The 57,671-nt window shown below is 36.1% G+C and carries 51 protein-coding genes and 3 tRNA genes (2 of these 54 running past the window's edge); 33 read left to right on the top strand and 21 right to left on the bottom strand.

All coding sequences use genetic code 11. The features are described from left to right. Window positions 1-1,885: the 5' portion of a sensor histidine kinase gene (locus tag J2786_RS07800; protein WP_310024546.1), read on the bottom strand. Its footprint begins 1,022 nt before the window's first position; 1,885 of the gene's 2,907 nt are visible here — the first part of the coding sequence; its start codon is at window positions 1,883-1,885; the stop codon falls past the left edge of the window. Window positions 1,886-2,025: 140 nt separating this feature from the next. On the opposite strand from J2786_RS07800, the gene J2786_RS07795 reads away from it, so the two are divergent. The 7 genes from J2786_RS07795 to J2786_RS07765 all read left to right on the top strand — a co-directional run bounded on the left by J2786_RS07795 (window position 2,026) and on the right by J2786_RS07765 (window position 10,809). Next, complete coding sequence (locus J2786_RS07795; protein ID WP_047433409.1) at window positions 2,026-3,912, top strand: DNA topoisomerase IV subunit B; 1,887 nt, start codon at window positions 2,026-2,028, stop codon at window positions 3,910-3,912. Window positions 3,913-4,017: 105 nt separating this feature from the next. After that, the gene (locus J2786_RS07790) at window positions 4,018-4,515 is read left to right on the top strand and encodes a hypothetical protein (protein ID WP_047433408.1); all 498 of its coding nucleotides are present in this window, start codon (window positions 4,018-4,020) and stop codon (window positions 4,513-4,515) included. Then, entirely contained in the window at window positions 4,490-7,081 is a 2,592-nt protein-coding gene (locus tag J2786_RS07785; RefSeq protein WP_142016725.1) for a DNA gyrase/topoisomerase IV subunit A, read from the top strand. The genes J2786_RS07790 and J2786_RS07785 overlap by 26 nt, the downstream gene beginning before the upstream one ends. Before the next feature lie 37 nt (window positions 7,082-7,118). After that, window positions 7,119-7,760 (top strand): rhomboid family intramembrane serine protease, encoded by a 642-nt coding sequence (locus J2786_RS07780; RefSeq protein WP_047433406.1) that lies wholly within the window; start codon window positions 7,119-7,121, stop codon window positions 7,758-7,760. A gap of 30 nt (window positions 7,761-7,790) precedes the next feature. Next, the gene (locus tag J2786_RS07775; protein ID WP_310024543.1) at window positions 7,791-8,879 is read left to right on the top strand and encodes a helix-turn-helix domain-containing protein; all 1,089 of its coding nucleotides are present in this window, start codon (window positions 7,791-7,793) and stop codon (window positions 8,877-8,879) included. Window positions 8,880-9,037: 158 nt separating this feature from the next. Next, window positions 9,038-9,823 (top strand): SDR family NAD(P)-dependent oxidoreductase, encoded by a 786-nt coding sequence (locus tag J2786_RS07770; protein WP_047433404.1) that lies wholly within the window; start codon window positions 9,038-9,040, stop codon window positions 9,821-9,823. Further along, window positions 9,820-10,809 (top strand): NAD-dependent epimerase/dehydratase family protein, encoded by a 990-nt coding sequence (locus J2786_RS07765; RefSeq protein WP_047433403.1) that lies wholly within the window; start codon window positions 9,820-9,822, stop codon window positions 10,807-10,809. The genes J2786_RS07770 and J2786_RS07765 overlap by 4 nt, the downstream gene beginning before the upstream one ends. A 17-nt stretch (window positions 10,810-10,826) precedes the next feature. Here J2786_RS07765 and J2786_RS07760 read toward each other — a convergent pair whose 3' ends face one another. The 7 genes from J2786_RS07760 to J2786_RS07730 all read right to left on the bottom strand — a co-directional run bounded on the left by J2786_RS07760 (window position 10,827) and on the right by J2786_RS07730 (window position 16,820). Then, on the bottom strand, window positions 10,827-12,350 hold the full coding sequence (locus tag J2786_RS07760) for an L-type lectin family protein (protein WP_052187151.1): 1,524 nt from the start codon (window positions 12,348-12,350) through the stop codon (window positions 10,827-10,829). Window positions 12,351-12,379: 29 nt separating this feature from the next. Continuing rightward, window positions 12,380-12,952, bottom strand: coding sequence for a phage tail-like protein (locus J2786_RS07755; RefSeq protein WP_052187060.1), 573 nt, complete (start codon window positions 12,950-12,952; stop codon window positions 12,380-12,382). Between the two features lie 532 nt (window positions 12,953-13,484). Continuing rightward, complete coding sequence (locus tag J2786_RS07750) at window positions 13,485-13,844, bottom strand: DUF4180 domain-containing protein (protein ID WP_047433402.1); 360 nt, start codon at window positions 13,842-13,844, stop codon at window positions 13,485-13,487. Window positions 13,845-13,859: 15 nt separating this feature from the next. Further along, complete coding sequence (gene prmC, locus J2786_RS07745) at window positions 13,860-14,708, bottom strand: peptide chain release factor N(5)-glutamine methyltransferase (RefSeq protein WP_047433401.1); 849 nt, start codon at window positions 14,706-14,708, stop codon at window positions 13,860-13,862. Beyond that, a complete protein-coding gene (gene yaaA, locus J2786_RS07740) occupies window positions 14,709-15,467 on the bottom strand; it encodes a peroxide stress protein YaaA (RefSeq protein WP_047433400.1) in 759 nt (252 codons plus the stop codon). 4 nt (window positions 15,468-15,471) lie between these two features. After that, a complete protein-coding gene (locus J2786_RS07735) occupies window positions 15,472-16,173 on the bottom strand; it encodes a CPBP family intramembrane glutamic endopeptidase (protein ID WP_310024535.1) in 702 nt (233 codons plus the stop codon). A gap of 35 nt (window positions 16,174-16,208) precedes the next feature. Next, on the bottom strand, window positions 16,209-16,820 hold the full coding sequence (locus J2786_RS07730; protein ID WP_034696488.1) for an L-threonylcarbamoyladenylate synthase: 612 nt from the start codon (window positions 16,818-16,820) through the stop codon (window positions 16,209-16,211). Window positions 16,821-16,921: 101 nt separating this feature from the next. Here J2786_RS07730 and J2786_RS07725 point away from each other — a divergent pair. The 3 genes from J2786_RS07725 (at window position 16,922) to J2786_RS07715 (ending at window position 17,216) form a co-directional block, all read left to right on the top strand. After that, window positions 16,922-16,994, top strand: a tRNA-Met gene (locus tag J2786_RS07725). A 38-nt stretch (window positions 16,995-17,032) separates the two neighbouring features. Further along, window positions 17,033-17,105: transfer RNA gene (locus J2786_RS07720), tRNA-Met, on the top strand. Window positions 17,106-17,143: 38 nt separating this feature from the next. Then, window positions 17,144-17,216, top strand: a tRNA-Met gene (locus J2786_RS07715). An 84-nt stretch (window positions 17,217-17,300) separates the two neighbouring features. Here J2786_RS07715 and J2786_RS07710 read toward each other — a convergent pair. The 3 genes from J2786_RS07710 to J2786_RS07700 form a co-directional block, all read right to left on the bottom strand. Continuing rightward, complete coding sequence (locus J2786_RS07710; protein ID WP_310024533.1) at window positions 17,301-18,071, bottom strand: GLPGLI family protein; 771 nt, start codon at window positions 18,069-18,071, stop codon at window positions 17,301-17,303. A 100-nt stretch (window positions 18,072-18,171) separates the two neighbouring features. Next, window positions 18,172-18,423 carry an Ada metal-binding domain-containing protein gene (locus J2786_RS07705; RefSeq protein WP_310024532.1) on the bottom strand — a complete coding sequence of 84 codons (252 nt, stop codon included), beginning with the start codon at window positions 18,421-18,423 and terminating at the stop codon, window positions 18,172-18,174. 27 nt (window positions 18,424-18,450) lie between these two features. Continuing rightward, complete coding sequence (locus J2786_RS07700; protein WP_310024529.1) at window positions 18,451-19,164, bottom strand: 2OG-Fe(II) oxygenase; 714 nt, start codon at window positions 19,162-19,164, stop codon at window positions 18,451-18,453. Window positions 19,165-19,348: 184 nt separating this feature from the next. Between J2786_RS07700 and J2786_RS07695 the strand changes: the two genes are divergently transcribed. Continuing rightward, window positions 19,349-19,795, top strand: a complete 447-nt coding sequence (locus tag J2786_RS07695; protein ID WP_310024527.1) for a GNAT family N-acetyltransferase — start codon at window positions 19,349-19,351, stop codon at window positions 19,793-19,795. Window positions 19,796-20,139: 344 nt separating this feature from the next. Here J2786_RS07695 and J2786_RS07690 read toward each other — a convergent pair whose 3' ends face one another. After that, window positions 20,140-20,721 carry a hypothetical protein gene (locus J2786_RS07690; RefSeq protein ID WP_047429571.1) on the bottom strand — a complete coding sequence of 194 codons (582 nt, stop codon included), beginning with the start codon at window positions 20,719-20,721 and terminating at the stop codon, window positions 20,140-20,142. 270 nt (window positions 20,722-20,991) lie between these two features. Next, complete coding sequence (locus tag J2786_RS07685) at window positions 20,992-21,558, bottom strand: glutathione peroxidase (protein WP_310024524.1); 567 nt, start codon at window positions 21,556-21,558, stop codon at window positions 20,992-20,994. A gap of 502 nt (window positions 21,559-22,060) precedes the next feature. Here J2786_RS07685 and J2786_RS07680 point away from each other — a divergent pair. The 5 genes from J2786_RS07680 (at window position 22,061) to J2786_RS07660 (ending at window position 26,887) form a co-directional block, all read left to right on the top strand. Beyond that, window positions 22,061-22,426, top strand: coding sequence for a BlaI/MecI/CopY family transcriptional regulator (locus J2786_RS07680; protein WP_047385363.1), 366 nt, complete (start codon window positions 22,061-22,063; stop codon window positions 22,424-22,426). A gap of 5 nt (window positions 22,427-22,431) precedes the next feature. Next, window positions 22,432-24,330, top strand: a complete 1,899-nt coding sequence (locus J2786_RS07675; protein WP_310024521.1) for a M56 family metallopeptidase — start codon at window positions 22,432-22,434, stop codon at window positions 24,328-24,330. Window positions 24,331-24,394: 64 nt separating this feature from the next. Next, window positions 24,395-25,285, top strand: a complete 891-nt coding sequence (locus J2786_RS07670) for a GLPGLI family protein (protein WP_047429576.1) — start codon at window positions 24,395-24,397, stop codon at window positions 25,283-25,285. A 158-nt stretch (window positions 25,286-25,443) separates the two neighbouring features. Beyond that, window positions 25,444-26,010 (top strand): sugar O-acetyltransferase, encoded by a 567-nt coding sequence (locus J2786_RS07665; protein ID WP_310024518.1) that lies wholly within the window; start codon window positions 25,444-25,446, stop codon window positions 26,008-26,010. A 16-nt stretch (window positions 26,011-26,026) separates the two neighbouring features. Further along, window positions 26,027-26,887, top strand: a complete 861-nt coding sequence (locus J2786_RS07660; RefSeq protein WP_310024515.1) for a GLPGLI family protein — start codon at window positions 26,027-26,029, stop codon at window positions 26,885-26,887. Window positions 26,888-26,958: 71 nt separating this feature from the next. Here J2786_RS07660 and fsa read toward each other — a convergent pair whose 3' ends face one another. Further along, window positions 26,959-27,612, bottom strand: coding sequence for a fructose-6-phosphate aldolase (gene fsa / locus J2786_RS07655; protein ID WP_047429579.1), 654 nt, complete (start codon window positions 27,610-27,612; stop codon window positions 26,959-26,961). Between the two features lie 329 nt (window positions 27,613-27,941). Here fsa and J2786_RS07650 point away from each other — a divergent pair, with 329 nt between their 5' ends. Continuing rightward, window positions 27,942-28,430 carry a YdeI/OmpD-associated family protein gene (locus tag J2786_RS07650; RefSeq protein ID WP_047429581.1) on the top strand — a complete coding sequence of 163 codons (489 nt, stop codon included), beginning with the start codon at window positions 27,942-27,944 and terminating at the stop codon, window positions 28,428-28,430. A 335-nt stretch (window positions 28,431-28,765) separates the two neighbouring features. On the opposite strand, the gene J2786_RS07645 is transcribed toward J2786_RS07650, so the two are convergent. Beyond that, window positions 28,766-29,296: a tetratricopeptide repeat protein gene (locus tag J2786_RS07645; RefSeq protein WP_226798648.1), complete on the bottom strand. Its 531-nt coding sequence runs from the start codon at window positions 29,294-29,296 to the stop codon at window positions 28,766-28,768. 194 nt (window positions 29,297-29,490) lie between these two features. Between J2786_RS07645 and pepE the strand changes: the two genes are divergently transcribed. The 4 genes from pepE to J2786_RS07625 all read left to right on the top strand — a co-directional run bounded on the left by pepE (window position 29,491) and on the right by J2786_RS07625 (window position 33,710). Then, entirely contained in the window at window positions 29,491-30,183 is a 693-nt protein-coding gene (gene pepE / locus J2786_RS07640; protein WP_310024512.1) for a dipeptidase PepE, read from the top strand. Next, the gene (locus J2786_RS07635; RefSeq protein WP_310024509.1) at window positions 30,183-31,031 is read left to right on the top strand and encodes a hypothetical protein; all 849 of its coding nucleotides are present in this window, start codon (window positions 30,183-30,185) and stop codon (window positions 31,029-31,031) included. Before pepE ends, J2786_RS07635 begins: the two co-directional genes overlap by 1 nt. A 122-nt stretch (window positions 31,032-31,153) precedes the next feature. Further along, complete coding sequence (gene dacB / locus J2786_RS07630) at window positions 31,154-32,527, top strand: D-alanyl-D-alanine carboxypeptidase/D-alanyl-D-alanine endopeptidase (RefSeq protein ID WP_047429590.1); 1,374 nt, start codon at window positions 31,154-31,156, stop codon at window positions 32,525-32,527. Between the two features lie 7 nt (window positions 32,528-32,534). Beyond that, entirely contained in the window at window positions 32,535-33,710 is a 1,176-nt protein-coding gene (locus J2786_RS07625; protein ID WP_047429594.1) for a sensor histidine kinase, read from the top strand. A gap of 138 nt (window positions 33,711-33,848) precedes the next feature. On the opposite strand, the gene J2786_RS07620 is transcribed toward J2786_RS07625, so the two are convergent. The 6 genes from J2786_RS07620 to J2786_RS07595 all read right to left on the bottom strand — a co-directional run bounded on the left by J2786_RS07620 (window position 33,849) and on the right by J2786_RS07595 (window position 43,247). After that, window positions 33,849-35,705, bottom strand: a complete 1,857-nt coding sequence (locus J2786_RS07620; protein ID WP_310024507.1) for a M61 family metallopeptidase — start codon at window positions 35,703-35,705, stop codon at window positions 33,849-33,851. A 134-nt stretch (window positions 35,706-35,839) separates the two neighbouring features. Next, window positions 35,840-37,471 carry a M1 family metallopeptidase gene (locus J2786_RS07615; RefSeq protein ID WP_310024505.1) on the bottom strand — a complete coding sequence of 544 codons (1,632 nt, stop codon included), beginning with the start codon at window positions 37,469-37,471 and terminating at the stop codon, window positions 35,840-35,842. A 134-nt stretch (window positions 37,472-37,605) separates the two neighbouring features. Then, window positions 37,606-40,566 carry a reprolysin-like metallopeptidase gene (locus tag J2786_RS07610; protein ID WP_310024503.1) on the bottom strand — a complete coding sequence of 987 codons (2,961 nt, stop codon included), beginning with the start codon at window positions 40,564-40,566 and terminating at the stop codon, window positions 37,606-37,608. Window positions 40,567-40,795: 229 nt separating this feature from the next. Continuing rightward, the gene (tatC, locus tag J2786_RS07605) at window positions 40,796-41,623 is read right to left on the bottom strand and encodes a twin-arginine translocase subunit TatC (protein ID WP_185097534.1); all 828 of its coding nucleotides are present in this window, start codon (window positions 41,621-41,623) and stop codon (window positions 40,796-40,798) included. A 67-nt stretch (window positions 41,624-41,690) separates the two neighbouring features. Then, window positions 41,691-42,218, bottom strand: coding sequence for a hypothetical protein (locus J2786_RS07600; RefSeq protein WP_310024500.1), 528 nt, complete (start codon window positions 42,216-42,218; stop codon window positions 41,691-41,693). Window positions 42,219-42,287: 69 nt separating this feature from the next. Further along, window positions 42,288-43,247 carry a KpsF/GutQ family sugar-phosphate isomerase gene (locus tag J2786_RS07595; RefSeq protein ID WP_310024499.1) on the bottom strand — a complete coding sequence of 320 codons (960 nt, stop codon included), beginning with the start codon at window positions 43,245-43,247 and terminating at the stop codon, window positions 42,288-42,290. A gap of 158 nt (window positions 43,248-43,405) precedes the next feature. Between J2786_RS07595 and recQ the strand changes: the two genes are divergently transcribed. The 12 genes from recQ to J2786_RS07535 form a co-directional block, all read left to right on the top strand. Then, complete coding sequence (gene recQ, locus J2786_RS07590) at window positions 43,406-45,610, top strand: DNA helicase RecQ (protein ID WP_142016677.1); 2,205 nt, start codon at window positions 43,406-43,408, stop codon at window positions 45,608-45,610. Window position 45,611: 1 nt separating this feature from the next. After that, window positions 45,612-46,166, top strand: a complete 555-nt coding sequence (locus tag J2786_RS07585; RefSeq protein WP_310024497.1) for a hypothetical protein — start codon at window positions 45,612-45,614, stop codon at window positions 46,164-46,166. Between the two features lie 10 nt (window positions 46,167-46,176). After that, on the top strand, window positions 46,177-47,259 hold the full coding sequence (locus J2786_RS07580) for a glycosyltransferase (protein WP_047429623.1): 1,083 nt from the start codon (window positions 46,177-46,179) through the stop codon (window positions 47,257-47,259). Between the two features lie 77 nt (window positions 47,260-47,336). Continuing rightward, on the top strand, window positions 47,337-47,681 hold the full coding sequence (locus J2786_RS07575) for a hypothetical protein (RefSeq protein WP_047429626.1): 345 nt from the start codon (window positions 47,337-47,339) through the stop codon (window positions 47,679-47,681). A 35-nt stretch (window positions 47,682-47,716) separates the two neighbouring features. Continuing rightward, the gene (locus J2786_RS07570) at window positions 47,717-48,103 is read left to right on the top strand and encodes a cupin domain-containing protein (protein ID WP_082001934.1); all 387 of its coding nucleotides are present in this window, start codon (window positions 47,717-47,719) and stop codon (window positions 48,101-48,103) included. A gap of 130 nt (window positions 48,104-48,233) precedes the next feature. Continuing rightward, a complete protein-coding gene (lpdA, locus tag J2786_RS07565; protein ID WP_047429636.1) occupies window positions 48,234-49,637 on the top strand; it encodes a dihydrolipoyl dehydrogenase in 1,404 nt (467 codons plus the stop codon). 120 nt (window positions 49,638-49,757) lie between these two features. Further along, window positions 49,758-50,624 (top strand): proline and serine-rich protein 1 family protein, encoded by an 867-nt coding sequence (locus J2786_RS07560; RefSeq protein ID WP_047429637.1) that lies wholly within the window; start codon window positions 49,758-49,760, stop codon window positions 50,622-50,624. Window positions 50,625-50,819: 195 nt separating this feature from the next. Beyond that, window positions 50,820-51,644 (top strand): CvfB family protein, encoded by an 825-nt coding sequence (locus J2786_RS07555; protein WP_047429641.1) that lies wholly within the window; start codon window positions 50,820-50,822, stop codon window positions 51,642-51,644. Window positions 51,645-51,904: 260 nt separating this feature from the next. Further along, window positions 51,905-52,498, top strand: coding sequence for a TetR/AcrR family transcriptional regulator (locus tag J2786_RS07550; protein ID WP_047429643.1), 594 nt, complete (start codon window positions 51,905-51,907; stop codon window positions 52,496-52,498). 89 nt (window positions 52,499-52,587) lie between these two features. Continuing rightward, window positions 52,588-53,940 (top strand): TolC family protein, encoded by a 1,353-nt coding sequence (locus J2786_RS07545; RefSeq protein ID WP_047429644.1) that lies wholly within the window; start codon window positions 52,588-52,590, stop codon window positions 53,938-53,940. Window positions 53,941-53,949: 9 nt separating this feature from the next. Next, complete coding sequence (locus J2786_RS07540) at window positions 53,950-55,011, top strand: efflux RND transporter periplasmic adaptor subunit (protein WP_047429646.1); 1,062 nt, start codon at window positions 53,950-53,952, stop codon at window positions 55,009-55,011. 7 nt (window positions 55,012-55,018) lie between these two features. Continuing rightward, window positions 55,019-57,671, top strand: the 5' portion of a protein-coding gene (locus J2786_RS07535; protein ID WP_047429649.1) for an efflux RND transporter permease subunit. It continues 536 nt past the right edge of the window; only the first 2,653 of its 3,189 coding nucleotides appear in the window; it begins with the start codon at window positions 55,019-55,021; its stop codon lies off the right edge, out of view.

The raw sequence follows: 57,671 nt of genomic DNA, 5'->3' as shown, positions 1-57,671 counted from the left end.
CATTATTTTCAATGGATACCGAGTTAATGATTACTTTTTTATGAATGAATTTTTCCTGAGTCAGTAGTTTTTTGATGGAAAATATTCCAAGTCCTTTAGAGGTTCCAATGAAGATGGTGTCATTTTTTATTACGCAACCGGCTACTGCATCAGAAGGCAGTCCGTCTGTCTGGGTGAAGTTATTGATATGTTGATCCTTTCCTGCCAGTTCGATTCTGGATATCCCTGAATTGGTGCTGGCCCAGAAGGTATTTTTATTTTCTACCTCTATTTTTTTTACCTGGTCATTGATTAATCCATTATTCTTTCCGATTTTTTTTATAATTCCTTTGGCATTAAAAATAATAACCCCATAAAGGTTGGTAGATCCCAAATATGTATCATCATCTAATTTTTTGATATCCGTAAAATAGTATCCCTTTAAAAATAAAGTTTTTTTCCGGGTTCTGACATTATATTTGTACAGATCACTGAAGCTGCCGATAAACAGATTCTCCCTGTCATAAGGGAAAACCGTGTATACACGCTCCTGAAATAGTGTGGTTATTTTTTTACTTTTTAAACTGTAGGTCAGTAAACCGCCTGAAGTACAGAAAAACAGGGAATCAGGGGTGTAAGAGACGATATTTTTGAGCGAACAGTATATTTTTTTAGAAGTGTTATTGGCCATATCATGAACAATAACCTTACCTGATAAACCGAAAATAGAAATAGAACCTTTTAAATAAACCGCAATATTTTCATCTTTATCTCCTTCGTCAAGGGTAATATTCTGTATTTTATTGTATTTGCTGATAAGAGCGCCGGCAGAATGATTGTAGCCGAGAAGAATATTTCCGTTATCTTTTGCAATGGCTTTTATATACTCAGAATTACTTTGTACAGGCAAATTGATATGATTGGCGAAAAGAGACTTTGAAATAAAAAACACACCATTATTCCGCGAATTGAACCATACATTGTCATCCTTGTCTACCAGAACATTATTGATCACATACCGATCCAGTATTTTGATAGGAGTATCAAGGGCTTTCTTCTTTTCAGTCAGGGATTGATTGAAATATAAAACCCCTCCATTACTTATATTCAGCCACAGTTTGTTGTTTTTATCAATAAGTCCGTAGAAAACATTTTCTTGTGTACCACAATTATAAGACCGGATCTTTTTTAGACCTTCAGGAGCAGAGAGTTGATAAATTTCAATTGTATTTTTATGTAAGAACACAAACAGATCATCTTTTTCACAGATCATATTTCCAATACCTCCTTTCAAATGTTGTTTTTTTCCGGTAATGATATTGTAGACAAGTATTTCTCCCTGATGAGGATCATGTAAATAAAGATTGTAAGTGTGGGGTTCAAACCTGAGCGTTGCAAAAGATCTTTTCTCATACTCTAATGGAACCGGAATCTTTTTAACTTTTCCATTTTCGTAGGTGAAAATATTCTGAGGATTGAAATTTCCATAAAAATAAAGTCGGTTTCCGTCACGGGTAACCTTCGGAATTGAGCTGGAAAACTGGTTTTTTACATAATCATTAATGTTCAGATTGATAACGCAGCCGTTTTTTAAGTAAGCAAAATCATTCAGAAAGGGAAGGATGAATACCTCACCATTGGGCAAAGGCTCACAGGATATGATATCAATATTCTTTAAACCTTCTTTCTTACCGTATTGTTTAAATTCTTTTCCATCAAACCTGAATAAGCCATTATCACTGCCTATCCAGATAAAGCCATTTTTATCTTGTCTCAGATGATAGGTATAGGAGCAGTTTAATCCTTCCTCATCACTATAGTTCACCATCCCGGGGATCTGTGAAGAAAATAATGTGGAAAAGAATAAAACTATAGATAATGTGAGGAAAGTAAATAAATTTTTCACACGATATTGATAATTTCGTAAATATATAATTTGATTAATAATAATACAATGATTACAGCAGAATATTGAAAAAAACAAGTTGAAAAAATTCGGATAATTTTAGACAATTTTGTACTTTTGTATGTTTGCTGAAATCATATATGTCACAAGAAATAAACCCAACCTACTCCGAAGATAATATCAGAACCCTTGATTGGCAGGAACACATCCGTCTGCGCCCCGGTATGTACATCGGGAAGCTCGGTGACGGTTCTTCCGCTGATGATGGTATTTATATCCTGTTAAAAGAAATCCTTGACAACTCTATTGATGAGTTCAGAATGAGATCAGGGAAAAGAATTGAAATAAAACTGGATGATGGCAAAGTTACCATCCGTGACTTTGGACGTGGAATTCCGCTAGGGAAAGTGGTAGACGCTGTTTCCAAAATGAATACCGGAGGTAAGTACGACAGTAAAGCGTTTAAAAAATCGGTAGGATTGAACGGTGTTGGTACCAAAGCGGTAAATGCCCTTTCAGATTATTTCAGAGTTCGTTCTTTTCGTGACGGAAAAATGAAAGTTGCTGAATTCTCCCGCGGAATGATCACTGAAAACTTTGATGAGAAAGAAACTTCGGACAGAAACGGTACTGAAATTTCTTTTATTCCTGATGGAGAAATCTTCCTGCATTTCAAATACAGAAAAGAGTATATCGAAAGAATGCTCCGCAACTATGCTTACCTGAATCCTGGACTTAAGATTCTCTTCAACGGAGAAACCTATTATTCTGAAAACGGTCTTAAAGACTTATTGGAAGAAGAACTGGAAAGTGATATCCTTTATCCTATTGTCCATTTAAAGGATGATGATATTGAGGTAGCCATTACCCATTCTGACAAATCACAGACAGAAACCTATTTCTCATTCGTGAACGGACAGAATACAACGCAGGGAGGAACACACCTGAATGCATTCCGTGAAGCGTATGTGAAAACAGTTCGTGAGTTTTTCAATAAAAGTTTTGATGCTTCCGATATCAGAAAGTCTATCATTGCAGCAATCTCAATCAACGTAGAAGAACCGGTTTTTGAATCCCAGACCAAAACAAAACTAGGATCCAATGACATGGGACCGAACGGACCTACCGTAAGAACATTCATTATTGATTTCCTAAAGAGTAAACTGGATAATTTCTTACACAAAAATCCGGAAATAGCAGAAGCAATTCAGAGAAAAATCTTAATTTCCGAAAGAGAAAGAAAAGAACTTTCAGGAATTCAGAAGCTGGCCAGAGAAAGAGCAAAAAAAGTATCTCTTCACAATAAAAAACTTCGTGACTGCAGACAACATTATAACGATCAGAAAGCCGAAAGGAAAGGAGATACTCAGATCTTTATTACCGAAGGAGATTCCGCATCCGGATCCATCACAAAATCCAGAGATGTAGAAACGCAGGCCGTATTTTCACTGAAGGGTAAACCACTGAACTGTTATGGGCTTACCAAGAAAGTGGTATATGAAAATGAAGAATTCAACCTACTTCAGGCAGCTTTAAATATTGAGGAAAGTCTGGAAGACCTGAGATACAATCAGGTAATTATTGCAACCGATGCCGATGTTGACGGGATGCATATCCGTTTGCTGATGATTACTTTCTTCCTGCAGTTCTTCCCGGATCTGATTAAAAACGGACATCTTTATATCCTTCAGACTCCGTTATTCAGAGTAAGGAATAAAAAAGAAACACGATATTGCTATACGGAAACAGAAAGAATAAAAGCATTAAACGAACTGGGGAAAAATCCTGAAATCACCCGATTTAAAGGATTAGGAGAAATTTCTCCGGATGAATTTAAGCACTTTATTGGCAAAGATATCCGCTTAGAACCTGTAGTAGTGGGGAAAGACCAGACGATTGATCAGCTTCTGGAATTTTATATGGGGAAAAATACGCCGGACAGACAGACCTTCATTCTTGAAAATCTCGTGGTAGAAGATGATACGGATATTGATAAAAAAGAACTCCTGGATGAAGTAGAAAATTAAATAAACTACAACTTAAAAAAACTGGTGTAAAGCCATTGCAGACTGAAAAAAGCACAACTTTGGATGAAGTAGGAATTATAGTACTTACACAGCCAAAAAAATAAAATGAGACTAAGTAACCGTAATAAAGTATCAATTTATAATTCTTTATGCACATTGCTTTTGATGACCACAGTATTTTGTGTAATCGCATTTGTTGCTAATGAGTATAGGTTTAATGCAATGGGTAAAGAAAGTTATTTATTGATTATTGTTCCCGCTTTACTGCTGATTATCTTTTACATCAGCGGAAGGCAGATCTTTGAATATGACAGTGATGGAGAAGCTTTGAATTTTAAAAACAGGAATATTATTCCATTTTTAGATAAACCTCTTCACGACGAATTTCCAAAATACAAACTGATAAAATATGATGTGGTAAGCATTCTCTTTTTTAAAAGATTATACATTACCGTTTCCAGTAAGAATAATGGTTCTACTATCCTGAAGTACCAGATCTCTTATTTGAACAGAAAACAAGTAAACGATTTAAAACTCTCTCTAAACAAGGTAGTGAAAGCTAATAAAGATAAAATAAATGACGACAGAAGAATATTCGCATGAGGGTGAAAGCTTAAAAAAAGTTTCCGGGCTGTACAAAGACTGGTTTCTTGATTATGCTTCCTATGTAATTCTGGATAGAGCTATCCCTTCGATATATGACGGTTTAAAACCCGTTCAACGAAGAATTATGCACTCCATGCGGGAGCTGGAAGACGGCCGTTACAATAAAGTGGCCAATATCGTGGGAAATACCATGAAATATCACCCACACGGTGATGCTTCCATTACAGATGCCATGGTGCAGATCGGGCAGAAAGAACTGTTAATAGATACCCAGGGAAACTGGGGTAACATTTATACAGGAGACTCTGCAGCTGCCGCAAGATATATTGAAGCAAGACTGACACCCTTTGCCCTGGAAGTAGTCTTTAATCCTAAAACTACAGATTGGACCAAGTCTTATGACGGAAGAAATAATGAGCCTATTGATTTACCAGTAAAATTCCCGCTGCTTCTTGCACAGGGAGTAGAAGGTATTGGAGTAGGACTTTCTACCAAAATACTTCCTCATAACTTTAATGAACTTATTAACGCATCCGTAGCCTATTTAAAAGGTAAGAAATTTGAATTATATCCGGACTTTTTAACCGCCGGTTATCTTGACGTTTCCGAATATAATGACGGCCACAGAGGTGGAAAAGTAAGAGCAAGAGCTAAAATTACCCAAACCGATAAGCATACATTAGTAATTTCTGAACTTCCTTACTCCAAAACAACAACGGATCTTATTGACTCTATTCTAAAAGCCAATGAGAAAGGAAAGATCAAAATCAAAAAAATTGAGGACAATACTTCAGATAAAGTAGAAATCCTTATCCATATTCATAATGATGTTTCACCGGATAAGACCATTGATGCGCTGTATGCATTTACAGACTGTCAGGTAACAATCTCTCCGAATGCCTGCGTGATTGTAGGAGATAAGCCAATGTTTCTGAATGTATCCGATATTCTGAAAACAAATACAGATCATACGGTTTCATTACTGAAGAAAGAATTGGAAATAGAACTTCATGAACTTCAGGAAAGCTGGCATTTCTCTTCATTGGAAAGAATTTTTATCGAAAACAGGATTTATCACGATATTGAAGAGGTGAAAACCTGGGAAGATGTATTGAAAACCATTGACGCAGGATTAAAACCTCATACCAAACATCTTTTAAGAGCTGTTACAGAAGAGGATATCTTAAAACTGACAGAGATCAGAATCAAGAGAATTTCAAGATTCGATTTAGATAAATTTAAAGAAAATATTGCATCGCTGGAAGGCAAAATAGAACAGGTGAAATACAACCTGGCAAACCTGATCGCTTATGCTATCGATTACTATTTAAATATTCAGAAAAAATACGGTAAAGACAAACAAAGAAAGACTGAACTTAGAATCTTTGATACCATTGATGCTACAAAAGTAGCCGTAGCCAACGAAAAATTCTATGCAAATTTCGAGGAAGGCTTCATTGGAACATCTCTGAAGAAAGATCAGTATCTGTTTGACTGTTCTGATATTGATGATATTATCACATTCAGAAAAGACGGAAGTATGAAGGTCGTAAAAGTGGAAGCAAAAACCTTCATTGGAAAAGATATTCTTCACGTTGCGATATGGAAGAAAAATGATAAGAGAACTGTCTATAATATGATTTATCGTGAAGGCAGGGAAGGACCTTATTATATGAAACGTTTTTCTGTAACCGGAGTTACCCGAAATACAGATTATCCACTCGCTTCAGATAAAAAAGGTTCTGAAACACTCTATTTCTCGGCCAATCCTAATGGAGAAGCGGAAACTGTAACCGTGCTTTTGAAACCAAATCCTAGAATCAGAAAGAACAAAATGGAGATTAACTTCTCTGATCTCGCTATCAAAGGACGTGATTCCAAAGGAAATCTGGTCACTAAATATGCGGTAAAGAAAGTAGATATGAAAGAGGAAGGAGTATCTACTCTGGCACCTAGAAAAATCTGGTTTGATGATACCGTAAGAAGATTGAATGCTGATGCAAGAGGTACATTATTGGGAAGTTTTAAAGGGGATGATAAAATTTTGACCATCAACACAAACGGTGAGGTAAAACTGATATCCTTTGATTTGGGTAACCGTTTTGATGATGAATATCTGGTGTTGGAAAAATGGAGACCTGCCCAACCTATTACCTGTATCTATTACGACGGAGAAAAAGATATTTATTTCATAAAGAGGTTCTTACTGGAAAATACAACCAATGTACAGACTTTTATGCCTTCTGACCACCCGAAATCATTCATCGAAAATGTAATTGTTGCCAACGATGTTACCGCAGAAATTATTTTTGCAAAAGATAAAGGAAAAGAACGTGAGCCGGAAACGGTAAATATTGATGAATTCATAGCGGTAAAAGGAATAAAAGCCATTGGAAACCAGTTTACGAAATTCAAAGTAAAAGCCATCAATATCACCATTCCTGAACCCGTAGAAGAAGAGCCTGAAGTATATGAAGATCCTGAACCTACAGGAGATATGGATGAAGACGGCGGAATGATTGGAGACCTGTTCCAGGATGACAGCAATAATGAAAATGAATAGATCTGAGATCTGTTCAGATATAAAATAAACAAATACAATGGATATAGTTGTTATCATTATCATTGCAGCCACTTGTATCTTTAGTTACATGGGGTTCAATAATACAGCATTATTTGAAAAATATAAATTCAATGTCGGAGCGATTGCGAATCGTAAAGAATATGTAAGGCTCATCAGTTCTGCATTTTTGCATGCAGACTTTATGCACTTGTTTTTTAATATGCTTTCCCTGTATTTTTTCCAGGGAGTCGTTATTAGTTTCTTTGGAGAACTAGGATTTCTGATTCTTTATTTCGGATCTATGATCCTGGGGAATTTATTCAGTCTGCAGATTTATAAAAATCAGCCCTGGTATTCTGCAATTGGAGCATCAGGTGCGGTTTCCGGAATTATTTTTGCTTCCATTGCCATGGCTCCGAATGAAATCAGTGTCAACTTCTTACCAGGATGGTTATTTGGAACGCTGTATTTCGGATACTCAGTGTATATGATGCTGAATCCAAAGCAGTGGGATAATCTGGGGCATGCCGCTCACCTCGGAGGAGCATTTTTCGGGTTGGTTTACTCTATTGTAATGCATCCGCAGCTGGCTATGAGTAATATTCTTTTCTTAGGAATCATGTCTCTTCCGTTAATCTATTTGGGATATGAAATTTTTGTACGGAAACGAATAGGATAAAAGACTATTTTTAATCAAATATCAAAACCAATGAACACAGCAGAGTTAAACAGTTTCATCGTGATACTTATCTATGGTTCATTGGTTTTGCTTTCTCTGTTAAAGCTTGCCAACCCTTTAAAAGTAAACCGTAAAGCCAATTTCTGGTTCGGTATATTTCTTTTTTTGTGGTCCACCTTCTGGCTGGACGAAGTGCTGTTTCTCATCACCGGTTCAATAGTGGAGTTTCATTCTCTGTTTTTGGTCAGATGCATTCAGTTTTTTACCCCTATCGTCTTTTACCTGAGTGTGCTGTTTTATACCAATCCATCTTTTACCTTTAAAGCCAGAGATTTTAAATTTTTGTTGCTTCCTGCAGCTTTTGTGCTGTGCCTGATACTGGTAAAATCAGGGTATGAAAAACCATTTGAATACTTCAGTATTATTCTGATCCTGATTCAGGCGCTCTTTTATACAGCACTTTCTTATATTACCATCAGGAAACATCAGAAAAAAATCCAGCAGTTTTCATCCAATACCGAAGGAATCAATCTGAACTGGCTGGAATATATTATTCTGGTACTTCTTATTGTGAATATTATCTATGTGATTTATAATCTGTTCTATGATCCGAAATCACTGAATTTCTTTATCAATGCAGTCTTTTTATCTGTTATTTACTGTGTAGGATATTATTCCCTGAAACAGAAGGAAATTTATCCTTTAGAAGAAAAGCAGAGACAGGAACTGATCTCTATCGATGAAGATTCTGATCCGGAAGAAGTTAAAAGAAAACTTATTTCTGATGAAGAATTACTAAAGATTAAAGCCTTACTGGAAGGGATTATGGAACTTCAACAACCTTATCTGGACAGTGAACTTAATCTTATTAAACTGGCTGAAATGCTTTCTGTTTCTACCCATCATCTTTCTTATGTCATCAATACAGGCTTTGGAAAAAACTTCTTCCAATATGTGAATGAATATAGAGTGGACTATGCCAAAAAACTGCTGAAAGAATCCAACAGCAAATTATCCATTTTGGGAATTGCCTACGAATCCGGATTCAATTCTAAAACTTCTTTTAATACAACTTTTAAAAAAGTAACCGGACAAACCCCTTCTGAGTTCAGAAAATAAGTTCCGGTTTATAAACTTTTACTTTTTATTGTTTTTAATTGATTGATTTTTAATTGATTGGTTATTCTTTTTTTCCTGCTTAAAATCGGTTCGTTCAGATAATCCGGAACATTTAAGCCTGCTTTTCACGATAGTTTTGTACCATAAAATATAAACGTATGGATACCCAAGAATCATTTGCTGTTGTTACGGGAGCAAGCCAGGGACTCGGAAAATCATTTGCTGAACAGCTGGCAAAACAAAAGATCAATGTCATCATGATCAGCCTTCCCAATCAGAATCTCAAAGCATTTTCCGAGGATCTGAAAAGGCTGTATGAGGTAAAAGTTCATTATTATGAAACAGATCTTTCAGTTCATGAAAATGTGATGAAGCTTACAGAATGGCTCAATAGTTCTTTTGATATTCATATCCTGATCAACAATGCAGGACTTGGCGGGACCAAAAAATTTACCGAAGCTTCTTCTGATTATATCAATACTATTTTACAGGTCAACGTAGCGGCCACTTCACTGATCACTCATCAGCTGCTCCCCAATCTTTTAAAACAACCCAAAGCCTATATTCTGAATGTTTCAAGTATGGCTGCTTTTTCTCCCATTGGTTTTAAAACCGTATATCCTGCTTCTAAAAGTTTTATCCATTCATTTTCCAGAGGGTTGCATGAAGAGCTGAAAGATACCAATGTTTTTGTAAGCGTTGTGAATCCGGGAGCAATGAAAACCAATAAAGATGTTTGTGAAAGAATAGAAAAACAAGGTCTTATGGGAAGACTAACCCTTTTAAATCCCGATAAAGTAGCTTCATACTGCATCCGTCAATTGTTTAAAAAAGATTCCGTAATTATGGTGAACCCAATCAGCTGGCTGGTGATGAAAATTGTACCTATATGGATCAAACTGCCATTAATGACCCAGGCTATAAAAAGAGAAATCGAAGCATGAAAAAAGTTTGTGTAACCGGAGCAACAGGGCTCCTCGGAACTAATGTTATCCTTAAATTATTACAAAATGATTATTCTGTTACTGCTCTGGTGCGCAAGAAAAGCAGCTGGCTGGGCGAAGAAAACAAAAATCTGAAGCTGGTGGAAGCTGAGCTTTTGTCCGATATTTCAGTACATCTTACCGATATTGACTGTATTATTCATATCGCCGCAGAAACACGCCAGAATCTGATCCGTTATGATGAATACCGGAAAGTGAATTATGAAGCCGTTGTGAATCTGTTGACCCAAGCAGAAGCAGTGGGCATAAAAAAGTTTTTGTTTGTAAGTACAGCAAATACCTTAGGATATGGAAACACTGCATTTCCGGGGAGTGAAAAAGCACCACACAGCTATCCTTTTACCCATTCGCTGTATGCTCAAAGTAAGCTGGAAGCGGAAGACTATCTTTTAAAAAATGGTAATAATACAGACATTATCATTGTTAATCCAACCTTTATGATCGGAGCATATGACAACAAGCCAAGTTCCGGGAAAATTATCTTCTGGACCTGGAAAAAGAAACTGGTATTCTATCCGAAAGGAGGGAAGAACTTTGTTCATGTGGAAGATGCAGCCAGCGGAATAATAAAGGCTATTGAAAATGGAAGAACCGGGGAAAAATATCTGTTAGCCAATGAAAATATAAGCTACAGAGAATTTTTTAAGAAAGTAAACAGGATTACCGGGCAAAATCCGGTTATGATCCCGATCCCTAACAAGCTTTTGAGCTTCCTTGGATTAATGGGGGATGGTTTGAGAAAACTTAAAATAAAAACAAGCCTCAGTACCTCCAATATGAAGGCATTGCAGATCTGTAATTATTATTCTAATCAGAAATCAGTAGAGGAGCTGGGAGTTCACTACCAGCCGATTGATAAAGCGATTGAAGATGCTGTTCAGTATTTTATTGAAAATCCTGTTAAAAATAAAAAAACCAGCTCTTAAAAGCTGGTTTTATCAGGTTATCTTGTGATTTTCTGAGTTACATTTTTATTGGAGATAACGCAGGCTTTGCTGCAGTTATTGGCACTTGAAATAGTAACCTGTACCAATGCCGGCAATGATCTGTATTCTTCCTTGTTGTAAGGTGCTTCAGTACCATTGCTTCCGCCACCTTTAATGTCATACTGTACCTGGGCTACTCCTGTAAATCCCGTTGCAGGCTTGAAAGAAAGCGCTCCGGTAGTAGGAAAGTAGGTCCATGTTCCCTGACTGCTGGTATAAACATTCCCTGTTATATTAGGAATCACGGCTCCATTGTTATCTAAAAAACGGAATGAGTTAAAATCAAGGTTGTTATACGAAAGTGTTGGCGGGTTTTGGCCACTTGCTGAAGAATAGGCAGCATCATTAAGCAAAGGATAATAGATTGACTTTATCCCTGGACAACCTGCAAACAAATCATCTGTTACTTCAGCGGCATAAGGTCTTGTAACCCCTAAGTTTTTCAGTAAATGGATATTTTTGGCAGCTCCGGTAGAAGCAGCAAATCCGATTCTGAAAGTAGAAGGTGCCGAAGTATCCAGAGTTCTTACCGTACTGTTGGAAATGGTAGTCTCGGTATATTTCAGAGAAGTAGGATAGTAATAGTTATCGATCACTTTTTCTTTCACCGTTCCATGCTGTATTTCCAGGGATATGTTGTAACCGCCTGCCGGATTGGGAACCAATGTAATATATGCTTTACGGAATCTTACATCACTTTCATTCTGAGGAATTGTAGTTCCGCCACTTTCAATGCTGAATTGTTGAAGAGTTGTATTTTTAATGCCGATATATTTTCCTGTTGCCGTATCCAGGTAGGCTGATCTGTTGGTGCTGGATGGAGAAGCATTGGTCGCGATGCTGTAAAGCAATGGATAGCCGTTATATCCTGCAGGTTCAGCGGATGAAAGATACTGATTTCCACGCTTTCCTCTTAAAGAAACATTGCTTCGTCCGTCAGCTAATCCTACTCCGAATATTCCATTTCTGACCCTTTCGCTCTGGTTAAAGCTCGTTTTAAAATTCCCGAATTCATCCAGGCCAATCCCTAGATAAGCACCTCTAAGTCCTTCTGTAGATTCACCTCCACGTACAAAACTGTACCCTAATCCACCACCAAAATATCCCAGATTAAGCTGGTCTTTAGGAATAGAACCATCTACCAAAAAGATAGAAATACCGTCTCCTCCGTTAGTGTTTCCTCCATAAATGGCGAATTCAAACTCAAACTTGATTCCCTGGTCACTTTTGAATATTTTATCAGCAAGTATTACTCCTCCTGAGATATTATTGACGCTTCGGGTAAGCCTTAGACCATCTGTCGTAAAGGTTGCATCATTCTGAACCCCGCTGGTAGCTACCTTATAAGCTTCCTGAGGCTGTAATCCCTGAGTAAAGTTTACAAAATACGGATAACCGGTTCCCTGCTCATTCTGTGCCTGAATGCTTTGAGAAAAAATAAACAAGGAAAATGTAAACCAAAATCTTTTATATCGTAACATTGAGCTGCTTTTTATCATAACCCAATCAATTATTTAACAACGAAAACAATATTGATAAAAGAACAGTCCGTTGCTGCAGCTTTTACATCATAAGTCATTACCCCATCATCTGAAATAGAAATATTACTGAATACATTAGGGTCAGCATCCGTTACATAATAGTAAAGATCTTTACTGGACGGGAAAAAAGGAATTGAAGCCGGAGCACTGGTACTCTTTGCCTTTGGAGAACCAAACTGGGTTTTATACAATGTATATAAATCTTTAGTTCGGCCAGTGGATGTGGTGGAAGTGTCAAAAGAAACACTTGGCATATAAAACATTTTTACAGCATTACTGCTGATACAAAGCCAATCCGGTTTAGTGGGAGTCCCGATATTCTGACTTAAACATTTTTTGTCGGTGTCATAGATAAGAAGAGAGTTCGCAGGATTTGCAATAGCATCCCTTTTTGCTGTGGTAAGCCTGGGTATCAGCATCCCTTTATTAGGGCTATAAACATCCAGAATTGCACTTTGATCAGGTGTGGCTGTGTTAATCCCCACTTGAGCGAAAGAAAACGAACTTGCTAAAACGATGGATAGAAATAATTTTTTAATCATGATGTCTTAATAATTTTTTATCTGTGTGTATGTTTTTTTTAGAAAAAGGAATATTTGTAGTCTTAATCATAAGGCAATAGATATCATTTCCGGTTCATTAAAACCATGAACTGCTATGTTGAAACAATAGCTTAATGAGACCTTTTGTTCAAAAGCTCATCAACAGATATAGCAGGTATACTTCATAAAGAAATATCTTATGCCTACCTGGGCAGTTATCCGAAAAAAATAAATTGATTATGTAGCCGTATAAGCTCTTAAATAAGTAAGATCCATATTCCCTCGTGTTTTTTGCAAATGTACAAAGAAATATCCAGTCGTTTGTGTTTATAGAATTAATTCTAGTTTTCTATTAATAATTACCAGTTTTTAGTTTAAATTTTTACATAATTAATAAATCAGGTAGATTGTTTTTATTATGCAAATCTTCGTATTGTATTAAGAAATCTTAAAAAACTGTAAATACTGAAGTGTTGATGATTGAAATTGAAGAAAAAAATCACCTTTTTTATATAAAGAATTGAAAAATAGCCTATTTTGAAAAATTATTCAACGCATCGTCCACAGTGCTTACAAAATTGACATGTCTTGTAGTATTGCTTTCAAAAATAAAATCCTTCATGCTTTTGCTTTCATATTTGTTGAAATTGCCTACAATAGCTAATCCTATACGATAGTTTGAGAATTTCTGAAGAATCTCTCCGGCCATTTTTGTTTTTAAATCAAAGAATTCGGGAGTGATATTTTTTTCGTGAAGAATAACTTTATCAAACCCCTGATAATAGAGATCTCCCATAAGATCCAGCCCGTCCTGGGCAGACTGGATGATAATGTCATCGGAGATAATTTCTGCAATTTTCAGAGTATGGATTTCGTGTGATTTGATGATCATGGTATGGGTAATTAATTATTTTTTTCCGTAAATAAACCTGTCATTTTCGGATAAATCCTTCAATAATTGGACATCAGATAAATCCTGATACAATTCCAGGGTTTCAGGTCCCAGTTTCTGATTGATTTCCAGAAACAGAAGTCCATTCTCATCCAAATACCTTTTAGCATCATCTGCAATTTTTCTGTAAAAGATCAGGGCATCTGAAGTAGGGGAGAAAAGTGCCATTTTAGGCTCAAATTCTTTCACAGAATCAGCAATTTCTATCTCTTCTTCAATCCCGATGTACGGAGGATTTGAAATGATGATGTCATAATTTTCAGCCAGATCAAAATTAAGATAGTCAGCATGAATAAACCGGATATTCAATTGATGATGTTCTGCATTTCTTTTGGCTGTTTTCAATGCGTTTTCAGAAAAATCAATGGATGAAACTTTAGCTTCCGGGAAATGTTTCTTTAAAACCAAAGGAATAATTCCGCTTCCGGTTCCTATATCCAAAATCTTTAAACCTTGAACCTTAAACTTTGAATCTTTAATCTCCCTGATGGCAATTTCCAACAGTTCCTCCGTTTCAGGGCGAGGGATAAGCACATGCTCATCCACAAAGAATTTCATTCCGTAAAATTCTGTTTCACCCAATATCTGCTGATAGGGCCTTCCGGTTTTAAGTTCTGAAACGAGAAGGGATAATTTTTCTTTATCATCAATCAGAAGTTCCTGTTCAGAGAATCTTCTCTGCTGAAACTGATCAAAACCTACAATCTGATGAATGAATAAAGACGATAAAAACATACTTTCCGACTCTGTATAAAGATCGGAAAGTTCTGTTTTGAAATATTTTTTAAATGCTGAAATTGTCATTTATCTTGTAAAAACCAGTTTTGTATCCGTAGACTTCTCTTCATCAATTCTATATCCTTCATAGTTGAATGCTTTTACATCCTCCAGTGTTTTAGCATTGGTTTCTGCACAGAATCTCACCACAAGGCCTCTGGCATGCTTTGTATACACAACAATGGTCTTCAGTTTTCCATCTTTCAGTTCATAGAAATCAAAATCAATTACTTTGTGGTTCAGCTTCTTTCTGTCGATTACCTTTCCATATTCATTGCTGGCAAGATGAAGCAGGATTTCTCCTTTCTTCATTTCAGAATTCAACTGTTCTGTGATCTTTTCTCTCCAGAATTCGTACAGGTTTCTGTATTGCTCAAATTCAAAAGGACGGCCCATTTCAAGTCTGTACAGCATTACTTTATCTGATGGCTTCAGTAAACCATAAAGCCCGGAAAGCATTCTGTAGTTTTTCTGCAGGTAATCTACCGCATTTTTATCCAGCGTTTTGGCATCCAGTCCTCTGTAAACCTCTCCTGTAAAGGCAAACATTGCAGGAGCAGACTCTTTTGCTGTAGGTTTGGATTTCCATTTTTGATTTCTTTCCCAGTTTTCATCAGCAAGCTTAGGTGATATTTCCATAAGCTCGGAAAGATATTTTGGCGATTTTTCTTTTAAATAAGACTGTATCAATGCTGCGTCTTCAATGAATCTCGGAGTAGAAGATTTCAACAAGTCTGTTGAATTTTCCACATTCATTAATTTGGCAGGAGATGTTATAATTTTCATAATGTTAAAATACAGATAAGTGTTTAATATCAATAAAATTCATCATCATCATGGCGATAAAATCAATCATAAAATGACAGATGATCAGAATTTTAATATTTGAATAGCGTTTATAAAATACAGCAAACACGGTTCCGATCAGGAAAGGTCCGAGAACCTGGCTTACGGTACCGTAAGTACTATGTAAAATTCCAAATAAGACAGATGAAATAATAATTCCTACCGTTGGGTTGCTATAAATTTTTTCAATTCTGGACTGTACATAGCCCCGCATCAGAAATTCCTCTACAATAGCAGCGGTAAGGCATGTAAAAATAGCTAAAAAATAATTATTCCTAAAAATGGGAACAAGGTTGAGAAGTTTATCGCTTATTTTTTCCTGTGTAAAAAATTGGATGGCTGCATTCAGAATACCTCCGCCAATCAAACAGATACAATATAAGCTCAGAACAGCTTTGCTATAAAATGCAATAGGGTATTTTTTCTCTTCTTTAAGTAAAAAAGTACTTTTTTCAATAAAAATACTGTACAAAAATACCATGACAAGAATGAGCCATAGTGGAATTCTGCTGAGAAAAAAATTAACTTCTGTAATTCCTTTTACTCCGGTTATCATCGTAACAGCTGAAAAACCATAAAGCATTGCAGCTGCCAAAACAGTAAACGTGAGCAAAACTCCTACAGAATACTTCCCGGTAAGACTCATATCAGTACCCTAAACCTTGAACTTTAAACTTTGAATTAAATAATCCCTTTTCCCTGACGGATAATCTCAGGCTCTCCTGAAGTAAGGTCTACGATAGTGGACGCCACATTATCCCCATACCCTGAATCAATAACAATGTCTACCAGGTGATCATATTTTTCTGCAATAAGCTCAGGATCAGTAGAATATTCGATAATTTCATCATCATCTTTGATGGAAGTAGATGCAATAGGGTGACCCAGTTTTTCAACAATAAGCTGTGGAATCGGATGGTCAGGAACACGGATACCAATTGTTTTGTGACCTTTGTAAGCTAAAGGTAAACTTTTATTGGCTTCAAGAATGAAAGTAAATGGTCCCGGAAGATGACTTTTCAGAAATCTGAAAACTGAGGTGTCGATAGGTCTTGTAAAGTCCGAAAGATGGCTAAGATCATTACAGATGATTGAGAATTTAGACTTCTCAAGCTTCATTTTCTTGAGCTGAGCCAGTTTTTCCATGGCTTTTATATCAAAAATATTACAGCCTAAGGCATAAATCGTATCAGAAGGATAGATAATCAGCCCGCCATTGTTTAAAGTTTTAATAACCTCATTCACAAGATTTTCCTGTGGGTTGTCCGGATAAATTTTTAATATTTTTGCCATAAAACAAAGATACAAATAATAAAATAGTTTTCATAAAAGTCCTTTATTTAAAAGAAAAATTAGGATTTGTGAAAAATATTCGTACCTTTGCAATCCAATATCGCGGGATGGAGCAGTAGGTAGCTCGTCGGGCTCATAACCCGAAGGTCATCGGTTCGAGTCCGGTTCCCGCTACTAAGCAAGTGTTTTCGGTAAACACTCTAAAAATACACCGCGGGATGGAGCAGTAGGTAGCTCGTCGGGCTCATAACCCGAAGGTCATCGGTTCGAGTCCGGTTCCCGCTACTAAGCAAGTGTTTTCGGTAAACACTCTAAAAATACACCGCGGGATGGAGCAGTAGGTAGCTCGTCGGGCTCATAACCCGAAGGTCATCGGTTCGAGTCCGGTTCCCGCTACTAAACGAAAAATCGGTATGACTTATTGTTATAGCGATTTTTTTATATCGTAAAAATAGCTAATGCGCTTGCAGAAAGTAATTTTTAATCAAGAAAAGTGTTTGTATTTTTCAACCGATCTGTCATAATTTTAGTATTGTCGTTGCCATTGGAATCTACAACTTTCAAATTGCCATTATATATTGAAGGATTTTCGTGGAAATTTTTTCTCGCTTCCAAAAACTGTTTCTTATTTTTAGCTTTAACCTCACTATAATATTGCAGAGTTTCTATAATTTCGTCTGATTTCTTAACCCCTGTTGCATATATTTCGATGGTTTTATTTTTATTGAAGACTTCCAAAATTAAACCGGACAGTCCTTTGAAACGAAATGGACCATCTGAAATCGCGACATCATTCGTAAACCACGCAAAAAATAGATCTCCTGTATCGGTTATGGTTTTTGCCAGCTGGCATTTAAAACCTTGTATATATTTAATTTCATTTAAAATTTCCCAGTTTAATTTAGGTTCCTCAAATGAAAAAATATATTTTCCTACTGGAAGATATGCATGAATAACACCTTTAGCCTTATAGATACTTTCTACAGCTTTAGGATATTTTGGTATATTTCCATAATTTGTATTTATAGTTGGTGTGGAATTGCCTTTGTAATATGCTTTAGCTTCTGCACTGCAATAAATTGATTCGGTATTATTACATAGTAAAACTGATGAATAAACTTTTACTTTTTCCCTATTTAAGCTATCAGAAATTAACTTAGTCTCATAATTAATTTCCATAACAGCTTTATTTTGTGCTGAAATAACCAGGAAGCACGAAACAAATAATCCTGCAAATACTATTTTTACCATGATTGAAAATAATTAATGTTTCGCAATAATATAAATTTGATTTGAACCAATGTGATGAGAATCCATAATTGTATAGATTATTTGATTAAGTCCTTGAAATTTATTTATTAACAATTGATTTCTTCCATTTTTTATAAGCTTCTTTCATACAATGACCACACGGACGATAGTTGTTTTGTAGAGCTTCTTTTTCATCTGCAAAGAAAACCCTGTTTTCCATCTTCATTCTTTTTCCTGAACGGCAGCTGAGTAATCCGTAGATTTTCAGTTTTTTATTCCCTCCAAAACAAATGTCTCTGCTGTGGATTTTACTTCTCAGATTTTCAGATGATAGTTGAGAATGCTGAATCATGATTTATCTTTTTATAACATTTAATAATTAACTGGCTGCATCATGGAAAATAATACCTAAAGCATACCGGTTTCCTTCTTTAACTTCACTTACGCCATGTTTCATATTGACTCTGTAGTACCCTTTTGTTCCTTTTTCCGGTTTAAATTGAGTTGTAAAAATAAGAACGTCCCCTTTTTTAGGTTTTAAAACAATGGCTTTTGACTGTGCTCTGGGAATCTGCTGGGTAAGCACAAACTCGCCACCCGTAAAATCTTTATCAGGTTCGCTGAGCATTACAACGATCTGAATGGGAAAATAAATATCTCCATATAAATCCTGATGCAGCGTATTGAATCCGCTTTTTCCATATTTTAAAATTAAAACCGTCGCCTTTTGCTGGCCGTTTAGATGGCATTGATCTAAGAACTCCTGATGATCTGAAGGAAATTGAGTGTCAATATGTAAAGCTTTAAACCATGCATTGGCAATAGGTGCCAGATAGGGGTAAATGGTTGTTCTTATGGTTTGAATAATTGCTGGTAATGGATAGTTAAAATATTTATACTCACCCAATCCAAAACGATGTCTTGCCATAACAACTGTCTTACGGTAAAATGTTGATTGATCATAATCTGATTTTAATATTTCACATTCCTCTTCAGAAAGCAGATCAGGAATTATAGCATATCCGTTTTGATGCATGGTTTCGGTAATGCTCTGCCAGTCAATATTCTTGATTTTATGAATGATATCTTTCATTGTTTTGATTTTATTCTGCAAAAATCTATAGTTCTTCAGAATAGTACAATCCGAAACATGTGGTATTTTAAGTGTAAATAAAGCTGACTATGGTATCTGGCCTATGGATTTAATATATTTCTGGATGATATTACCGATCCTGTTAAAAGTTACTTTTGCCCTGTTAATAAAAATAGATATAACAATGAATTACATTATTAAAAAGGCAAGTCTTGAGGATCTTGATGAAACGGCTGAGTTGTTCAATCTTTATCGTGTTTTTTACAGACAGGAGTCAGATGTTGAAAAGGGAAAAGCTTTTCTCAAAGAAAGGTTTTTAAACAGCGAATCTGATATTTTTCTTGTGATAGCGGAGGGCAAAGCGGTAGGCTTTGTACAGCTTTATAAACTATTTCATTATACCAAATTACAAAAGCAGTGGCTGTTAAGTGATTTGTTTGTTCATCCGGAGTATAGAGGAAAAGGACTGTCTGTAGCATTAATTGACCGCAGTAAACAATGGTGTGAGGAAACAGGAGCGTGTGGACTGATGCTTGAAACAGAAAAAACGAATGACATAGGAAATACACTGTATCCACGCTGTGGGTTTGAATATGACGGATTGCATAATTACTACCACTGGTGGAAATAGAATAAAAACATTCAATAATCATAGGAACCTTTCTTGAGGTATTTTTACTTCTATAGCGACAAGTAGTATTAGTTCTACAGTTTTGAACGTTTAATTCTACAGGTATTTTCAGCCAGCAGAAGGGTATAGTCCTATTTTTGTAAAGCTCTTACAGATCATGGGTAGGACAGTTGATCTGTAGAGCATATGCAAAAAAATCTCTGCCTAATTTTCTACTTTTTCCCCAAGGGTTTTATGATTAGTACCACAAAACTGCTTTTACGGCGGAGATTTTTTGCTTTTGAATAAAAAAAGAGAATGGCATTTGCCATTCTCTTTTTTATTTTTTTAATATGATTTAAATATTATTGTGCCAGTTGAGCGTAAGGAGTAAGCTTGTTGTCATCAGACATAGTCTGTCCCAAAAATTCTCTTTTCTGATCCGCTTTCATTCTGCCGGCAGCATCGTTTGCATTGAAATACGCTTCACTTAGTTTGGTAGCGATGTCAGCAGGTTTGAACTCAAATTTTGTATCTCCCTCAACTCCCAAATAACCGTTCTTTCTGGTAAGGTTGGTAATATAGTTGTTGTAATTGATCATCGTACCTCTCAACATATTGTTATGATATTCCATACATTTCTTAGCTTTTTTAGAAGAATTGTTCAGGATACAGTTTTTCATATTGTTTCTATATAAAAACCATTCAGACTCTAAAATACCATATTCTCTACCTAAAGCAATCTTTCCGTTATTCACAATATTATTATCTCCTTCTTTTGTGGAGATTGTCTGAAGATGCTGAATAACCAATGGAACGGTAGCTTCGATTTTTGATTTTGTATCTTTTAGTATGCTGAGATCGGCAGCAGGAGAACCCTTCTTTTGTGCTGTCGTAACATTGAAAATAAGCAGTAATAGTACAATCAATAAATTATATCTTTTCATGAGAAATTTTTAAAGCACTAAAATAAATATAATTTCCCGGTTAAAACAAATACATTTTAATATTTATTTAATAAAATTTAACAATTCTATAATGTATACTATTCATTGTTGTAAAAATGATGCGTTCAGGGACTTTATTGAAGTGATTTTTATAATTTAAATTGTTAATACAACTCAATTAGTGTATGAATTATCATCCAATGTAAAGAGGTTGTTGTGCAAGGATAAAAAAACACTACTAATAATGATAGTATTGTTTGTAAATAGTATTTATTTAAAATAATGGGTGATTTTATCACTTTCAGGAACAACTTTAGAGTCAAAATGCTCCAGTAATTTTCCTTCCGGGCTGATCAGAAACTTGTTGAAGTTCCAGCTTATTTTCGCATCCATTACTCCATTTTGAGACTTGTGGGTAAGATAGTCAAATACCAGAGTGATTTTTGATCCCTTTACATCTACCGCTGTGGTAAGAGGAAAGGTCACACCATAGTTCTTTTCACAGAAAGACTTTATTTCCACATTATCATGAAACTCCTGATCTGCAAAATTATCAGAAGGAAAGCCTACCACAACCAGTTTATCACCGTAATCTTTGTAAAGCTCTTCCAATCCTTTGTATTGAGGAGTATATCCACACTTGGATGCCGTGTTCACGATAAGAATGTATTTCCCCTTGTATTCAGAAAAATCAATTTTTCCGCCATCGATGGATTCAATCTTAAAATCATAAATTGATTTTGCAGGTTTTGGACTTCTGGACTCATCCGGCTTAATAAATGATGAAAGGCCTATGATTCCCATAAGTACCATTCCGATAAAAAGTATTTTTTTCATTTTGAAAAGATTTTATTATTAATTATATGTTGAATGATGGACCGCTTTTCCTGCAATTTTGATTTTTACAGGTTAGTTTCTTGCCGAATCATATCAAATTTACGGTTAATAGATCCTCCTGCAATACTATTTTGTAATTGTTTTGAATTTTTTGATCTGGCTTATGATCCCTGCCAAGAGTGTAAACCCTTACAAAGATTGTTCCCAAAGCTAATGAATTCACTCTTCAAGACCCGGAACAATTAAATGTTCTTAGTGTAAAATAAAAACCAAATCAAATAATTTTATGTAAAATAAACAGCTAGTAAATCAATTCATTAAAAATTTAATAAATTTTAACTATTTTTATTTCATTGATTTTCAATTACTTAAAATTGCAATTGTTTTATCACTAAAAAAATAGTTGTTAGATTCAAATTTATTTCTACATTTGTATAACTAATTTCTTAGTGATATAGAATTGAAAAGTTTTATATTAATATAACTGATAAATGAACAGGATATGAAAATTCAGACTTTAACAAAAGCAGAAGAACAGGTAATGCAGTATTTATGGAAGATAGAAAAAGGGTTTCTTAAAGATGTTCTTGATCTTTTTCCGGATCCGAAGCCACATACCAATACGGTCTCTACCATTTTAAAAGTATTGAAAGACAAAGAATTTGTAGACTATCGTGTACATGGAAGACAACATGAGTATTTCCCGCTGGTTTCAAAAGAACAATACTCCGGGAAGACGATGAAAAGTCTGGTGAAAAACTATTTTAAAGGCTCTTATAAAAGTGCGGTTTCATTTTTGGTAGAAAAAAATGAAATGACAGTAGAAGATCTTGAGATGCTATTAGATGAACTCAAAAACAAAGACTAAGACCTATGGAAGCAATACTTTTATACTTTGGGAAAGTTATTTTATGTTCGGGTGTAACGTTTTTGTACTATCAGTTGTCATTAAAAGACAAGACATTCCATCATTATAACAGATTTTATCTGCTGGGAGCCATTGTGATATCACTTTTGTTGCCACTTATCAAAGTAGATGATTTTACGATAGAAGTCAATAGTGATGTATACATGCTTCTTAATAAGATTCAGAATTTTAATACAGAAAAAAATATAAACAATGGTAACCTTTATTTTAACATTATTTTTTCAGCTCTGGGACTGGTTTCTCTTTATTTTCTAGGGAAGCTGCTGTATGGGATTTTCAAAATCCAGCAGTTTAAAAACCAATTTCAGAAAGAAAGCTTTGACGGGATCAATTTTTACCGTACAGACCTTACCGAAGCTCCATTTTCATACTTTAAAAATCTTTTCTGGAAGAATACAATTACCTTGAATTCTGATGTCGGAAAACAGATACTAAAGCATGAAATGGTACATATTGAGCAGAAACATTCCTTTGATAAAATCTTTATCGAGATTATTACTTCTGTGTTCTGGTTCAATCCGTTTTTTCATATTATTAAAAAAGAAATTAATTTAATCCACGAATATCTGGCTGATAAAAAAGCCGTAAAACAATCGGACACCAAAGCATTTGCGCAGATGCTTTTAGCAAGCCACTTTTCCGGAACACAGTTGCCTGTTACCAGTCCGTTTCTAAGTTCAAACCTAAAAAAAAGACTTAAGATGTTACAAAAACCAAAAACCAAATTCGGATATGCGCGAAGAATTTTTGCCTTGCCGGTTGTATTCTCAGTAGCTTTTGCTTATCTGGTAAATGCTAAAAACAGAGAAATTGAAGAAACAAATCTTACCATCAAAAAAGCAGTTTCAGAAATCAAGAAAGACACAATCAGACCTGAAAAATCAATTGATGGAACTATTACAGAATTAAAAACTGTACCACCACAAGATCATACAAAATTAACTGAGCTTGAAAAAAAGATAAAAGAAAAAGAGAAAGAGCTGGATGGATTGGATCCGGAAAGTGATGCCTTCAGTGATAAAATTGAAGAAATAAGTAACCTGGCATCTGAGATAGGAGAGATGGCTTCCAAAGTTGAAGTGGATGAATATTTCAATTCTGCTGAATGGAAAAATCAGATGAAGGAACTTGAAAATATGGACCCGCTCAGTAAAAAAGAGCTTCGTAAAATAAAAAGAGCGGCTAAAAAAGCGGGAAGAGAGGCTGCAAGAGTAGTAAAACAGATGGTTCCTCCCGCACCACCTCATGCACCGGATGAACCTCAGGCTCCAAAAGCGAAAGTAGTTTATTTTAAAAATAACAATACCGTCTACTATAAGGATCTTAGTCCTAAAGAAAAAGAAGAAGTACGCAAAGCGATGGCAGAAGCTAAAAAAGCAATGAAGGAAGCCGTAAAAGCCAGAGTGGAAGGAGAGAAAGCCAGAATAGAAGGTGACAGAGCACGAGCTGAAGGAGATAGAATCAGGGTACAGAGTGAAAGAATCAGAATTGATGCAGACAGAATCAGAAAAGAAGGTGAAAAAGCCCGCTTGGAAGCAGAAAAAATAGCACAAAATTTCAGAGGAGGCAATTTTACGATGGTGAGCTCTTCTCCCAACGTGATGGTAATGCGTGCTGATTTTATTAAAAAAGATGGGAATGGCAACATTTCAATGAATGGAGTAAAAAAATTCAATATAAGTGCCGGAGATGATTTCAGATATAAATATTATATAGACGGAAAAGAGAGTTCTAAAGAAGATATTAATACTTTAAAACCTGAAAATATCGCGAGGATGAATGTTATCAAAGGAAGTCTTGTAAAAGGGACCGAAGGAGAGATAAGAATTGAGACAAAGAAATAAAGTACCATCAGGCTTTGTCAGTTTCAGATTGGCAAAGCCTTTTTAATACGATTTAGCATAAATTATGGAAAAAAAATATTTGATTTTACTTGCATTTTTAGGGGTGTTTGCTAACGCTCAAGTAAACAGATTTTTCTATGACTATAAATATATTTCTGATTCTACCAATAGAGCAGAAGTGAAAAATGATGTAATGTTTCTGGATATTGATAAAAACGGATCTAAATATTACAGCCGCGAAAAATTTGTTACTGATTCAACAATGAAAGCTGATATTGCCAAGCAGATGAAAGGAGGATTTGGAGGCAGCATCAATATCAAAAAAAATATTAAACCGGGAGCAATTTCCTCTACGGTTACAAAAAAGTATCCGGAGTATAGTGTTTCATTCTCTGAAAATATCGGAAATACCACCTATAAAATGCCGGAAGACCAAAAACCTGAATGGAAGATATTACCTGAAAAACAAAAAATAGGAGAATATAACACCCAAAAAGCAACCACAAACTATGGAGGAAGAAGTTGGACGGCATGGTTTTCTACAGATATCCCGTTTCAGGACGGACCCTATAAATTCTATGGACTTCCCGGGCTGATCGTTAAAGTTGAGGATAAGACAGGGTCACATATCATGACATTAATCGGCAACAAAAAAACGGAAGTTGTAACACAGGATGATCCCCAGATACCAGGTCTTACTACCATTGGTTTCGGAGGTAAAGAAATAGAGATCAGCAAAAAGCAGTTTAAAAAAGCCTGGAAAGATTATCTTGCTGATCCTACAAAAGATATGAAACAAACGATGAGTACTCTTCCTGCAGGAGCTGTAGTACAAATGAAAAATCAGGATGGAAAAACAATTGATGCCAATGAGATGTACAGAAACATTGAAAAAAGAGCAAAAGAAGACCAATTAAAAAATAACAATAAAATAGAACCCGACTTGTTCAAGTAAAATTATATATTTTCTAATATGTACAGGATGGCATTTTTTGTCATCCTGTTTTTTTAGCAAAAGAAGTCATGTGAAAAATGACAAATATCAATTCATTATGTTAGGATATATTATTATCTTCAATGAACAATAAGTAATAGCAATCAACGTTATATCTCATGACAGAAAAGGAAAAATGTGCAGCCGGGCTTTTATACAATGCCAACTATGATAATGAACTGATTCAGGAACGCATTGCGTGCAAAGATCTGTGTCAGGAGTATAATGGACTGAAAAACTCAGATACAGAAAACAGATACAGGCTCATCAAAAGAATTATTGGAAGTATACAGGAAAATATCTGTATAGAACCCAATTTCTGGTGTGACTACGGATATAATATAACTGTAGGAGAGAACTTCTATGCCAATCATAATCTTATTATTTTAGATTGTGCTAAAGTAGAGTTTGGTGATAATGTGTTTATCGGCCCCAATTGCAGTTTTTATACAGCAGGTCATCCGCTTGATGTTCAACAAAGAAATGAAGGTCTTGAATATGCACATCCCATCAAGGTAGGCGATAATGTATGGCTGGGAGGTAATGTGGTCGTGCTTCCGGGGGTTTCTATCGGAAATAATTCGGTAATTGGAGCAGGAAGTGTTGTCACAAAAGATATTCCGGATAATGTAGTGGCAGTGGGAAATCCGTGTAAGGTTGTTAAAATTATAACAGAAAAAAACTAAAAACTAAAAACTAACCATGAAAAAAATGATCATTCTATTCAGTCTTATATGGGCTGTAATGACTCATGCACAGAATCAGAGATTCATCTACGAGTATAAATTTATCACAGACTCTACAGAGAGGGACAAACAGTTAAGTGAAACGATGTATCTGGAAGTAGCCTCCAAAGGATCCAAATTTTATAGCAAAGATTATTTTCAGTCCGACTCTACGATGAGGGCTATTACTGAAAAAGATACCCAAAGCTTAAATATTAACCTCGGAAATTTTAAATTTAAAGGCAAAATACGCTACAACATTGAAAAAATGTATCCCGAATATTCTACTAACTTCTTCACCACTCTGGGTTCTGATGAATATCAGGTAGAGGAAAAGAGAAAACAGAACTGGAAAGTTCTTCCGGAAAAAGAAAAAATTGGAGAATTTAATACGCAGAAAGCTGTTTGTGACTTTGCCGGCAGAAAATGGACAGCATGGTTTACTACAGATCTTCCCATTCAGGATGGGCCGTACAAATTTTATGGACTTCCGGGATTGATCGTAAAAGTTGAAGATAACACCCATTCTCATTCATTCGAATTAAAAGGCAGCCAGAAACTTCCGGCCGGATATGAATGGAAGAGTACCAAAGATAAAGAGCGTTATCATACCCTTATAACACTCAACGAAGCAAAATTTAAAAAAGCTTTTAATGATTACCGTCAGGATCCTATGAAGAGCCAAAAGCAAATGCTGGCAGAGGGAACTATCATTGAAATGAGAGACAGTACCGGAAAAATACTGGACCCGGTACAGGCAAGCAGAGATCAGGAAGCCAGAGCCAAAGCCAATATTAAAAAACAGAATAATATTCTTGAACTGGACCTGCTGAAATAAATATGAACATTATAAAAATAAAATCCCGGAACAGCGTTCCGGGATTTTTATATTGTGAGAAGGATCAATGATTATGCTAATTTCTGAGAATCTGCAATAAACTGAGCCAATCCGCTGTCTGTTAATGGGTGCTTTAATAAGCTCAAGATCGGAGGAAGTGGTGAGGTGATAACGTCTGCTCCAATTTTAGCACAGTCGATGATGTGCATTGAGTGACGGATAGAAGCTGCTAAGATTTCAGTTTCGTACATATAGTTATCGAAAATCAATCTGATTTCCTGAATAAGGTTCAGACCGTCTGTAGAGATATCATCTAGTCTTCCTAAGAATGGAGAAACATAAGTTGCTCCTGCTTTTGCTGCCAAAAGAGCCTGTCCCGGAGAGAAAATTAAAGTACAGTTTGTTCTGATTCCTTTGTCAGAAAAATATTTTAAAGCTTTAATTCCGTCTTTGATCATCGGAATTTTTACAACGATATTCGGGTGGATAGCAGCCAATTCGTCTCCTTCCTTAATCATTTCTTCATATGTTGTAGAAAGAACTTCTGCGGAAATATCTCCGTCTACAAGCTCGCAGATCGTTTTATAATGGTTTTTGATTGCTTCAGCTCCCTGAATACCTTCTTTTGCCATTAATGAAGGGTTGGTTGTTACACCATCTAAAATTCCAAGATCTCTTGCTTCCTTAATTTGCTCTAAATTAGCTGTGTCAATAAAAAATTTCATTTTGATAAATAGATTTATTGATACAAATATAGGGAATTAATTGGGTTCTGAGGTATGAATTTTGAGTTACGGGGTTCAGGGATCCGGGGTTTACGGTTGGCAGGTTTGAGGATAGGAGAGAGAGGGTTTGAGGGTAAAACGGGTTTGGATGTAGGAGCTTATGAGAGTAATTGTTTTTGAAAATAAAAAAGAAATTCCATACCTATCCGCCAAACTGTTATTTTTGCATCTATCATCTATCATCTATCATCTATCATCTATCATCTATCATCTATCATCTGTCATCTATCATCTATCATCTATCATCTATCATTTAAATTCTGCTATCCATGAAAAACAACACTTTCACCGCCAAATTGGAAATCATAGGAATTAATCCTTTTGTATTTGTTCCGGAAGAGATTCTGGATATGATTTTTGAAAAGTCCGGAAGAAATAAAAGCCCGATACCTGTAAAAGGAACTGTGAATGGGAAAGAATTTAAACAAAACCTCATGAAATATCTGGGTGAATGGAGACTGTATGTAAACCTGACCATGCTGAAAAATTCGCCAAAAAGAATCGGAGAAGTTATTGAAGTTGCTGTGGAATATGATGATGCTGACAGAAGTATTTCTATCCATCCCCAGTTAGAAAAGGCAATTAAAGAAAGTGCTTTGGCAACAGCGAATTTCGAAAACCTGATTCCTTCAAGAAAACATGAGCTGATCCGGTATATCAATAATTTAAAAACCGAAGCCAGTATCCAGAGAAATATAGAGAGAATCATCCGCCATTTACATGGTGAAACAGATTTTTACGGAAAAATGATCGAGTAGGATCATAGCAAGACAAAATTTCAAATAATACAATAAATCTGGAATTAAAAAAAAGTAACTCTTCACAAAAAATATATTTTAAAATTAACGCAAAGATTAGCTTAAATTCTCTTATTCCTATGTGCTAAGAAAGCGACAATGTCGCTGATGAAGCTTTATTTATGACATACATGCGCTTAGAAAGAATCAATGAAATTGATTCCACCCTTGGCTTCCTCAAAAATTTAACAGGATTTACTTGTTCTTTGCGTTAAATTTAAATCATGATTTTTGATATTAAAAACATATATAACTAAATAAAAATGCCGGAAAAACTTTCCGGCATTTCATTTTTACTAAGAATTTAATGCTTTGCTAAGCTTCACAGCATCCTGGTTGGTAGGATCATACTGTATCGATTTCGCAATATGTTCTTTTGCTTTATTAGGATCAGTTTGCTGCTCTGTAAAGGCAAGATAGAAGTAAGCGTACGCCAGATTCTTCTTATTTTGCTCTACTTCTTCAGGTTTTACCGTTGCAATATACTTTTCGTAAGCAATTTTTGCATTGGCATCATCTTTTGCAGACTGATAGGCATATGCCTGGCTGTAATAAGCGGGAGCCCAGTCCGGTAATAAAACTGATATTTTTTTCCAGGTATCAATAGCATTTGGCCAGTCTGAAGCTTCCTGATAAGCATTAGCCAGTTTTGCTAATGATTCTGCATCTTTTGGATTGGCTGCGATCTGTTTTTTAAGATCTTCGATAGTTGGATTGGTTGTTTGACTCGTTGCCGCTGAAGTTTCAGGCTGAGTCGTTTGTGCATTTACAAGACTTACACTTCCTGCTAGTATTAAACCTAAAAATAGGCTATTAATTTTACTCATTTTCATAATCTTATATTTTAAATTCATAATCTAAAATTCAATAATAATTCCACAAAATCTTAAATTTTAGAGCCTTTAAGTTTTTTTAGAAAATATTAACGAGAAATAGGATTTTTTTAGTTTAATTTTTGATTCGTTGATCTTTGAGGCTATCTTTGTGATTCATTTTTTAATAATACTTATAATTTCGTGGTATGAATATCATATTAGCTTCAACATCCACACTTTTTGGTGGAGAATATCTGGAATACTTAAGAGAAGAATTAATCCAACTCTACAAAGGAATCGACGAAATTGTCTTTATCCCTTTTGCAAGACCAGGTGGAATTTCTCATGATGATTATACTGCTAAGGCACGCTCTTTCTTTGAAACCATCCATATAAAAGTGAAAGGACTTCATGAGTTCGAAGATAAAAAAGAAGCCATTCATCAGGCAAAAGGGTTCTTTACCGGAGGCGGAAATACTTTTTTATTGGTTAAAACATTACACGAAGAAGGATTGATGTCTGTTCTGAAAGAAAATGTATCGGGAGGAAAAGCTTATCTTGGATGCAGTGCCGGAAGTAATATCGGAGGTCAGAATATGAAAACTACGAACGATATGCCGATTGTATATCCGCCAAGCTTCGATTGTATGGGACTGGTGCCTTTCAATATCAATCCACATTATCTTGATCCTAATCCGGATCTGAAGCATAATGGAGAAACCAGAGAAACCCGTATTCAGGAATTCCTTACCCAAAATGATATCAAAGTGGTAGGACTTAGAGAAGGAAACTGGATCAGAAGAACAGATAATTCCATTACCGTAGAAGGAAGTGAGTTGACAAGGATTTTTGAAAAAGGCAAAGAACCTTACGAAATAGAAGCAGGAAGCAGCCTTTAATGAACAAAGAAGAAATCAATCTTTTCATAGAAAGAAATCTGACCAATTTTTCTGTGAACAGTACCGGATGGGAAGAACTGATCCGGAAATTGCTGTTTGAGTTTGCCATTGCAGGATGGAACCTGAAATATAATGTCTTTGGGAAGGAAAAGTTTGGGGAATTGAGATGCTATACCTATTCTGAAGACGAAGCCCTCAATGACAAGCTTAAAAATATCAGGGATAAGTATTCGAAATTATCGGTAAAGACTTGTGAGATCTGTGGCAGTGAAGGTAAAATAAGGACCATAGGCTCATGGGAGACCACATTATGTCTGAATCATTTTCTGGAACAGCAGCCGGTTATTGAAATTGATAACAAACAAAATATCACAAGAAACAATAAGACCGTTCTGAATATTAAAAATGTTGTAAAAGCTGAGGTTGAATATGACCTTCAGAAGTTGTGTCTTTACACAGACCTGAATGATTGGGAAGGAAAGAAATATTTTTCATGGCAGGAGCCCAATTATTACCTGCTTTTAAAAGCTATTCCTCTTTCACTTTTCCCGAAAGAAAATCAAAGTGAAATTTCAACATTATTTCAATATTTACAGGATTGTGAAATATGTGGGAATAAGGCGGTACACCAAAAGAATTGTCTGCGCTGCCATCATGAACCATGGAATGATAACGGATATTTTATTCAGGAGTACGGAGAAAAATCAAACTATATAAAAGAATGTCAGATGGATATTTTTATGGATGAAGATGATTACGAGAAATATTTTAAACATGATCGTTCATTTGAAAAATCTCCTGAACATCACATTCTTTTCACTTCCGATGATCTCCAGGAGTATGAATAGCTTTTATTTTAACTATATTTGATTAGAATTAAATATACGAAAAGGTTCAGCCACGAGGTCGTATCTCTACAATTACCTTGAATTGTTTGAACCTTATTTGTCCGGACCTAAACAACAATGCAATGAAAAAAACACTTGCTGTTCTCGTGCTTTCTGTACAGATAGTTGCTGCGCAGAATATAGCTCAAAAATTAGATAAAGTAACAAAAGATCTTATGGACTCTTCGGGTGCTGTATCTTCCAGCTTATCTTTTTATGTTTCCGATGAAAACGGCAATTTTATATACGAGTATCAGGGAAATAAAGGCCTTTCTACTGCTTCTACACAGAAGATTTTCACGGCAGGCGCAGCACTTGAAACATTAGGGAAAAACTATACTTTCACAACCACTTCAAGCTATTCCGGAAATATCTCCGGAGGAACACTGAACGGAAATCTTTTCATCAGCTCCAACGGTGATCCTACATTAGGAAGCTGGAGATATGATGCCTATAAGCCTGAAAATTTTAAAAAGAAGCTGATTGAGGCAATTAAAAACTCAGGGATCACAAAAATATCAGGAGATCTTGTTATTGATGATTCTTATTTTGACCATCAAACGATTCCCGGAGGTTGGCCCTGGGATGATCTGGGTAATTACTACGGAGCCGGAGTTTGGGGAATCAACTGGAAAGAGAACCAGTTTGATATCAATATTAACGGAACCGATTTTAAAAGCTTTTCTTATCCGCTGGAAGGTGTGAAATGGCTGAATGACCTGAAAGCAGGAGGAAGCTCAGATCAAAGCCTGATTTTTACCGCTCCTCATTCTGATGTCGCTCTGATTAACGGAATGCTTCCGGCAGGAAAAACAGTGACGGTTTCCGGTTCTACTCCCAATCCGCCACTACAGCTGGCCGTAGAAGTAAAACAATGGCTGAAAGAATCCGGAATTGAACTTTCAGGAAAAACAGTAACAAATTCTCAGCTAGAAATAGAAGGAAAGCAGGCCCTGGCAGCTCCGAAAAATAATATTCTTCTTACTTATCAATCTCCGACTCTGGATAAAATTGTATACTGGTTTCTGAGAAAAAGTATCAACCTGTACGGTGAAACACTGATTAAAACTTTAGGGAAAGAGAAGAAGGGAAATTCAAGCTTCAAAAGCGGGGTTTCTTATCTGAAAGAATTCTGGAAATCAAAGGGAATTAATCCTAATATGATCAACTTTGCAGATGGAAGCGGACTTTCTCCACAGAATTATGTAGCTGCAAAAGCAGAAGTACAGGCTCTTTTATATGCAAAAAAACAATCCTGGTTTGAAGCGTACTATGATGGATTTCCGGTTCAGGATAATGGCATGAAGATGAAAAGCGGAACCATGAGAGATACCAAATCATTTGCCGGATATCACACGGCAAAAGATGGGAAAAAATATGTATTTTCGATTATCATCAACAACTATCAGGGAAGCGGAAATACTGAGCTGCAGAAAATCCTGAATGTTTTAAAATAAAATATCTTTGAGAAAATCCATACTCACCAGACTGAATAACTGGATCATTTTTGTTGTTATGACTACTTTGGTTATTGCTATTGTAGTGGCCTCAACATCGCTTATTAATTTTCTCAGAAAAGAGGAGATCAAAAGAATCAGCCTTCTTTCCAAAGCGATAAGAATACAGCAGGAAGTGAAAACTCCGGATACAGATGTTCTGGATTTGCTGCCGGATATTCTGAATATCAACAATACCATTCCGTTCATTGTAACGGATAAATACAAGAACCCGATTCTTGATCTTGGATATTATAGAAATATTCCTGAAAATACAATTAAGAATCCTGAAAAACTGCAGGATCTGATCCGGAATATGGAGAAAAATTATGATCCTATTGAAATCAAAGTACCGGATGGAAATAATCAGTTTGTATATTATGACAACTCACGTCTGCTTAATAATCTCCGGTATTCCCCCTATATTTTAGGACTGTTTATTTTACTGTATTTTGGCTTTTCTTTCTGGTTTTTCAAGACCATTAAAAAGACGGACGAAGGATATCTCTGGGCGGGGCTGGCAAAAGAAACTGCCCATCAGATCGGAACTCCGCTATCTTCGATGATTGGTTGGATGGAAATTATGAAGCTTGATAATCCTGAATCGGAAGGAGTACATGAGATAGAAAAAGATATTGAAAGACTCAGAACGATCTCAGAACGATTCTCAAAAATTGGTTCTGTCCCTGAGCTTAATGACAGAAATTTCAATAAAACCATTCAGGAGAATTATGATTATTTAAAAACAAGAATCTCCAGAAAGGTCAATTTTACACTCAATCTTCCTACATATACCGTTCTTGTTCCCCACAATAAAATTCTGATGAGCTGGGTAATTGAAAATCTGGTGAAAAATGCCGTGGATGCAATGAAAGGAGAAGGAGCAATCACCATGTCTGTTTTTGAAAGGAATAAAAATATTTTAATTGAAGTAAAGGACAACGGAAGCGGAATGACAAAACAGCAGGCCAGAAATGCTTTTAATCCGGGATATTCTACCAAAAAAAGAGGCTGGGGACTGGGACTGTCTTTGGCAAGAAGAGTGATTCATGAATATCACAATGGAGATATCAAGATTTCTCAGACGGAAATAGGAAAGGGGAGCACCTTTAGAATAACGATTAAAAAAGAGGAAGTTCTTTAATTATACTTTTATAAATAAAAAAACCTAACAGGTTTTCAAAACCTGTTAGGTTTGTACCACATAATCTTAGGTTTGTATCAAATAATAAAATCAACCTTAGAAAAATAAAAAGCGGGGAAAATTTCCCCGCTTTTCTCTTTATTTTTTACCCGTAAGCCACTGAGTCTGTAGTTTCAGTTCTTCCGGAGTTGGATTCGCCTTAAATACAGGTGTTTCCATAGTCATTTTGTCCAGAATTGCTTTTCCTTTCAATGTCATTTTCTCTTTTTTACCGGCATTGTCTCTTAAAATAGTTACCGTAACTTCCTGTCCGTCTTTGATAGTTCTGGTATATCCGATAAAATCCTGTACTTTTTTGATATCTACTGTTCTGCCATCTAAAGCAAGCACCTGGTCTGTGATTTTAAATCCGATACTTTTTGCAAATGGAGACAGTGCAGAATGATCGTCAAAAGCGAAAGCATTGGTCTTTTCATCAAAACCTGTCTGGTTCGGATCTTTGATAAACCAGAATAAAGGATGGCTCTCCTGCTTTTTAATATCTACTCCTACCATGTTCAGGTATTGAGCATAAGGTGTTGGCTGGTTTCCTGCAATATATTTGTTATAGAAGTCTTTTACCTGAGGATATCCGGTTACCGTTACCAGTTCGTCAATCAGTTTATCATCTTTGAAAGGTTTGTTTTCTCCGAATCTTTGAGACAGTTTTCTGATCATATCACGGTATCCCATTTCTCCGTTAGACAGTTTTCTAAGCTCGATGTCTAAACACATTGCTAAAAGAGCTCCTTTTTCATATACATTTCTGTACTGATCTTTATATGGCTCTACCAATACATTCTTACTCATTACCGTAAATGGCATCGTATCATCATAGCTCTTGGAGTTGGCAATCTTTTCACCGATTCTTTCAAGGAACTGATCTTTATTGATCAACCCTTCCTGAATCTGGAATAAATTGGCAAAGTATTCTGTTCCACCTTCGTACATCCATAAATGCTGAGACATTTTCGGATCTGCATAATCGAAATAGTGAATTTCTTCAGAGTGGGTCTTCAGAGGGTTTACAGTATGGAAAAATTCGTGGGAAACCACATCTGTAATGGTATTGTCAATAGCATCTTTCGGCATTCCTTCAGGAAGTACCACACTTGTAGATTCGTGGTGTTCCAAGGCTCCGAATCCCTTTACATTAGGTCCGTCACCACCGGAAAGATAAAGCATGATAGCATATTTCTTATTGGTGTTCATATCCCCAAGGAATTTCTTTTGGGCAACAACCATTTTTTCAAGATTTTCTTTAAAATCTGCTGCTTTGTATTTTCCTGTAGGAGAATATACACCCAGTACAAGATCCATTCCTCCGGCATTGAAGGTAATGTAATCAGGTTTTGTGTACATTAATGGAGAATCTGTCACCTTAGCATAGTTAGCCAAAGTAAAGGTATCTGTAGATTCAGATTTATCCTGGTCTACCAACGCTGTTGTTCCATAGAAATCAGTTGGTTTCTGAACAACAAGCTGATAAGGAACATCCTGCATGTTCTCAATATATCCTATAAATCCATGAGTATTAATCATGTATACTTTTCCTGCTTCAATATCAGTTCCTGAAGGAGAAAATACAGCTTTATGCTTTGATGTATCTAATTCATCATCGAAACTGTCATTGACAAGATATGAGATTTTGGAAAGTGCCTGAGCATTTTTCAAAGAATAGGTATTGTCGTTTACTTTAGTATAAGTAAGTTCTTTTCCTTTATTATCGTAAAATTTGATTCCTTCGATAAATCTTCCATAGTCGTCTACAGAATAAGTACCGGGAACTGTTTTTGGGAAATGGAATTTAATATCTCCGGATTTCATTTTCGGAAATTCCATGGTAACGGCTACTTTATCATCTTTTACATTGACAAGATCAATGGTGGTTTTTATAGACTGAGCATTTGCTAAAAAAGCAGCAAAAATACCAAGGCTAAGTACTGTTTTTCTCATTAGGTTTAAATTAATAGTTAAATAGTTGCTTTTTTTCTGAGTTTGTTACGAAGAAAGTATTAAACTTTTCTTAAAATTTTAGGGTCAAAAAGCAAAAAGGCAAATCTGCTGGTGTGCGAATCTGCCTTTTCTCTTTATTTAATATTCTTGTAATTAATATAATAATTAGGGTTTAATTCAACAGGAGTATTTTTTTTAAGCTTTACGGTCTGCCATTCTTCTGTTGGGTTTATAGTTTGATCACCATCAATGATTATAGGTAATTTAATGTTTTTTACCACATCAGTATAACGGAATTTTAAAGTGTCACCATCTTGAGCATACTCAAGGGTTGGGATTTTTATTGTTCTCAGGTACTGATCAAACACCGTTGAAAAATCGATTCCCGATTTTGAGGAAATATAATTTTCAATCTGCTGGGTGGTAACCGTCTGATGATAAAAATCTTTATTCAAACCTCTTAAAATCTGTCTGAATTTTTCATCATTATTGATGACCTGTCTTATGGTATGAATCATGTTGGCGCCTTTCGGGTACATATCTCCGCTACCTTCATTTCTTACGCCGTACTGACCAATAATAGGAACGTCATTGTCTATCAATTTCCTGATCCCCTGAACATAGATTTCGGAAGATTTTTTGTCCATATATTTTTCCGTGAAAAGAGTCTCGGAATAGTTGGTGAAACTTTCATGGATCCACATATCAGCCTGGTCTTTTGCGGTAATATTATTGGCGAACCATTCGTGGCCGCTTTCATGAATAATAATGAAATCCCAGTTTAATCCAACTCCTGTCCCGGAAAGATCTCTTCCAAGATACCCGTTCTGATATTTGTTTCCATAGGCTACATTGCTCTGATGTTCCATACCAAGGTGAGGAGACTCTACAAGTTTATATGAATCCTCATAAAACGGGTACGGACCAAACCAGTATTCAAATGCGGAGAGCATAGGTTTTACCTGCTGAAACTGTTTTTTTGCTTTGTCCAGATTATAGTCAATGACCCAGTAATCCAGGTCCAGTTTTCCTTTTTCACCCTCAAATATATCTTTAAAGTTCACATATTTTCCTATACTCGGGATAATGGAGTAGGCGTTGATAGGGTTTTTAACTTCCCAGGTATAAGTAGTTTTATTGCCGTTTGTTTTTTTATCAGTGAGTCTGCCGTTACCTACACCTACCAGATCATTAGGCGTGATAATTTTCATAATGATTCCGTTATCAGGTTCATCGCTCCAGATATCTTTGGTAGGAAGCCATATGGAAGCTCCTATTCCCTCGTCGGCAGCAGTCATCCATGGATTTCCTTTTTCATCTGTAGTAAAAACCCATCCGCCGTCCCAGGGTGCGTTTTTAGCAATGGTGGGCTTTCCGGAATAGATCACGTTAATCGTATATTTTTCGCCTTTTTTGAATTTCTTATTCGCTGTAATGAAAATAAAGTCTCCATCCTGTTTGTAATTGGCAACAGGAAAGTTTCCTTCTACTTTATCAGCTTTCATAGGCTGCTGAAGATCTATCTGGAAAACAGGATTGGTAACATCTTTTATAATCTCAAAGCTGATTTTATTATTTCCTTTGATGCTTTTCTGTTCAAAATCCGGTTCTACGGAAAGATCATATTTCTTGACATCCCAAAAATTTCTGAATTCAGTATTGGAACCCTTTAAAGTATCCTGTTTCGTGAAAACCTTATCTTTCTCAAAGAACTGTCCAAAAGCCAGTCCCGATGCAAATAAGAGTGTGTATGACAACTTTTTCATTTGAACTTTTATTAAATCTTTTCAAAAGTATAAAATTAAATTAATAGCCCATGCCGGAAATCAAATTAAATACAGATTTTAAGAAGACATAAAAAAGCCCGGTCACTGCCGGGCTGTAAAAAACGGGTTAGGTTTTATTTTTTGATGAATTTCAGATTTGAAGTTGTTCCTTTATCTTCAATAGAAATAATATAAGCTCCTGTACTTAATTTTGATACAGAGATTTTGTTGTCATTAATCTGTCCGTTCATTACTTTCTGACCCGCCATATTCGTAATGATAAACTGAGCTTTAGATGAGATCTTGGTTACATTCAATACATCACTTGCCGGGTTAGGGTAGATCTGAATTGAGCTCTGATCTTTCATGGTCTCACTGGTAGAAAGCTGTTGTTGGATTAATACCGGATAATCCTCAACTTCACCATACTGCTGGTTGCTGCATCCGCTGCTTGGCTGGCTTTCATATCCTAATACCACTCTCATGATGACGTTTCCTCCCGTATAAGCGTCTGCCGGTACGGAGAATGTTCCTGAAACAGGTGATGTGATACTAGGTGCGCTTGTGTAGATTACCTCAGAAGAAGAGAATACTCCGTCTTTATTAAAGTCTATCCATGCAGTTACTCCATCATTATACTGAGAACTTGTCCATCCCTTGGTGATACTTACATTATTACCTGAAGAACCGGACATCAGGGTAATCAGTTTTGAAGGATCTGAAGTATAGTCTGTGTAAGGAGTATTATTACTGCTATTTGAAACTGGGCTCATTCCTGCACCGGTGACCGTAACATTGGAAATATACTCGTCAGCAGCGTTTGTTCCCGTTATTGAACATTTAGCAAATGGAGAAGTGGTAAAATTTGTTGACGCTGAATAAGAACCAACAGAAGCACTACAAACATTGGCTACCTGTACTTCATATTGGGTAGCTTCAGTAAGGCCTGAAATATTATAAGCATTTGTTGAAACAGGAACCGTAGTCCATGTTGCTGTTCCTACTTTTCTATACATTACAGAATATGTTGCTCCTACCAACGCTGTCCAGTTGACAGATGCTGAAGTTCTTGTAATACCGGTTACTGTAATCCCTGTTGGAGCAGATGTTGTACAGGCACTTGCAGAGGCAGATACCGTAGCATTTCCAACAGCGTAGAATACATTATCAATGGCGCTTACTCTTATTTTTACACTGGCACCAGTTGCCAGAGAGGAGAAAGAAAACGGCTCAGATCCGTCATTCGCTGTAGATGGAGTAATAACCGTCCACGTAGTTCCGTTGTCTGTAGTATAATCTATTTTAACATTTTGAACATTATACGGAGCATTATTGGTATTTACCACATCCCATGTAACAGCTCCCGGTGTATTATTGTAAACCGTAGTGGAAGTTACTTTGAAAGGTCCTTCATTTCCGATATCCACTTTCATCAGACTGCTTTGAGTCTGTTGTTGTGCAGCATCCGGGTTATTATCTCTCACGGTTACCTTGAAATTCATGGTTCTTGGTATGTTGGATACTGTTTCCCAATCTGCAGCACTGGTAAGAGCACCGTTAAGAACATTTGTGAATTTAGGGAAGTAACGTGTAGGCGAATTGGTAGGCATCAGAGATCTGAAATTCGCACCATTATTTCTGGTAGCACTTACGGGACCAAAAGCAGAAGTAGCCAGATCATACTGTTCCCAGGTATAGGTCATCGGATCATTTTGTGTATCTGTTGCAGAAGCTGTTAACACAAAAGCTGTTCCTTTAGGAATCATTTTATTGACCATTGGCTGAATAGAAGGAGGTGTGTTGGCTACTGCTGTAATAGTTCCACAGTCCTGAGCATTAACATAAGCTCCTACTTCCTCAATATTTTTGGTATGAAAATAAGCATCAGAATGCATCTGAACGTTATAATTGGTAATACCGGCATATCCCATAATAGAAGACCCGGATCCCGGCTCCATGTGGGCTCCATGCAAAGCGATAGACATCGTGTGTGCTGCACCGAACTGATGGCCAATCTCGTGAGCTACAAAATCGATATCATAATTATCTCCGAAAGGCTGATCCGGAGTAGAAGGGGAAGTGATTCCCGCTCCTTTGGAAGTAGCATCATTATTGCTTGCAGGATTTCTGCAGACATTTCCTACATCTCCGGCACTTCCACCACCACCTCTGTGGCCAAAGAAGTGTCCTATATCATAGGCGGCATTCCCTACACCGGCAGTATTGGTAAGCGTTTGCTGAAGCTGAAGATTCCATGCTGCGGGAGCACTATAAGTACCATTTGAATTTGTTACTACATTCGAATAAGGATCCGTAGTGGGATCTGCAAATATAAGTTGGGGAAGATCCTGTACAATCATATGGATTCCAAAATCTTTTTCAAAAACACCATTTACACGGTTCATTGTAGCATTAATACGGGCTGCCGCTCCAGGAACACCTCCGGCTAGCTGTGTATATTCACCGTTTACGGAGATGGCAATTCTATACGTTCTGTATTTTTGTTCGTTACTTTTATTAGCAATACCTAACCCTTTTAAAACATTTTTTGTTTTAAGCAGCTTATTCATTTCTTTCTTTACCTTTTCAGGCTCAGAAGTTGTACATTCAAAAGGGTCTTCGTGAGATTTGTTAGATTTGAAAAAGACTCCATATATGTCCTTTTCTTTATTGATAGGTTCTATGAATTCATATTTTCCTGTATCGGTATTGAATGTCATAGACTGAAAGTCGTTGGGTGCTGTACTGAACCGGATTTGTTTATGTGGATTATCCAGCCCGATGCCTGCATATGCTCCCAGTTCGTATCTCTCTGCCATGGATTTTTCTACCACTGGGGAACTGTACACTGAAAATCTTTCAATTCTTCCATCTGCTGTAGGGAGAGAAACAATTACAGCGTTTCCTCCTTTTCCTGCTTCAGGAGCATTCTTCAGCTGCTCTCTTAATGCAGAAAGATCAAATTTGTAGGCATATTCTACTTTTACTTCTTTTCTTATTGGCGTAACTTTCTCCGAGACCGGCTCCCAGCGTTGTGCCTGTAAACCACCCAGACTTAAAGCCAATGCACAGACGAAAATAATTTTCTTTTTCATATTTTTTGATTGATTTTTATTAAAGTTTTTAAAGATAGTTCATTTTTTTAAATCTTTAGTTGGTGATACGTTACTAATTGCTCCAAACTTTATAATTTTAGTTTAATTTTATCGTTGTTTTTAATTATATTAAGAATAAATATAATTAAGGTTAATTTTTTTAAATAAAAAAAGCGCTACCGTTCAATCAAATGGTAGCGCTTAAGCTTTTATCAGTAAAAAATACTGTTTATTTCTGTACTGCCGGAAGATTTCCGTTGCTTTTCTGTACTTTTTTATAAGTGAATGTACACATCATAATACTGAATTCGTATAAGATAAGGAGCGGGAATGCAGCCATCAGCATACTTAAAACATCTGCCGGAGTAATAATTGCAGCCACTACCATAATCAAAACGATCGCATGACGACGGTAAGTCTTCATAAATGTAGGGGTAAGAATTCCGATGGTGGTAAGGAAGTAGATCAATATCGGGAAAAGGAAAATAACACCCATACCCAAAACTACCTGTAAGAATAAAGTGGTATAATCACTTAAATCATACAGCGGAACGATAATATCTGAGATTTTAAAAATAACCCCGAAATTAACGGCGAACGGAAGAATCAGGAAATAACCACATAATACTCCGGTCATGAAAAGAATCCATACCGCATTAATAATATAAATAGAATTTTTTCTTTCTCTCGGATGTAAAGCAGGGCCTATAAAACGCCACAGTTCCCATACGATATACGGAAATGCAGCCACCATTCCTCCAAAAATTGAAACAGCCATCATTACATTGAACTGCTGATATAATCTCTGTACACGAACAGGGAAGTCCTTTGGAAGATGAATACTGTCTTCTCCCAAAATCATTCTTGAAAAATGATTAACAACTCTGAAAGTCGGGAAATCATTTCTGGTAGGCCCAAAAAAGATATGGTCCATAATCCAGTTGATATTAAAACCAACCACAAAAGCCGCAATTATGATAGCAATAATCGAACGGATCAGATGCCCTCTTAATTCTCCTATATGTCCAAGGAAGGACATGTCTTTACCATCACTCACAGAATACAATTTTTAAAGCGCAAATTTATGAAATATTTAGTTAAATGACCGATGTTGGATTCTAAAATTATCGAGGTACATATAAAGCAAAATCAAAATCCCTCTCTTTAATATTCATTTCTGTTAAAAGATCTTCTGCTGCTACATTAATTTTTTTCCATCTTTCATCATGGCTGAGATCTAATGATTCGAAATACCATTCTTCTTCATCCACTTCATCAGTAACCTTTTTAAAATCTGCTATTTTCTGTCTCAGCGATTCGCTGATGAACTTATTTCTGAATAAAGATTCTATTTCTTCGCTGTACGAAAATATGCGTAAATCATATCCGATATCTGTTAGAGACAGACAGTCTGCCACAGAATCGTATTTTTTATCATCAAAAGTACAGAAAATCAGGCATCGGACGACAAGATCAAAATAGTCCTGACTTTTTTGATCATGGTGCAGATTTCTGTCATGGTGGGAATAGTCAGGGCTAGGATCAGGTTCCAACGGATGATAATGTACTTTATTTCTTTGTGAATCCTGATAGTCAAGATATTTTTTCAAAAATATTGGGAATAGAATCAATAAATAAAGAATAATCATCATAATACCTTAAAAATATTTGATTAAAATGCTGATCCGAAGGTATAATGCCTGACCTCTTTTATTTGAACACTAGTTAATCCCTTCGTCTAACAGTTTATGCAGATCAATAATCCCGAAATACTTTCCTTTTTCCGTTACTACCAGCTGACCGATATTATTTTCTTTCAGAACTTTCATGGCTTCTTTAGCCAGCGCGTCCTTTTCAATGGTTCTGGGACGGGCAGACATAATATCTTTAGCCAAAACCTTACTGATATCTTCTCCTTTCATCAGCATTCTTCTTAAATCTCCATCTGTGATAACACCAATAATCTGGTCGTCGTTCGTTACCACTGTAATTCCATGGCTTGAAGCACTGATGGAAATAATCACATCTCTTATGGAAGAATCTTCTGTAACCTGAGGCTTTTGTGAAGATAAAAACTGCTCTACTTTAGACGTCAGATTTTTTCCTAAACTTCCTCCGGGGTGAAATTTGGCAAAATCATTGGCTTTGAAATCATTAAGCTCCATTAAAGAAACAGCTAAAGCATCTCCCAACGCCATTTGTATCGTTGTAGAACTTGTAGGTGCCAATTTATTCGGGCAGGCTTCAACGTCCACGTGGGTATCCAAAATCACTTCTGAAAACTCAGCCAGTTTACTGGTTTTATTTCCGGTCATACCAATTAAAGCAGAAGAATAATCCTTTAAATATGAAACCAGGTTGGCAATTTCGGGAGAATTTCCGGAATTTGAGATGCATAAAACAACATCCTGCTTTTGAATAACTCCAAGATCACCATGAATAGCTTCCGACGCATGTAAAAACTGAGAAGGCGTACCTGTAGAATTTAACGTAGCAACAATTTTGTTCCCCACATGGGCAGATTTTCCGATTCCTACTACAATGAGTTTCCCTTTTGCTGAGTGAATAATCTCTACGGCCTGTGCAAATTGGTCATCAATTCTGTTTTTTAATTTTTCCAGTTCAGAAATTTCTATTTCTAAAGTGCTTTTGGCAATTGATATAATGTTGGTTCTATCCATTTTATGAAGATAAGGTATACAAAAAAGTTCCTAAAAAACGTTATATTTTAAAAAGAATATTTAATATAAATTTTATTTTTTATAAATTCGTTCGCTTTTATTTTAAGCAGAATTTTTATAACTTTGGGTGTGATGCAAATTTAGCAATAGAAAATTAGATGAGCGCAAAAAAAGCCAATTTATCAGGCGAATTGAAAAAGTATTTTGGGTTTTCTACATTTAAGGGCCAGCAGGAACAAATTATAGATAACCTATTGAATGGGAAGGATATATTTGTTTTAATGCCTACAGGTGGCGGAAAATCATTATGTTACCAGCTTCCGGCTCTTATTTCGGAAGGAACAGCAATAGTAGTTTCGCCCTTAATAGCGTTGATGAAAAATCAGGTAGATGCAGTGAATGGGCTTTCATCAGATGATGGAGTAGCACACGTACTGAATTCATCATTAAACAAAACGCAGACCAAGCAGGTTTTTGACGATATCAAAAGCGGCAAAACCAAACTTCTGTATGTAGCTCCTGAATCATTAATTAAAGATGATTACCTGGATTTTTTGAAAGAAGTGAAAATTTCTTTCTTTGCTATCGACGAGGCTCACTGTATTTCAGAGTGGGGGCATGATTTCAGACCCGAATACAGGAATCTGAAACAGATTATTGACAAAATCGCCAATGTACCGGTGATTGCTTTAACGGCTACTGCAACTCCTAAGGTTCAGGATGATATCCAGAAAACTTTAGGAATGACCAATGCATTGGTGTTTAAAGAAAGCTTCAACCGTCCTAATCTATATTATGAAGTATGTCCTAAAATCAATGTAGATAAGGAAATTGTAAAATTTATCAATCAGCATAAAGGAAAATCCGGAATTGTTTACTGCCTGAGCCGTAGAAAAGTTGAAGAATTTGCTCAGCTTCTGCAGGTGAATGGAATCAACGCACTTCCTTATCATGCCGGTCTTGACCAAAAAGTGAGAGTCGCAAATCAGGATAAATTCCTGATGGAGGAAGTAGATGTCATTGTAGCCACTATTGCCTTTGGGATGGGAATTGATAAACCGGATGTACGTTTTGTTATTCATTACGACTTCCCGAAATCTTTGGAAAGCTACTACCAGGAAACCGGTAGAGCAGGAAGAGATGGGGGTGAAGGCCATTGTCTGGCATTCTATGATCCGAAAGATATTGAAAAACTGGAGAAGTTTCTTGCTCAAAAACCTGTTTCAGAAAGAGAAATCGGATTACAGCTTCTGAATGAAGTGGTAGGATATGCTGAAACTTCAATGAGCAGAAGACAATACATTCTATACTATTTTGGGGAAAGTTTCGATCCGGTAAACGGAAACGGAGCAAAAATGTGTGATAACTCATCCAATCCGCCAAAATTGAAGGATGCAACGGCTGATTTAAAAAAGTCTTTGGAACTGATTAATGATACCGGAGAAAAATTCAAATCAAAAGATCTGATATCCGTTATTGTAGGAAAAGAAAACGCAGTTACAAAATCGTATAAACTTGAACAAAGTGCTCATTTCGGTTTTGGAAAAGATGAAAAAGATAACTACTGGAAAACAATTTTGAGACAGGCGACTGTTCAGAATTTTTTACAAAAAGATATTGAAACCTACGGGGTTTTAAAAATTACAGAGAAAGGAAAAAGTGTCCTGAATGGTAAATCTAAAGATGTTTTTTTAATTGCTGAAGACAGAGAATTTGATCTTACCCAGGCAAAAGCGGAGAGCGACCAGGTACAGCAGCAGGCTGGAGGAGGATTAGATCAGAACCTTTTTAACCTGTTGAAAGAACTGAGAAAGAAAGTAGCCAAAAAGCACGGTATTCCACCATACACAGTGTTTATGGATCCAAGTTTGGAGGACATGACCGTTCAGTATCCTATTACGGTAGATGAAATTACCAAAATTTACGGTGTAGGGGAAGGAAAAGCTAAAAAATACGGTAAAGAATTCGCAGACTACATCAAAACGTACGTTGAAGAGAACAATATCGAACGTACTCAGGATATGGTACTGAAACAGGTGGCCAATAAATCAAGCCATAAAGTTTTCATTATCCAGAGCACTGATAAAAAAATTGATCTTGAAGATATTGCAAGAGCTAAAAACCTTTCTATGGATGAACTTTTGAAAGAAATGGAAAGGATTGTCTATCAGGGAACAAAGCTAAATATTGATTACTATATTGAAGACAATTTTGATGAAGACATCGTAGACGGATTCATGGAATTCATGAACGAATCTGAGAGCGACAGTATGAAAGTTTTGCTGGATGAGTTCGGGGATGAATTATCTGATGAAGAAGTGAGAATGTTGAGAATTAAATTTATCAGTGACGTAGCTAACTAAAATGATTTTAAACAATAACGAAATAATTAAAAAAGAAATTCTTCCTAAGAAGAGTTTCTTTTTTAATATGACAGAAAAGTTGAGAACAGCTTTTTCTGTATTCTACCTTGCAATTGGCGTGTTTTTTATTACGAGTAGCTTAAATTCCAGTTTTTGGCTCTTTTCAATAATAGGGATTGGGGTTTTTTGTAATGCTTTATACGTTACTTTTTTCAGATGGATTGTAAAGTATTGGAAACTGAAAAATAACTATTATGTAATTACAAACCAAAGGATAGCTATCGTTGAAAAGGGAAGCGGGAAGGTTCTAAAATATAAAAATCTGAATGAAATAAAGGAGGTAAATGCTGAAATGAATACCCATCATTTTGGGGATATCATTTTTGGAGAACCCGAAAGTTTTTTTGGTAAAGATGATGGGAGTTTTTCTTTTTTTAGAAGAAGAGGAGTCAATTATACTGAAGATAAATATGCCTTTCTAAGTATTGAAAACATTAACGAAATTATACCTTTATTTAACGAAATGGGCTTAAAGGTTAACAAAACTTTTTACTAACTTTACATTGATGAAAAAAATATCTGTCATATTTATTCTGCCGGACTTAGAAACCGGGGGAGCAGAAAGGATTGTTACAACTATAGCGAATCATCTTTCCAGGGATCGGTTTGAGCCCAAGATTTTGCTGTTACGTAAACAAGGCGGATATTTGAATTTTCTGAAAAAAGATGTCGAAATTATCGATATCAATACCGAAAGAATAAGACATTCATTAAAACCTATTTTAGGAGAAATCTACAGAAGAAAACCTGATATTGTATTCTCTGGTTTTGGTGAAGTAAATGCTTATTTATCTCTGTTTATAAAACTTTTTCCAAGAACAAAATTCATTGCGAGGGAAACTAATGTTGTAACACAGCATGTAACCCGCAAAGAGATTAAATTTTTCTACAATTTTTACAATAACTATCAGAGAATCATTGCTCAGAGCGATGATATGATGAAAGATCTTGTTGATAATTTTAATATTAAAAAGAAAAAAATTGTCAAGATCAATAATCCTGTGGACTTTGATTTTATTGAAGATAAAATGGCCATTTCCTTAAAACCGGAATGCTTCAAATACAATTATAAGAATGTAGTGGCTATTGGTAATTTATCTTCCAGAAAAGGATTTGATAACCTGCTGAAGGTTTTTTCAAGGCTGAAAAATGAAAATATCATGCTTCACATTTTAGGAGACGGAAAAGATAAAGATCTTTTACTTCAAACTAAAGAACTCTTAGGATTAAAAAAAGTGATCTTCCATGGCAGACAGGAAAATCCTTACCAATACCTGAAATATGCAGATCTATTTGTGCTTTCTTCACGGTATGAAGGCTTTCCCAATGTTCTTCTGGAAGCAGGCGCATGCGGAACTTATTCCTTAGTTAATAACTGTCCCGGAGGAATCAATGAGATCATTCAGCACAATATAAACGGTGAAATTGCCAATATTGAAAACTATGATGATTTTGCCCAGCAGATTGTAAATGTACTGCAGAGCAACTATAACAGAGATGCTATAAAAAACTCTATTAAATCAAGGTTCTCAAAGAATATTATTCTGGATAAATATGAGAAAGTTCTGCTTGACCTGATCAAACCATGATGACTCCATTTGCTTTATAGGCTGTTAATTTCTTACTTTTGGAATTATAAATTTTATCTGAAAACCAATTTTCATTTATGAATAAAATCCAAAAATTAGGATGTGCTTGTGAGAAGCCGGACTTCCATTATACAGAATTCAGAAGTTCAGAATTAGGCATAGATCACACCAACGGAAGATATGGAGAAGTATCCATTCAACAGTGCAAATTGTGCCAGAGAATATGGATTCATTATCTTGTGGAATATGAGCATTACTCCAAATCGGGAAGATGGTATAAAGGAATTGTTTCGAAAAAAGACCGTCCTCACATCACTCCGGAAAATGCAGTAGAATATCTGGAAAGCCTGGAATGGTATGTGTATGGAGGTTCATTTTTTGAAAGTACAGGTACATTTGGACAAGGAAAATTGAATGTATAATAAGGTATTCCAGGTAACCAATTAAATACCAATCTATGAAGCCATTGATAATTACCGTTTTAATGATGAATTGTTTTGCTGTAACAGCTCAGCAGAAGGCCATCTCCAGAAAAGAGTTATTAAAAACGGCTCTTGATCAGAAAGTAAAATCTACAGAGATTCAGGAAATAACAATGGCTGCAGGACAAGGAGCTCCCGAACATCTGCATCCCTGTCCCGTTTTGGGAATCATCAATTCCGGTGAAGCTGTTTTCCAGATAGAGGGAAAAGAAAAAGTAGTACTTCATGAGGGAGATGCTTTTTATGAGCCTAAAAATGTAAAAATCCTTCATTTTGATAATGCATCAGCTGAAAAACCTCTTGTCTTTACAGCAATTTATCTGAAAGAAGGTAATGAAGAAAATATAAAATTCATAAAATAATACTTTTCATTAAACTGGAGCATATAATTACCATTTTTAAAATTGATAAAACTCACTTTGGTGCTTGGTAATTTATATGTAAATTTGTGAGAATTAAGATAGATAATAATAAACAAATTCATAGAATAACATGAGTCAATTCGATGTTACCGTAATAGGTTCTGGTCCCGGTGGTTATGTTGCTGCTATCCGTGCAGCACAATTAGGTTTCAAAACAGCAATTATTGAAAAATACTCAACTTTAGGCGGAACTTGTCTTAACGTTGGATGTATTCCGTCAAAAGCGCTTCTTGACAGCTCTGAGCATTTCGAAAATGCAAAACACAATTTTGCAGGTCACGGAATTATCATCAATGAGCCGCAAGCGGATATCGCAAGAATGATCGAGCGTAAAAACGAAGTGATCAAGCAGAATACAGACGGAATCAGCTATCTGATGAACAAAAATCAGATTACTGTTTTTGAAGGAGTAGGAAGCTTCGAATCTGCTACTCAGATTAAAGTGACAAAAAATGACGGTTCTTCTGAAACCATCGAGTCTAAATATACAATCATTGCAACAGGTTCTAAACCATCTACATTGCCTTTCATCTCTCTAGACAAAGAAAGAGTGATTACTTCTACGGAAGCTTTAAACCTTAAAGAAATCCCTAAACACCTGGTAGTAATCGGAGGTGGAGTTATTGGTCTTGAGCTAGGTTCTGTTTACCTAAGATTAGGAGCTCAGGTAACGGTTGTTGAATTTATGGATAAAATCATCCCTGGAATGGATGGTGCTTTAAGCAAAGAATTGACTAAAGTTCTTAAAAAACAAGGAATGAAGTTTATGCTTTCTACTGCAGTTTCTGCGGTTGAAAGAAACGGAGATACTGTAAAGATTACGGCTAAAGATAAAAAAGGAGAAGAAGTAGTAGTAGAAGGAGATTACTGTTTAGTTTCTGTAGGTAGAAAACCTTACACAGACGGTCTTGGCCTTGAAAAAGCAGGTGTAGAGCTTGACGAAAGAGGAAGAGTAAAAGTAAATGACCACTTACAGACTAATGTTGCTAATATCTACGCGATCGGTGACGTTATCAAAGGGGCTATGCTGGCTCACAAAGCTGAAGAAGAAGGAGTTTTCGTTGCTGAAACATTAGCTGGACAAAAACCTCACATCAACTATAACCTGATTCCTGGTGTTGTGTATACATGGCCGGAAGTGGCAGGAGTAGGTAAAACTGAAGAACAGTTGAAAGAAGAAGGTGTAGCTTACAAAGTAGGATCTTTTCCAATGAGAGCTTTAGGTAGAAGCCGTGCAAGTGGTGATATCGACGGTCTTGTGAAGATTATTGCAGACGAAAAAACGGATGAGGTTTTAGGGATGCACATCGTAGGAGCAAGAGCTGCTGATCTTATTGCGGAAGGAGTAATTGCTATGGAATTCCGTGCAAGTGCTGAAGATATCGCAAGAAGTTCCCACGCTCACCCAACCTATGCAGAAGCTATTAAAGAAGCTGCATTGGATGCTACAGCAAAAAGACCTATTCATATGTAATGGTTGATTAATAAATTTAATCATTTAAATATTTAAAATTAAGGGCTGTTTCTTATGGAAGCAGCCTTTTTTGTGGTGCTTTTGGCATGAAAATGGAGATGGTTTTTCAAAATTTCATGTATGAAAAAGATTTTGATCAGTTGGATGCTTTTGGCGGGAATCAGTTCATGGGCACAGGAAGCAGGAAAGGCAGGAGAATTATTAAAAAATGAGGCTTCCACTACAGAAATGAGAACCTCTAAAAGCCCGGATGAAAGAAATAAAACTTTCGATCAACCGGAATTTGGACATACTCCAGTTCCTTCGAGAAAAGGAAATGAAATTAGAATAAAAAAACCTAATTATCAATGGAACAAAAACTATGGGTATGCAGAAGTTTTTCTGAGAATTCCCGAACAGGGATTTTTTACCGTGGAAGTTGGCGATCAGATGATGGCAAACGGTTCCGGAAAGTACAGGTTTTTTGATCTGCCATCTGGGAGAATACCTATCTCCATATACGATAATGGATTTCTGATCTACAGAACAACACTCATGCTTCGGAACAACAACAGAATGGTATTGGATTTCTTTACCAACGAAGGTCTCTATCTTCTGGATTCTTATCCTGTACAAAATCAATATGGCTTTAATGACTGGAATGATATCTGGAACAATCCTTACGGAAATCATTCCGGAGATTGGCCTCTTCAAGGAAATGTAATGGATACTCATTCTTTTCGCCAGTTTTTTGATATGATGATGAGCAATGAGAAGTTTGACGATGGAAAAATTGCGATGATCAATCAGCAAATGCGTACCTCTATGTTTACTTCAGTACAAATAAGAGATCTGGTGAAAGCACTCAGTTTTGATAATAAGAAATTAGCACTCGCTAAATCGATGTACCGCAATTGCGCAGATAAAGACCGCTATTTCTTAGTGTATGATGCTTTTGATTTTGAAAGCAGCAAACGTGAGCTGATGGATTATATTTCGAACGTATAATATTCAATAGAAACGGGCTTTAGTCTGTTTATTTTATACAATCAATCCGCTGGCTTCAGCCAAAACATATTTTTTAAAACATTACGTTTTTCATAGTTTCATAACTTTTTATAAAGCCCTTAAGAGAATTATAATTATATAGACTAGGATAGCATCTTCAAATTTCCGTACCTTTGTCAGCTAATTTTATCATCAATGCAACTCGGAAAAACTCAAACTTTAACAATTTCAGAAAAAATTAATTCAGGATGGATCCTTGTAGATGAATCCGGTGAAAAGGCTTTTCTGCCTAAAATCTTTATTCAGGATGAAAAAGAAACAGGTGAGGAGGTTGAAGTTTTTGTGTATCAGGATGACGATAAATTAAAAGCAACTACTGAAATTCCATTGGCGGAGGTAGGTGAATTTGCAGTAATGAGCTGTGTACAAAGTCTTCCAAGTGGAGCTTTTATGGATTGGGGAATTATTAAAGATTTATTTATTCCTTACAAGCAGCAGAAAACAAAAATTGTCGAAGGAAAAAGATATCTGGTCTATATTTATGTAGATGAAGATATGGAACTGATTACCGGGACCACTAAGTTCAAGAGAAACCCTCAATATGATGAGCTTCCATTCCAAAAAGGAGACAAAGTAGACCTGATCATGATGAATGAAAGTGAACTGGGCTGGAATGTAATCATCAACAAAAAATATATTGGATTGATTTACGCTTCTGATGTTTTCAAAAAACTGTACCCGCTGTCAGAAGAAACAGGATATATCAAAACAATCCGCGAAGATGGGAAAATTGATATCTCTTTACAGCCGGAAGGTTTTGAAAATATTGACGAGTTCAAACAGAAAATTCTGAACAAACTGGAAGAAAATTACGGACTTCTTTATGTTTCTGATAAATCTTCACCTGAAGAAATTAAGGATGAACTTCAGATGAGTAAGAAAAACTTTAAAAAGGCAATTGGAGGACTTTATAAAGATAAGATCATCGATATCTCAGACGATAAAATCAAATTATTATAAAACAAAAAACGGGCAGAAATTTCTGCCCGTTTTTTGTTATCCCTATTCTTGATCGAAGTATTCTAAGTAAATTGTATATCAAAAAGAATTCTCTAATAATCTTTTATAGAAGATAATTTCCTGTCTTAAACATTTTTATTATTTCAAATTTCAAGTCATTGACATGATGGATGTCATGACAAATATGTTTAATTTTTTTGTTTAACAATTTTGTCAAAAATAATTTTTAGTATAAATTTGCACAAATTTGTTTAACAAAAATGTCAAATCAAGCAAAAAAAGACCAAACACAGGAATTGATCAAGGAGACAGCGAAGAATTTATTCTTTGTGAAAGGAAAGTTTGATGCTACTACGCAGGAGATTGCAGATGAAGCAGGAGTGAACAGAACCCTTATTAATTATTATTTCCGTTCAAGAGATAAGCTTATTCAAATCATCTTTGATGAAGCACAGAGGGTAGAACAGGAAAAGTCGAAGATCATTCAGATTTCTGATATGCCTTTTAAAGAGAAGATCAGCAAATTCATAGAAAGCAGTCTTTCTACAAGCCTTCAGTATCCGTATCTGGAAACGTATATCGTGTCACAGATTAATAAAGGGACCTGTCATCACAGAGAAATTGAAGAGGATATCCTGAACGATATGTACAAGGATATTGAAAAAGAAATGGAATTGGGAAATATTGAGAAAATGGCACCCGTTCAGTTTATTCTGAATATGGTTTCCCTTCTGGTGTTCCCGAGTGCTATAAGACCATTATTCATGGAGAATTTATTAATCAATGATGAAGAATATGATAAGATTATTTCTGAAAGAAAAGAGATTATCATCAATATGTTGTTCAAAAACTAAAAAAAACTAAAGTATTTCTGAAAATGATTCGTCAAATAGAAATAAATAATGGCTGAAAACTAAATAAAAAATAAACGAAGTATAAAATTATGAATAGAAAACGTATAACTGCTACAAAGCTAAAAATTGGGATAGCTTCAGCATTTATGATTTTCGGCTCTACACTGATGTCTGCCCAGCAGCAGGTTTCCCTGCAGGAAGCAATAAAACAGGCACTCCAGAATAAAGCAGAAGCCAAAAAAGCTGCTTTACAGGTTAAAAAAGCCGAATACAAGATTGATGAAGCCAGAGCCGGTGCCCTTCCACAGGTCAGTGCAACGGCAGGTTTAACCTATAATCCAATTATTCAGGAATCTTTGCTGGAATTTGGAGGAGAGAAAATCAGAGCCCAGTTTGGGCAGCCTTGGGGTTCAACAGCTTCTGTACAACTTCAGCAGGCCATTTTTGACCAAAGAGTATTTACAGGGCTTAAAGCAGCAAAATCAACAAGAGAATTTTATGTGCTGAATGCTCAGTTAACCAACGAACAGATTATTGAAAATGTAGCAACAGCTTATTATCAGGTGTTTGTACAGGAGGAGAATCTTAAAACGGTAACTGCCAGCTATGCCAATACAGAGAAGGTAAGAAATGTTATTAAAAGTTTGGTTGATAACGGTTTGGCAAAATCAATCGATTTAGACAGAACAAATGTTCAGCTTACCAATATCGGTTCCAATAAACAGGCCCTAATCAACTCTGTTGAGCTTTCAAAAAATGCTCTGAAGTTTTATATGGGAATCCCGATTTCTACAGACATCGAGCTTGAAGAAAAACAAATCGAACCAAAGCCTGAACTGATTGCGAGCAACGTAAATCTTAATGATCGTACAGAGCTTAAAGTTTTAAATAAAAACAGGGAACTTTTGGTTTTCAATAAAAAAGCGACTGAAGCTTATCTTTATCCATCAGTAAATCTTACGGCAAACTACGGATGGGGAGCAAACGGAGCAAAATTCCCGCTGACGAATGGTCTTAGCAAAGGCGTTCTTTGGAGTGACTACTCAGCAATAGGCTTGAATGTAAATATTCCTATTTTCACAGGAGGAGCTACGAAAGCCAAGATCAACCAGGCAGAAATTGATATCCAGGATCTAGATGTTGATATTGAAAATACGCAGCTGAGCTTAAGTCTAGATTATAAAAATGCAGTAACCAATATGGAAAATGCATTGATTAATATCGAAAGCATGAAAGATAATGTAGGGTTGGCAGAAAGAGTTCAGAAAAATACTCAGTCTAACTATCAGTATGGATTGGCAACACTTACAGAAGTACTGGATTCTGAAAATGCTTTGACACAGGCAAAACAGAATTATTCTAATGCATTGTTAGATTACAAGCAGGCAGAGATTAAACTGATAAAAGCTAAGGGTGAACTAAACACACTACAAAACTTATAATAAACTAAAATGAAAAAAACTTTAATATATATCATCGTAGCAGCTGTACTGGTAGGTTTAGCCGCGTACAAGATTGCTGGAAACAAAGAAAAGCAGACTCAGGAAGTGAAAGAAGTTGCCAAGCAGGTAGATAAAATCAATGTTAATATTGTAACCGTTACAAGAGAAAATATTGATACAGACTACTCAGCCAATGGAACTTTCATTCCAAAACAGGAAATGAATCAATCTTCTGAAATTTCAGGACGCATCGTAAGCGTTTTGGTAAAAGAAGGTTCAAGGGTAGGAGCAGGCCAGGTTTTAGCAACGATCAAAAAAGATGCTATCGAGGTGGATGTTACTCAGGCTCAGAACAATCTACAGAATGCTATTATTGATAACCAACGCTATGAGAACGCATATAAAACAGGTGGAGTTACAAAACAACAGCTTGATAACTCAAGACTGCAGCTGAAAAATATGCAGGCAGCAGTAAGAGCACAAGGTGTAAAAGTAAATGATACAAGCATCCGTGCAGGAATCAGCGGTACAATCAACAAGAAAATGGTTGAACCCGGAACAGTTGTTTCTCCTGGAACATCAATGTTTGAAATCGTTAATATCAACAGTTTGAAGCTTGCTGTTTTAGTTGATGAAAGCCAGATCGGAAAAATTCAGTTAGGTCAGGAAGTTCCGATTAAAGTAAATGTATTACCTGAAGATTCTTTCGTTGGCAGAATTACTTTCATTGCTCCTAAAAGTGATGCCTCTCTGAATTTCCCTGTTGAAATTGAAGTACAGAACAGAGGAAATCTGAAAGCAGGTATGTATGCAACTGCTAAATTCAGTACAAACAACGGTGCAGAAACTCAGAATATGCTGACAGTTCCTGCAGAAGCGTTTGTAAATGGAGTAAGCTCAGGACAATTATTCGTTGTTCAGAATGGAGCTGCTAAATTGATCAAAGTAACCATAGGAAAAGTTTACGGAGATAAAGTTCAGATTTTAAGCGGATTGAATGGAGGAGAGCAGGTAGTTACCAGCGGACAGATCAATTTGGACAATGGATCTAAAGTGAACATTATAAAGTAGCAGATCTATGAAGTTAGCAGAAATATCGATTAAAAGACCCTCGCTGGTAATTGTATTATTTACAATTCTGACGTTGGGAGGTATCCTGAGTTATACACTCATGGGATACGAATTGATTCCGAAGTTTGAAACCAACATGGTAACAATCTCTACGGTATATCCGGGAGCTTCACCTGCAGAGGTGGAAACCTCCGTAACCCGAAAGATTGAAGATGCCGTAGGTTCTTTGGAAAACGTTAAAAAAGTAGAATCTTCTTCATACGAGAGTTTATCCGTCATCATGGTTCAGCTGAACGATGGGGCCGATGTAGACTATGCTTTGAATGATGCACAGAGAAAGGTAAATGCTATTCTTGCAGACCTTCCGGAAGATGTAAAAGCGCCTTCGTTGAATAAATTCTCCTTAGATGATTTACCAATTATCACGATGAGTATTTCATCTGATAAACTGAACAGTAAAGATCTTTACGACTTACTGGATAAAAAGATTGAACCTATTTTCTCCCGTGTAAACGGTGTGGCTCAGGTTGACCTTGTAGGTGGACAGGAGAGAGAAATCCAGGTGAATCTTGATGAGAAAAAATTGCAGGGGTACGGACTTTCAATTGGAGATGTACAACAGGCCATTCTTTCATCAAACCTTGATTTCCCTACAGGAAGTTTGAAAACGAGAACTACAAAATCTACCATCAGACTTTCAGGAAAGTATAAATCAACTGAGGAAATGAACAACCTTGTAGTTTCCAATAAAAATGGAGCTCAGGTACGTTTATCTGATATCGCAACAGTTTTCGACTCTCAGAAGGATGTTGAAAAAGTAGCGAGATTCAACCAGTTTCCTACTATTTTGATGCAGGTTAAAAAACAATCTGATGCCAATGCGGTAGCGGTATCTGAAAGTGTTCAGAAGACCATTAAAACTGTAGAAGAAGCTTATAAAGTTCAGGGAGTAAAAGTAAAAATCGTAAACGATACTACAGAATTTACCCTTGAATCTGCCAACCACGTTATTTTCGACTTATTCTTAGCGATTATCCTCGTGGCGATTGTGATGTTACTATTCCTTCACAGTATCAGAAACGCATTCATCGTAATGGTTTCTATCCCGGCTTCATTGGTGGCAGCGTTCATCGGAATGAACCTTATGGGATATACTTTGAACCTGATGAGTTTACTGGGTCTTTCACTCGTGGTAGGGATCCTGGTGGATGACGCGATTGTAGTACTCGAAAATATTTACCGTCACATGGAGATGGGTAAAAGTAAGATCAGAGCAGCGTATGACGGAGCTTCAGAAATTGGATTTACCGTTGCGGCGATTACCCTGGTAATTGTAGTGGTATTCTTACCGATTGCAATGAGCTCAGGTCTTGTAGCCAACATTCTTGCCCAGTTCTGCGTCACGGTAGTTATTGCCACCTTGTTATCCTTATTGGCATCATTTACCATCATTCCTTGGTTATCATCAAGATTCGGTAAACTGGAACATTTAACAGGTAAAAACTGGTTTGAGAAATTTATTCTTTGGTTTGAAGGATTAATTGACAAGTTTACACACTGGATCACAGGAATTCTTGAATGGTGTCTGAAAACAACATTAAGAAGAATTTCAACAGTAGTAATCACATTTATTGTTTTAATCAGTTCATTCATGCTGGTAGCATTCGGATTCATTGGAGGAGAGTTCTTCCCGCCAATCGACCGTGGTCAGTTCTTAGTACAAATGGAATTGTCCAAAGATGCAACCGTTGAAAAAACAAACCAATTAACATTAGACGTTGAGAAGTTTTTAAGAAATGATAAAGATGTTGTAGATCTTATTACAACAGTTGGACAGCAGTCTACAGGTTTTGGTGGTGCTCAGGCAACAACATATCAGTCTGAGGTTCAGGTGAACTTAACAGATAAGTCTGAACGTTCCGAAAGTACCAACATCAAGGCTGCAAAAATAAAAAGACAGCTGGAGGAGAAATTCACAGGAGTTGAGTTTAAAACGGCTCCAATCGGTATCATGGGTGCTGAAAATGCTCCTATTGAAATGGTGGTAACTGCTCCGGATAATGCTACAGCAGTAAAAGAAGCAACAAGAATTCTGGAACTATTGAAAAAAGTTCCTGGAGCTGTAGATGCTGAATTATCAACTGACACTGGTAGCCCGGAAGTTCAGGTAAGTATTGACAGAGATAAAATGGCTGCCTTAGGTTTAAACCTTTCAAGTGTAGGACAGACGATGCAGACTGCATTCAACGGAAATACAGACGGAAAATTCAGAGCCGGAGAATATGAATATGATATCAATATCCGTTTCGGAGATGTGAACAGACAATCTATTGATGATGTTAAAAACCTTATGTTTACAAACCCTCAGGGGCAGCAGGTTCGTTTAAGCCAGTTTGCTAATGTGGAAATGGGTTCAGGACCAAGTTTGCTTGAACGTAGAGATAAATCTCCATCTGTAAAAGTAAGAGCTAAGGCTGTAGGTAGACCGGTAGGGGATGTAGCTAATGAGTGGGCTAATCAGTTCATGAACAGCACCAAAAAACCTGTGGGTGTAGATTACATCTGGAGTGGAGATATGGAAAACCAGCAGGAAGGTTTCGGTACGTTAGGAATTGCATTATTGGCAGCTATCGTATTGGTATACCTGGTAATGGTTTCAT

The organism is Chryseobacterium vietnamense (genome assembly GCF_031454475.1).
Classification (GTDB): domain Bacteria; phylum Bacteroidota; class Bacteroidia; order Flavobacteriales; family Weeksellaceae; genus Chryseobacterium; species Chryseobacterium vietnamense.
Note: the sequence above shows the minus strand (reverse complement) of the source record. Positions and strands in the feature narration are given on the sequence as shown.

Excerpts from the sequence above, each read along its gene's own strand:
- J2786_RS07795 (WP_047433409.1), top strand. The coding sequence starts at position 2,026 with ATGTCACAAGAAATAAACCCAACCTACTCCGAAGATAATATCAGAACC.
- J2786_RS07790 (WP_047433408.1), top strand. The coding sequence starts at position 4,018 with ATGAGACTAAGTAACCGTAATAAAGTATCAATTTATAATTCTTTATGC.
- J2786_RS07785 (WP_142016725.1), top strand. The coding sequence starts at position 4,490 with ATGACGACAGAAGAATATTCGCATGAGGGTGAAAGCTTAAAAAAAGTT.
- J2786_RS07780 (WP_047433406.1), top strand. The coding sequence starts at position 7,119 with ATGGATATAGTTGTTATCATTATCATTGCAGCCACTTGTATCTTTAGT.
- J2786_RS07775 (WP_310024543.1), top strand. The coding sequence starts at position 7,791 with ATGAACACAGCAGAGTTAAACAGTTTCATCGTGATACTTATCTATGGT.
- J2786_RS07770 (WP_047433404.1), top strand. The coding sequence starts at position 9,038 with ATGGATACCCAAGAATCATTTGCTGTTGTTACGGGAGCAAGCCAGGGA.
- J2786_RS07765 (WP_047433403.1), top strand. The coding sequence starts at position 9,820 with ATGAAAAAAGTTTGTGTAACCGGAGCAACAGGGCTCCTCGGAACTAAT.
- J2786_RS07760 (WP_052187151.1), bottom strand. The coding sequence starts at position 12,350 with ATGTTACGATATAAAAGATTTTGGTTTACATTTTCCTTGTTTATTTTT.
- J2786_RS07755 (WP_052187060.1), bottom strand. The coding sequence starts at position 12,952 with ATGATTAAAAAATTATTTCTATCCATCGTTTTAGCAAGTTCGTTTTCT.
- J2786_RS07750 (WP_047433402.1), bottom strand. The coding sequence starts at position 13,844 with ATGATCATCAAATCACACGAAATCCATACTCTGAAAATTGCAGAAATT.
- prmC (WP_047433401.1), bottom strand. The coding sequence starts at position 14,708 with ATGACAATTTCAGCATTTAAAAAATATTTCAAAACAGAACTTTCCGAT.
- yaaA (WP_047433400.1), bottom strand. The coding sequence starts at position 15,467 with ATGAAAATTATAACATCTCCTGCCAAATTAATGAATGTGGAAAATTCA.
- J2786_RS07735 (WP_310024535.1), bottom strand. The coding sequence starts at position 16,173 with ATGAGTCTTACCGGGAAGTATTCTGTAGGAGTTTTGCTCACGTTTACT.
- J2786_RS07730 (WP_034696488.1), bottom strand. The coding sequence starts at position 16,820 with ATGGCAAAAATATTAAAAATTTATCCGGACAACCCACAGGAAAATCTT.
- J2786_RS07710 (WP_310024533.1), bottom strand. The coding sequence starts at position 18,071 with ATGGTAAAAATAGTATTTGCAGGATTATTTGTTTCGTGCTTCCTGGTT.
- J2786_RS07705 (WP_310024532.1), bottom strand. The coding sequence starts at position 18,423 with ATGATTCAGCATTCTCAACTATCATCTGAAAATCTGAGAAGTAAAATC.
- J2786_RS07700 (WP_310024529.1), bottom strand. The coding sequence starts at position 19,164 with ATGAAAGATATCATTCATAAAATCAAGAATATTGACTGGCAGAGCATT.
- J2786_RS07695 (WP_310024527.1), top strand. The coding sequence starts at position 19,349 with ATGAATTACATTATTAAAAAGGCAAGTCTTGAGGATCTTGATGAAACG.
- J2786_RS07690 (WP_047429571.1), bottom strand. The coding sequence starts at position 20,721 with ATGAAAAGATATAATTTATTGATTGTACTATTACTGCTTATTTTCAAT.
- J2786_RS07685 (WP_310024524.1), bottom strand. The coding sequence starts at position 21,558 with ATGAAAAAAATACTTTTTATCGGAATGGTACTTATGGGAATCATAGGC.
- J2786_RS07680 (WP_047385363.1), top strand. The coding sequence starts at position 22,061 with ATGAAAATTCAGACTTTAACAAAAGCAGAAGAACAGGTAATGCAGTAT.
- J2786_RS07675 (WP_310024521.1), top strand. The coding sequence starts at position 22,432 with ATGGAAGCAATACTTTTATACTTTGGGAAAGTTATTTTATGTTCGGGT.
- J2786_RS07670 (WP_047429576.1), top strand. The coding sequence starts at position 24,395 with ATGGAAAAAAAATATTTGATTTTACTTGCATTTTTAGGGGTGTTTGCT.
- J2786_RS07665 (WP_310024518.1), top strand. The coding sequence starts at position 25,444 with ATGACAGAAAAGGAAAAATGTGCAGCCGGGCTTTTATACAATGCCAAC.
- J2786_RS07660 (WP_310024515.1), top strand. The coding sequence starts at position 26,027 with ATGAAAAAAATGATCATTCTATTCAGTCTTATATGGGCTGTAATGACT.
- fsa (WP_047429579.1), bottom strand. The coding sequence starts at position 27,612 with ATGAAATTTTTTATTGACACAGCTAATTTAGAGCAAATTAAGGAAGCA.
- J2786_RS07650 (WP_047429581.1), top strand. The coding sequence starts at position 27,942 with ATGAAAAACAACACTTTCACCGCCAAATTGGAAATCATAGGAATTAAT.
- J2786_RS07645 (WP_226798648.1), bottom strand. The coding sequence starts at position 29,296 with ATGAGTAAAATTAATAGCCTATTTTTAGGTTTAATACTAGCAGGAAGT.
- pepE (WP_310024512.1), top strand. The coding sequence starts at position 29,491 with ATGAATATCATATTAGCTTCAACATCCACACTTTTTGGTGGAGAATAT.
- J2786_RS07635 (WP_310024509.1), top strand. The coding sequence starts at position 30,183 with ATGAACAAAGAAGAAATCAATCTTTTCATAGAAAGAAATCTGACCAAT.
- dacB (WP_047429590.1), top strand. The coding sequence starts at position 31,154 with ATGAAAAAAACACTTGCTGTTCTCGTGCTTTCTGTACAGATAGTTGCT.
- J2786_RS07620 (WP_310024507.1), bottom strand. The coding sequence starts at position 35,705 with ATGAGAAAAACAGTACTTAGCCTTGGTATTTTTGCTGCTTTTTTAGCA.
- J2786_RS07615 (WP_310024505.1), bottom strand. The coding sequence starts at position 37,471 with ATGAAAAAGTTGTCATACACACTCTTATTTGCATCGGGACTGGCTTTT.
- J2786_RS07610 (WP_310024503.1), bottom strand. The coding sequence starts at position 40,566 with ATGAAAAAGAAAATTATTTTCGTCTGTGCATTGGCTTTAAGTCTGGGT.
- J2786_RS07600 (WP_310024500.1), bottom strand. The coding sequence starts at position 42,218 with ATGATGATTATTCTTTATTTATTGATTCTATTCCCAATATTTTTGAAA.
- J2786_RS07595 (WP_310024499.1), bottom strand. The coding sequence starts at position 43,247 with ATGGATAGAACCAACATTATATCAATTGCCAAAAGCACTTTAGAAATA.
- recQ (WP_142016677.1), top strand. The coding sequence starts at position 43,406 with ATGAGCGCAAAAAAAGCCAATTTATCAGGCGAATTGAAAAAGTATTTT.
- J2786_RS07585 (WP_310024497.1), top strand. The coding sequence starts at position 45,612 with ATGATTTTAAACAATAACGAAATAATTAAAAAAGAAATTCTTCCTAAG.
- J2786_RS07580 (WP_047429623.1), top strand. The coding sequence starts at position 46,177 with ATGAAAAAAATATCTGTCATATTTATTCTGCCGGACTTAGAAACCGGG.
- J2786_RS07575 (WP_047429626.1), top strand. The coding sequence starts at position 47,337 with ATGAATAAAATCCAAAAATTAGGATGTGCTTGTGAGAAGCCGGACTTC.
- J2786_RS07570 (WP_082001934.1), top strand. The coding sequence starts at position 47,717 with ATGAAGCCATTGATAATTACCGTTTTAATGATGAATTGTTTTGCTGTA.
- lpdA (WP_047429636.1), top strand. The coding sequence starts at position 48,234 with ATGAGTCAATTCGATGTTACCGTAATAGGTTCTGGTCCCGGTGGTTAT.
- J2786_RS07560 (WP_047429637.1), top strand. The coding sequence starts at position 49,758 with ATGAAAAAGATTTTGATCAGTTGGATGCTTTTGGCGGGAATCAGTTCA.
- J2786_RS07555 (WP_047429641.1), top strand. The coding sequence starts at position 50,820 with ATGCAACTCGGAAAAACTCAAACTTTAACAATTTCAGAAAAAATTAAT.
- J2786_RS07550 (WP_047429643.1), top strand. The coding sequence starts at position 51,905 with ATGTCAAATCAAGCAAAAAAAGACCAAACACAGGAATTGATCAAGGAG.
- J2786_RS07545 (WP_047429644.1), top strand. The coding sequence starts at position 52,588 with ATGAATAGAAAACGTATAACTGCTACAAAGCTAAAAATTGGGATAGCT.
- J2786_RS07540 (WP_047429646.1), top strand. The coding sequence starts at position 53,950 with ATGAAAAAAACTTTAATATATATCATCGTAGCAGCTGTACTGGTAGGT.